The 57,051-nt window shown below is 67.4% G+C and carries 49 protein-coding genes and 1 pseudogene (1 of these 50 only partly in view); 32 read left to right on the forward strand and 18 right to left on the reverse strand.

Translation table 11 applies throughout. The features are described 5' to 3' along the window. Positions 1-210, reverse strand: a pseudogene (locus PV768_RS05445) (hypothetical protein); the annotation flags it as partial. Positions 211-619: 409 nt separating this feature from the next. Between PV768_RS05445 and PV768_RS05450 the strand changes: the two are divergent. The 3 genes from PV768_RS05450 (at position 620) to PV768_RS05460 (ending at position 3,503) form a co-directional block, all read left to right on the forward strand. Beyond that, complete coding sequence (locus tag PV768_RS05450; RefSeq protein WP_421092474.1) at positions 620-1,966, forward strand: hypothetical protein; 1,347 nt, start codon at positions 620-622, stop codon at positions 1,964-1,966. Positions 1,967-2,034: 68 nt separating this feature from the next. Continuing rightward, on the forward strand, positions 2,035-2,829 hold the full coding sequence (gene nth, locus PV768_RS05455; RefSeq protein ID WP_421092560.1) for an endonuclease III: 795 nt from the start codon (positions 2,035-2,037) through the stop codon (positions 2,827-2,829). Next, positions 2,826-3,503, forward strand: coding sequence for an NUDIX hydrolase (locus PV768_RS05460; RefSeq protein WP_323056714.1), 678 nt, complete (start codon positions 2,826-2,828; stop codon positions 3,501-3,503). Before nth ends, PV768_RS05460 begins: the two co-directional genes overlap by 4 nt. A 2-nt stretch (positions 3,504-3,505) precedes the next feature. Here the strand turns inward: PV768_RS05460 and PV768_RS05465 are convergent, their stop codons facing one another. Further along, the gene (locus tag PV768_RS05465; RefSeq protein WP_157241136.1) at positions 3,506-3,697 is read right to left on the reverse strand and encodes a YegP family protein; all 192 of its coding nucleotides are present in this window, start codon (positions 3,695-3,697) and stop codon (positions 3,506-3,508) included. Between the two features lie 166 nt (positions 3,698-3,863). Further along, positions 3,864-5,582 carry a bifunctional 3'-5' exonuclease/DNA polymerase gene (locus tag PV768_RS05470; RefSeq protein WP_421092475.1) on the reverse strand — a complete coding sequence of 573 codons (1,719 nt, stop codon included), beginning with the start codon at positions 5,580-5,582 and terminating at the stop codon, positions 3,864-3,866. A gap of 263 nt (positions 5,583-5,845) precedes the next feature. Here PV768_RS05470 and ssd point away from each other — a divergent pair, with 263 nt between their 5' ends. The 7 genes from ssd (at position 5,846) to PV768_RS05505 (ending at position 10,979) form a co-directional block, all read left to right on the forward strand. Continuing rightward, positions 5,846-6,910, forward strand: a complete 1,065-nt coding sequence (gene ssd / locus PV768_RS05475; protein WP_421092561.1) for a septum site-determining protein Ssd — start codon at positions 5,846-5,848, stop codon at positions 6,908-6,910. Between the two features lie 122 nt (positions 6,911-7,032). Continuing rightward, positions 7,033-8,187: a TadA family conjugal transfer-associated ATPase gene (locus PV768_RS05480; protein ID WP_421092562.1), complete on the forward strand. Its 1,155-nt coding sequence runs from the start codon at positions 7,033-7,035 to the stop codon at positions 8,185-8,187. Next, positions 8,184-8,990, forward strand: a complete 807-nt coding sequence (locus PV768_RS05485) for a hypothetical protein (RefSeq protein WP_421092476.1) — start codon at positions 8,184-8,186, stop codon at positions 8,988-8,990. The genes PV768_RS05480 and PV768_RS05485 overlap by 4 nt, the downstream gene beginning before the upstream one ends. Then, positions 8,987-9,595 (forward strand): type II secretion system F family protein, encoded by a 609-nt coding sequence (locus tag PV768_RS05490; protein WP_421092477.1) that lies wholly within the window; start codon positions 8,987-8,989, stop codon positions 9,593-9,595. Before PV768_RS05485 ends, PV768_RS05490 begins: the two co-directional genes overlap by 4 nt. Before the next feature lie 165 nt (positions 9,596-9,760). Beyond that, on the forward strand, positions 9,761-10,105 hold the full coding sequence (locus PV768_RS05495; RefSeq protein WP_421092478.1) for a DUF4244 domain-containing protein: 345 nt from the start codon (positions 9,761-9,763) through the stop codon (positions 10,103-10,105). Next, a complete protein-coding gene (locus PV768_RS05500; RefSeq protein ID WP_421092479.1) occupies positions 10,102-10,548 on the forward strand; it encodes a TadE family type IV pilus minor pilin in 447 nt (148 codons plus the stop codon). The genes PV768_RS05495 and PV768_RS05500 overlap by 4 nt, the downstream gene beginning before the upstream one ends. Continuing rightward, positions 10,548-10,979 (forward strand): Rv3654c family TadE-like protein, encoded by a 432-nt coding sequence (locus PV768_RS05505; RefSeq protein ID WP_421092563.1) that lies wholly within the window; start codon positions 10,548-10,550, stop codon positions 10,977-10,979. The genes PV768_RS05500 and PV768_RS05505 overlap by 1 nt, the downstream gene beginning before the upstream one ends. A 94-nt stretch (positions 10,980-11,073) precedes the next feature. On the opposite strand, the gene PV768_RS05510 is transcribed toward PV768_RS05505, so the two are convergent. Both PV768_RS05510 and PV768_RS05515 read right to left on the reverse strand, forming a co-directional pair. Beyond that, entirely contained in the window at positions 11,074-13,449 is a 2,376-nt protein-coding gene (locus PV768_RS05510; protein WP_321214382.1) for a DEAD/DEAH box helicase, read from the reverse strand. Positions 13,450-13,527: 78 nt separating this feature from the next. Beyond that, positions 13,528-14,220: a GNAT family N-acetyltransferase gene (locus PV768_RS05515; RefSeq protein WP_157241150.1), complete on the reverse strand. Its 693-nt coding sequence runs from the start codon at positions 14,218-14,220 to the stop codon at positions 13,528-13,530. 176 nt (positions 14,221-14,396) lie between these two features. On the opposite strand from PV768_RS05515, the gene PV768_RS05520 reads away from it, so the two are divergent. Next, positions 14,397-15,290 (forward strand): rhodanese-related sulfurtransferase, encoded by an 894-nt coding sequence (locus tag PV768_RS05520; RefSeq protein WP_321214380.1) that lies wholly within the window; start codon positions 14,397-14,399, stop codon positions 15,288-15,290. Here the strand turns inward: PV768_RS05520 and PV768_RS05525 are convergent. After that, on the reverse strand, positions 15,287-15,886 hold the full coding sequence (locus PV768_RS05525) for a hypothetical protein (protein WP_421092480.1): 600 nt from the start codon (positions 15,884-15,886) through the stop codon (positions 15,287-15,289). The genes PV768_RS05520 and PV768_RS05525 overlap by 4 nt on opposite strands. 50 nt (positions 15,887-15,936) lie before the next feature. Further along, a complete protein-coding gene (locus PV768_RS05530; protein WP_421092481.1) occupies positions 15,937-16,413 on the reverse strand; it encodes a hypothetical protein in 477 nt (158 codons plus the stop codon). 65 nt (positions 16,414-16,478) lie between these two features. Here PV768_RS05530 and PV768_RS05535 point away from each other — a divergent pair, with 65 nt between their 5' ends. The 5 genes from PV768_RS05535 to proC all read left to right on the forward strand — a co-directional run bounded on the left by PV768_RS05535 (position 16,479) and on the right by proC (position 23,588). Further along, positions 16,479-18,146, forward strand: coding sequence for a DUF7059 domain-containing protein (locus tag PV768_RS05535; protein WP_421092482.1), 1,668 nt, complete (start codon positions 16,479-16,481; stop codon positions 18,144-18,146). Between the two features lie 115 nt (positions 18,147-18,261). Then, a complete protein-coding gene (topA, locus tag PV768_RS05540) occupies positions 18,262-20,988 on the forward strand; it encodes a type I DNA topoisomerase (protein WP_421092483.1) in 2,727 nt (908 codons plus the stop codon). Between the two features lie 43 nt (positions 20,989-21,031). Next, on the forward strand, positions 21,032-21,451 hold the full coding sequence (locus PV768_RS05545) for an SseB family protein (protein WP_321214375.1): 420 nt from the start codon (positions 21,032-21,034) through the stop codon (positions 21,449-21,451). Positions 21,452-21,458: 7 nt separating this feature from the next. Then, positions 21,459-22,448: a Ppx/GppA phosphatase family protein gene (locus PV768_RS05550; protein WP_157241159.1), complete on the forward strand. Its 990-nt coding sequence runs from the start codon at positions 21,459-21,461 to the stop codon at positions 22,446-22,448. 306 nt (positions 22,449-22,754) lie between these two features. After that, a complete protein-coding gene (gene proC, locus PV768_RS05555) occupies positions 22,755-23,588 on the forward strand; it encodes a pyrroline-5-carboxylate reductase (RefSeq protein ID WP_321214374.1) in 834 nt (277 codons plus the stop codon). 72 nt (positions 23,589-23,660) lie between these two features. On the opposite strand, the gene PV768_RS05560 is transcribed toward proC, so the two are convergent. Then, a complete protein-coding gene (locus PV768_RS05560; RefSeq protein ID WP_171059109.1) occupies positions 23,661-24,299 on the reverse strand; it encodes a potassium channel family protein in 639 nt (212 codons plus the stop codon). A gap of 40 nt (positions 24,300-24,339) precedes the next feature. After that, positions 24,340-25,773, reverse strand: a complete 1,434-nt coding sequence (locus tag PV768_RS05565) for a TrkH family potassium uptake protein (RefSeq protein ID WP_421092484.1) — start codon at positions 25,771-25,773, stop codon at positions 24,340-24,342. A 103-nt stretch (positions 25,774-25,876) separates the two neighbouring features. On the opposite strand from PV768_RS05565, the gene PV768_RS05570 reads away from it, so the two are divergent. Further along, a complete protein-coding gene (locus PV768_RS05570; RefSeq protein ID WP_157241166.1) occupies positions 25,877-27,088 on the forward strand; it encodes an acetoin utilization protein AcuC in 1,212 nt (403 codons plus the stop codon). Between the two features lie 49 nt (positions 27,089-27,137). Here PV768_RS05570 and PV768_RS05575 read toward each other — a convergent pair whose 3' ends face one another. Further along, positions 27,138-27,614 (reverse strand): hypothetical protein, encoded by a 477-nt coding sequence (locus tag PV768_RS05575; protein WP_421092564.1) that lies wholly within the window; start codon positions 27,612-27,614, stop codon positions 27,138-27,140. A 153-nt stretch (positions 27,615-27,767) separates the two neighbouring features. On the opposite strand from PV768_RS05575, the gene PV768_RS05580 reads away from it, so the two are divergent. Beyond that, entirely contained in the window at positions 27,768-28,373 is a 606-nt protein-coding gene (locus tag PV768_RS05580) for an ArsR/SmtB family transcription factor (RefSeq protein WP_157241168.1), read from the forward strand. 79 nt (positions 28,374-28,452) lie between these two features. On the opposite strand, the gene PV768_RS05585 is transcribed toward PV768_RS05580, so the two are convergent. Beyond that, positions 28,453-29,814 (reverse strand): alpha-hydroxy acid oxidase, encoded by a 1,362-nt coding sequence (locus tag PV768_RS05585; protein WP_321214372.1) that lies wholly within the window; start codon positions 29,812-29,814, stop codon positions 28,453-28,455. A gap of 98 nt (positions 29,815-29,912) precedes the next feature. On the opposite strand from PV768_RS05585, the gene PV768_RS05590 reads away from it, so the two are divergent. Next, positions 29,913-30,620, forward strand: coding sequence for a FadR/GntR family transcriptional regulator (locus tag PV768_RS05590; RefSeq protein ID WP_157241172.1), 708 nt, complete (start codon positions 29,913-29,915; stop codon positions 30,618-30,620). 7 nt (positions 30,621-30,627) lie between these two features. Here the strand turns inward: PV768_RS05590 and PV768_RS05595 are convergent, their stop codons facing one another. Further along, complete coding sequence (locus PV768_RS05595) at positions 30,628-31,662, reverse strand: LacI family DNA-binding transcriptional regulator (protein ID WP_157241174.1); 1,035 nt, start codon at positions 31,660-31,662, stop codon at positions 30,628-30,630. A 375-nt stretch (positions 31,663-32,037) separates the two neighbouring features. On the opposite strand from PV768_RS05595, the gene PV768_RS05600 reads away from it, so the two are divergent. From PV768_RS05600 to PV768_RS05620, 5 genes are read left to right on the forward strand one after another with little or no spacing between them, the layout of a single operon-like run. Beyond that, positions 32,038-33,510, forward strand: a complete 1,473-nt coding sequence (locus tag PV768_RS05600; protein ID WP_157241176.1) for a Gfo/Idh/MocA family protein — start codon at positions 32,038-32,040, stop codon at positions 33,508-33,510. Between the two features lie 27 nt (positions 33,511-33,537). After that, entirely contained in the window at positions 33,538-34,503 is a 966-nt protein-coding gene (locus PV768_RS05605) for an NAD-dependent epimerase/dehydratase family protein (RefSeq protein ID WP_157241178.1), read from the forward strand. Continuing rightward, entirely contained in the window at positions 34,500-35,405 is a 906-nt protein-coding gene (locus PV768_RS05610) for a 5-dehydro-4-deoxyglucarate dehydratase (RefSeq protein ID WP_421092485.1), read from the forward strand. The genes PV768_RS05605 and PV768_RS05610 overlap by 4 nt, the downstream gene beginning before the upstream one ends. Next, entirely contained in the window at positions 35,405-36,514 is a 1,110-nt protein-coding gene (locus tag PV768_RS05615) for a mandelate racemase/muconate lactonizing enzyme family protein (protein ID WP_421092486.1), read from the forward strand. The genes PV768_RS05610 and PV768_RS05615 overlap by 1 nt, the downstream gene beginning before the upstream one ends. 20 nt (positions 36,515-36,534) lie before the next feature. After that, on the forward strand, positions 36,535-37,986 hold the full coding sequence (locus PV768_RS05620; protein WP_421092487.1) for an aldehyde dehydrogenase (NADP(+)): 1,452 nt from the start codon (positions 36,535-36,537) through the stop codon (positions 37,984-37,986). A 151-nt stretch (positions 37,987-38,137) separates the two neighbouring features. Here PV768_RS05620 and PV768_RS05625 read toward each other — a convergent pair whose 3' ends face one another. Genes PV768_RS05625 through PV768_RS05635 form a run of 3 tightly spaced genes read right to left on the reverse strand, consistent with a single transcriptional unit; the run spans position 38,138 to position 42,578 of the window. Then, complete coding sequence (locus PV768_RS05625) at positions 38,138-39,307, reverse strand: M24 family metallopeptidase (RefSeq protein WP_421092488.1); 1,170 nt, start codon at positions 39,305-39,307, stop codon at positions 38,138-38,140. After that, entirely contained in the window at positions 39,304-41,406 is a 2,103-nt protein-coding gene (locus PV768_RS05630; RefSeq protein WP_421092489.1) for a DUF6807 family protein, read from the reverse strand. The genes PV768_RS05625 and PV768_RS05630 overlap by 4 nt, the downstream gene beginning before the upstream one ends. Beyond that, a complete protein-coding gene (locus PV768_RS05635) occupies positions 41,403-42,578 on the reverse strand; it encodes an acetylxylan esterase (protein ID WP_421092490.1) in 1,176 nt (391 codons plus the stop codon). The genes PV768_RS05630 and PV768_RS05635 overlap by 4 nt, the downstream gene beginning before the upstream one ends. A gap of 522 nt (positions 42,579-43,100) precedes the next feature. Here PV768_RS05635 and PV768_RS05640 point away from each other — a divergent pair. The 3 genes from PV768_RS05640 to PV768_RS05650 all read left to right on the forward strand — a co-directional run bounded on the left by PV768_RS05640 (position 43,101) and on the right by PV768_RS05650 (position 46,583). Continuing rightward, entirely contained in the window at positions 43,101-44,045 is a 945-nt protein-coding gene (locus tag PV768_RS05640; RefSeq protein ID WP_321214363.1) for a sugar ABC transporter permease, read from the forward strand. Beyond that, positions 44,035-44,976, forward strand: coding sequence for a carbohydrate ABC transporter permease (locus PV768_RS05645; RefSeq protein ID WP_421092491.1), 942 nt, complete (start codon positions 44,035-44,037; stop codon positions 44,974-44,976). Before PV768_RS05640 ends, PV768_RS05645 begins: the two co-directional genes overlap by 11 nt. A gap of 239 nt (positions 44,977-45,215) precedes the next feature. Then, complete coding sequence (locus tag PV768_RS05650) at positions 45,216-46,583, forward strand: ABC transporter substrate-binding protein (protein WP_421092492.1); 1,368 nt, start codon at positions 45,216-45,218, stop codon at positions 46,581-46,583. A 124-nt stretch (positions 46,584-46,707) separates the two neighbouring features. Here the strand turns inward: PV768_RS05650 and PV768_RS05655 are convergent, their stop codons facing one another. Then, on the reverse strand, positions 46,708-48,264 hold the full coding sequence (locus PV768_RS05655; RefSeq protein WP_421092493.1) for an HNH endonuclease: 1,557 nt from the start codon (positions 48,262-48,264) through the stop codon (positions 46,708-46,710). A gap of 491 nt (positions 48,265-48,755) precedes the next feature. Next, positions 48,756-50,771: a beta-galactosidase gene (locus tag PV768_RS05660; RefSeq protein ID WP_421092494.1), complete on the reverse strand. Its 2,016-nt coding sequence runs from the start codon at positions 50,769-50,771 to the stop codon at positions 48,756-48,758. A gap of 199 nt (positions 50,772-50,970) precedes the next feature. Between PV768_RS05660 and PV768_RS05665 the strand changes: the two genes are divergently transcribed. Genes PV768_RS05665 through PV768_RS05685 form a run of 5 tightly spaced genes read left to right on the forward strand, consistent with a single transcriptional unit; the run spans position 50,971 to position 56,123 of the window. Continuing rightward, positions 50,971-52,260 (forward strand): ABC transporter substrate-binding protein, encoded by a 1,290-nt coding sequence (locus PV768_RS05665; protein ID WP_421092495.1) that lies wholly within the window; start codon positions 50,971-50,973, stop codon positions 52,258-52,260. 48 nt (positions 52,261-52,308) lie between these two features. Then, positions 52,309-53,262 (forward strand): sugar ABC transporter permease, encoded by a 954-nt coding sequence (locus PV768_RS05670; RefSeq protein ID WP_321214359.1) that lies wholly within the window; start codon positions 52,309-52,311, stop codon positions 53,260-53,262. Beyond that, positions 53,259-54,176 carry a carbohydrate ABC transporter permease gene (locus PV768_RS05675; protein ID WP_421092496.1) on the forward strand — a complete coding sequence of 306 codons (918 nt, stop codon included), beginning with the start codon at positions 53,259-53,261 and terminating at the stop codon, positions 54,174-54,176. The genes PV768_RS05670 and PV768_RS05675 overlap by 4 nt, the downstream gene beginning before the upstream one ends. Positions 54,177-54,198: 22 nt before the next feature. After that, positions 54,199-54,825 carry a Poxvirus protein I5 gene (locus tag PV768_RS05680; protein ID WP_421092497.1) on the forward strand — a complete coding sequence of 209 codons (627 nt, stop codon included), beginning with the start codon at positions 54,199-54,201 and terminating at the stop codon, positions 54,823-54,825. 44 nt (positions 54,826-54,869) lie between these two features. Then, a complete protein-coding gene (locus PV768_RS05685) occupies positions 54,870-56,123 on the forward strand; it encodes an MFS transporter (protein ID WP_421092498.1) in 1,254 nt (417 codons plus the stop codon). Positions 56,124-56,147: 24 nt separating this feature from the next. Here the strand turns inward: PV768_RS05685 and PV768_RS05690 are convergent, their stop codons facing one another. Beyond that, positions 56,148-57,051, reverse strand: partial view of a family 78 glycoside hydrolase catalytic domain gene (locus PV768_RS05690; RefSeq protein ID WP_421092499.1) — the end only. Its footprint extends 2,417 nt past the window's final position; the window shows 904 of its 3,321 coding nt (coding positions 2,418-3,321); the start codon falls outside the window, past its right edge — the gene reads right to left on this strand; its stop codon occupies positions 56,148-56,150.

Here is a 57,051-nt window from a genome sequence, read left to right on the forward strand (position 1 = left end):
CGCCCAAAAAGCGGGATGGTCGTTGCCCGCCTCCTCATACTCCGCCGCGGTGACCACGGCGCCGGCAGCGAACTCCGGCGTGGGCGGAAAGGCGCGGGTCTCATGCAGCAGGTTTTCGAAGGCGTCGCCCTGCTCATCGCTCCCGTGGGTAACCTGCTGCCCTGCGCCTGCGGCAGCGGGTGCAACGGCGCTTGAAGTGTCCTGGGACATGTGAACCTCATCATTCATCGATCTTTGCTGGGCGGGATGTCCGCCGACGTCCGGGCTCCGCCGCCTGCACGACGTCGGGCACCGGCTGGTCACGGACATTCCGCAAAGAGCTGTTCCGGAATCAAGACTAATGCTTGGCCCGCCGCTGATGTGTGCGGTGTCACACGAGAGCCCGTGAACGGCATTTATTAAGCGGTGAATGGTTTGCGGGCCGGCCTTTCCGGCCCGCCGCAGGCTGGGGCCAGCTAGTGATCAGCTGGGCTCTTGACTAGGCTGAGATGGAATTGTGACTTCACTTCGGTCCCTTCGGCCAGGCAACGCAAGGGCCTGGCAATACCGGAACCGCTGTCAAGACGGCACGATTTCGGGACCATGCTGGCCCCGGTGCCGCCACGCTAAGGAGAGAAGAATGAACCAGCAAGGCTTCGGCCAGAAGACCGGCCCCGACACGGCAGGTTCCGGCCACAGCGCCGGAACAGCCGACGGGCCAGGGTCCCAGGCCACCGCGGGCACCGCTTCCAAGGGAGGCAAGGCTCCGAACGCCAACGAGGCAGTGCTGGGTCCGTTCACCATCCGGGACCTGGCCGTCTTCGCCGGCACGCTCATCCTTTTCGTTGCCTCCCTGCTGCCAATCTTCGGCGCACGGTACAACCTGTGGAACCTCAACAACCTGTTCTTCCTGGGGCTGGGCATCGTCCTGCCCCTGATCGTGAGCGCGCTTTTCGCCGCGCGCAGGCTGGCTCCCGCCACGAAGCTCCGGATTGGCTCCCTGTCCATTGACCAGTTCGCGTCAGTGGTTGCCTCCTTTGCCGTGGCGTTCTTCTTCATCTCCGTGGCCGGCGCCTACGTTCCGAGCCTCCTTGTGGGCCTGATCGGCTCGCTGGTCCTGTTCGCCGCAACGGTGCTGGGCCGCTTCCTGCCTTACGTCTCCGGTGACTTCCAGGGCCGGGCCGAAGTGCCGGCCCACGTGGTGGCCCGGGATGCGGTTGTTCCCGTCCAGAAACCCCGCGCTCCCAAGAAGCCGAAGGACGAGTCCGCCGCCGGTTCGAAAGAGTCGAAGCCGGGCTCGAAGGTGTTCTCGGGCGGAGGGCTGTTCGGCGGTGCCGGTGCAGGTTCATCAGCTGTCCGGCCGGGTTCAAACGGCAAGGCCGGTTCACCGGAACAGCACGGTTCGCCGGAGCAGCCGGTGTCAGCAGGGCAGCCCGGTGCCGCCCCGCAGCCCGCGGCAGTCCATGCCCCCGCCACCGCTGCCATCCCTACCGGGGCATCGCCTGTTTCCACTGCCCCCGAGGTCTCTGAGTGGACTCCAGCAGGCGACCCGGGGCCCGCAACCCAGCCCGCCGACGTCGTCCGTCCTTCTTCCACTCCTGCTCCGGTTCACGACGGCGGCGCCCCGCCGGCTGCCCCGTCCGGCCAGGGTGCTGCCTCCCCGGTCCAGGGCGGGCAGGCGGGCTGGGAGCCGCCGGCCGCCACCGCAGTGCACCAGCAGGTCCGGATCGAGCAGCCCATCGGCGCCACGGTTGATCCGGCCAGCCGGCCCGACGAATCGGAAGAACACCCCATCCACGAGGCCTTCTGGTTTGCCGTGGCACAGCACCGCACTGCCTATGACCCCCAAACCGGCGCGCCGGCGTTCGTTATTGAACCGGGCGGCTGGGTGCTGGCCCTTGAGGACCGCGGCCACGAGTTCCTGGTGCAGCACACTGACGGGCGCCTGGGCGTCCTGCGGGACCTCAGCAACATCGAGCGCGGCTGACGCCTGTGGCCGGGCCCGGGGCCTCGAAGGCCGGCGGAATCAAGGCACTCGCCAGCCAGGCTGCCGGGATGCCGGTGGTCTCTTCCGAATCGGTGCTGGCGCTGAAACGGCGGGCACGGCGGATCAACAGGGCGTTGGCCGAGAAGTATCCATACGCCCACGCCGAGCTCGACTTCCGCAACCCGTTCGAACTGCTCGTCGCCACGGTCCTTTCCGCCCAGACCACTGACGTGACGGTCAACCAGGTCACCCGGGTGCTGTTCGCGCGCTACCCGGACGCCCGGACCCTGGCCGAGGCGGATCCTGGCGACCTGGAAACGATCCTGAAACCCACGGGGTTCTTCCGGGCCAAGGCCAGAAACGTCATTGCGCTCTGCACCCGCCTTGTGGACAAGTACAACGGCGTTGTACCGGGGCGGCTGGAGGACCTGGTCACCCTGCCGGGCGTGGGCCGCAAGACGGCAAACGTGGTGTTGGGGAACGGCTTCGGCATCCCCGGCATCTCGGTGGACACCCACTTCGCCCGGCTCGCCAACCGCTTTGGCTGGACGCAGTCCGACGACCCCGTGCAGATCGAACGGGACGTGGCCGAGCTGTTCGACCGGAAGGACTGGACCATGCTGTCCCACCGGGTGATCTTCCACGGGCGGCGGGTGTGCCACGCGCGGAAGCCGGCCTGCGGGGCCTGCCCCGTGGCCACGTGGTGCCCCAGCTTCGGGCTGGGCGAAACGGATCCCGCGAAGGCTGCGAAGCTGCTGAAGTACGAGCTCGCTCCCGGCAGCGAGGCACTGCTGGAGCAGCTTTTGGCCGAGACCCACCGCGCCGCCGAAATCCGGATGGAATCCCAGCAGAGGACACCGTGAGCGCGCGCGAAGACCTCCTCGAACTGGTGCGCCGGGCGGAGTCCGGTGCCGATGCGGCGCCGGATCCCCTCTGGGCCGCCCTGACGGTGGACAAGTCCCGGGCGCGGAGGGCGGCCGTCCTGATGCTCTTCGGGGCCCTTGATGACGTCCCCGCAGCTTCCAACAAGCCACTGGCGCCGGCCGATCTTGACGTCCTCCTGCTCGAACGCGCCCATACTTTAGGGTCCCATCCCGGGCAGGTGGCGTTCCCTGGCGGCGCCCTTGACGCCAGGGAAACGCCGGTTCAGGCGGCATTGCGGGAAGCAGAGGAAGAAACCGGCCTCGACTCGGACGGCGTGGAAGTTCTGGGATCCCTTCAGGAACTGGGCCTTGCCCACAGCAATTTCCTGGTCACCCCGGTGCTGGCCTGGTGGCGTTCGCCAACGCCCGTCAGGGTGGTGGACTATGCCGAGTCAGCCCAGGTGTTCCGCGTCCCCGTCCGTGACCTGCTGGACCCGGACAACCGCGTGATGGCAACCGTCCACCGCGCCGGGCGCAGCTTCGACAGCCCCGCCTTCACAGTGAACGGCGTGGTGGTTTGGGGATTTACCGGAATTGTCCTGAACGGGCTGTTCGAACAGCTGGGTTGGGCCGTTCCGTGGGACCGGAGCCGGCTCCACCGCATGGGCGTCTAGCGTCAGGCCTGCTGCTGGCGGAGATCCACCACGATGCCGGTGGCGGCGTTCTCCCGGACTGCCTTGATGCCCTCAAGCAGCGAGTTGAGGGACTTGAACTTGGGTGAGACGGCAACAGTGTTGCCCTCTGCATCAGTGAGCCGCAGTCGGTAGGACTCGTCGCCTACCCGATGAATTTCGAACCTGCCCGCCATAAGCCGGGACCTCCCCTGTGCGTCGTTGCATCAGCTTTTGACCGGTCTGCCTCAGTCGCCGCTATGAACTGTAACGCTGGTCACGGGGGCCGGTCGAGCTACCGCCGGGTAGGTTACTTTGCGGGTCGGCAGGCTGCCAAACGTCCCAATTGCCGCGGACGGGCGGCTATTTCGCATGGTCGTAGGAGTCAACCACTGCAACGCTGACCGGGAACTCAACGGGGATGGGACCGAACAGGAGCTCCCTCGCGGCGCTGGCCGCGTCCTCGATCGCCGCGATGCAGGCGTCCACTGCCTCCACGGGGGCGTGGACCATCACCTCGTCATGCAGGAAGAAGACAAGCTCGGCGTCAAGGTGACGGTCCTTCCGGAGGGTGCGCAGCCGCCGTCGTAATTCCGCCAGCCAGCAGGCCGCCCAGTCAGCGGCCGAGCCCTGGACAACAAAGTTGCGGGTGAAGCGTCCCCGGGAGCGGGCGATCGATTCGGCGCGGCGCTGCTCCTCGGCGCTGGCCGACCGTTGGCTCTGGAACCATCGCCCGGACGGCGGAGGGCTGCTCCGGCCCAGCCTCGTGGTCACCGTGCCGCCGGACTCGCCCGCCCGCGCAGCCTGCTCCACAAAGTCCACGGCCCGCGGATAAGTCTTCGCCAGCTGCGGCATGAGCCGGCCGGCCTCGCCGGAGGTTGCGCCGTACATTGCGCCCAGCAGCGCCATCTTTGCCTTTGCCCGGTCCCCGCCGAATCCCTTGGCGGCGATGGCCGCGTAGAGGTCCTGGTCGCGGGCAGCCTCGGCCATGGACGAGTCCCGGGCCAGGGCCGCCAGCACGCGAGGTTCCAGCTGTGAGGCATCCGCGACGATCAGCTTGTAGCCGGGATCGGCATGGACAGCGCCGCGGATCTGGCGCGGAATCTGGAGCGCACCGCCGCCGCGGGAGGCCCAGCGGCCGGAAACCACGCCGCCCACCACGTATTCGGGGCGGAACCTGCCGCCGGCCACCCAGGCGTCGAGCCAGGCCCATCCGTTGGCCGTGTGCAGGCGAGACAACTGCTTGTAGGCCAGCAGCGGTTGGATGGCCGGGTGGCTGGATTCCCTCAGCTCCCATTTGCGGGTGCTTTTGACCTCGATCCCGTTCCGGTGCAGGGCACGCATCAGGTCCTGCGGGGAATCGGGATTCAGCGTGGGCGAATTCAGGAGCCGGCGAAGCTCCTGGTTCAGCGCCTCAAGTTTCGCGGGGCGGTGGCCCAGGGGCGGGCGGGGGCCAAGGTGCCCGGCGAGGATCTGTTCGTGCAGGTCTTCCCGCCACGGTACGCCGGCATGCTGCATCTCGGCGGCGATCATGGCACCGGCGGATTCTGCTGCGAGGAGGAGCTGCAGCCGGTTCCGCCGGTTCTCCTCATGGCCGACCGAGGCCAGGGCCGCCTGTTGGGCGGCGTATTCGGCCCGCAGCTCTTCGGGAGTACGGCCAGTGAGGGGCAGGGTCCCGGGATCCTCGAACAGGGCACCCTGGTCCGCCGGGGGAGGCGGCGGCTGCAACGCTTTGGGAGGCAGCAGCGGGTCCTCGACGGCGATCCTGTCCGCGTTCCGTGCGTATTCCGTGTCGGCGGTGAACCGGGAAAAGGCCAGGATGTTCGCGCACAGGCTTAGGTCATGGCACCGCTCCAGTTCGACGCCGGCTGCCAGCAGGGCGGGGTACCAATCCTGGGTGCGGTGCCAGATCCAGCGGGGCGGCTGCCCGTTCGGCCGGCGGTGTTCCAGTTCACGTACGACGGCGGCGAGGTCGCCTGTGCTGATGAGCCTTGGTTCCGGGGTGGACGGCAGCGGGGCTCCCGCCTGCGTGAGTTCCTGCAGTGCCGCGCCGTGGGGGTGGGCGGCGAGCAGCAGGTACATGGTCCCCATTCTGCCTTGTTTCCGGGCTTGCCGGCTCTGGGGTCGGCGGCTGCGCGCGTGGCGCGCCCTGCTTTTCCACATACGGCCCCGGCGCCCTTACCCGCCATCTTTCGGCGGTGGAAAGTGGGTCCATGAGCAGGCATCAGCTGATTCCGTCCCACCCTGAACCGGGCCCCGCCGGCTTCAGCCTTGCAGCAGAGGCTGGTCAGCCATTACGGGCAGCCCTCCCGGTGCACGCCCCGGGAGGAGCCCGGGAAGCCTGGCTGCCGGACAGCGGCGGCGAGGTACTGCTGGTGACCTCGTCCGCTGTCCTCCGGGCCGAGGTGGAGCGGATCGTTGCGGCAGCCGGAGCACAGCTGCGCACGGCAGCCGATGCCGCCGGGGCGGGCAGGCATTGGGACGGGGCGGCGGCAGTCCTGGTGGGCAGCGACATCCGCGAACTGCCTCCCCGGCGACGGGCGCCGGCAGTCCTGGTGGGCCTTGACGGTGAAGGCGACAGCCTGTGGCACCTGGCCGCGGTCCTCGGTGCAGAGCGGGTGGCTGTGCTGCCCGACGCCGCCGCCTGGCTTGCGGACCATCTCAGCAGGTCGCGTTCGCCGGGCCCCGGCGGCCTCATCCTGGGCGTGGCCGGCGGCTGCGGCGGCGCGGGTGCCACTACCGCAGCCATCTGGATTGCCCAGGCTGCCGCCGGGCTGGGGGCCCGGGTGCTCCTGGTGGACGGTGACCCATGGGGCGGCGGGCTGGAGCTCGCCCTCGCCGCCGAAGAAGACCCCGGGCTGCGCTGGCCCGACCTCGCTGAGGCCAGGGGCAGCATCGATCCGGTCCAGCTTGCGGATTCCCTGCCCGTTGCAGGAGGCTTTTCGTTCCTGTCCTGGCCCGCCAGCCGTGAGCAGCCTGTGACTGTTGCCGCCGCCACCTCGGCGGGCGTCCTTGATGCCGCCCGCCGTGGGTATGAGCTGGTGGTGGTGGACATCGGCCGGGGAGCGGAGCCCATCCACACGTTCGCCTGGGACTGCGACCTCATCACCGTGGTGGTTCCGGCGCAGCTGAAGGCTGCCGTCGCGGCGGTGCGGCTGCTTCAGGAATTCCCTCCGGTGGAGGCTTCCCTCCTGGTTCGGGGCAAGCACGGTGCGGCGCTGGACGGCGCCCTTCTTGCCGAAGCCATCGGCCTTCCCGTCCAGGGGCGCGTGCCCGAGCTGCGGGGCGTCCCGGCGGCGATGGAGTCGGGCCGGCTCCTTGATCTGGGCAAGCGGCGAAGCGTCAGGCAATTCGCTGCCTCCGTGCTGGATCTCCTCGGAGACGGCCTGCCTGCGGGGGATCTCGGGTGAGGCAGCCGCCAGGCTCAGGTGAACGCAGCATCGGGGAACGGCGCATTGCGGAACGCAGTTCCGGCGGGCATGCTTCCGGCGAGGGGCGGCGGCGCGAACGCCGTCCGGCCGTCCGGGACGCCGTGGATGTGGGGCTGCTCGAATCGGTGCGGGAGTCCATGATGGCGGACGCGGCGGCTGTGACACCCTCCCGGGTGGCGGCGGCAGTGCAGGCCACCGGCAAACTGCTGGGCACCGCCGGATCATTGGCGGCGGTGGAGCGGATCAGCGCCGAGCTCAACGGGCTGGGACCTCTCCAAAACCTTACCCGCGACCCCGCGGTGACGGATATCTTCGTGAATGCCCCGGACTCCGTCTGGGTTGACAGGGGCCGCGGGATGGAGCGCGTAGCGGTGGCCTTCGACCATGAAGTCCAGCTGCGGGCATTGGCCTGCCGGCTGGTGGCCGCCGGCGGCCGGCGGCTGGATGACGGCTCACCCTGCGTTGATGTGAGGCTGGCCGGCGGCTACCGCGTCCATGCCGTGTTGCCGCCCGTCTCCACGGCGGGAACGCTGCTGAGCATCAGGATCCGGCGTGAACGGGTCTTCACCATGGATGAGCTCCGCGCCGGCGGAATGTTCAGTTCCGGACTGCAGCGTGTCCTGGAACGGGTGGTGGAGCGCAGGCTGAGCTTCCTTATCAGCGGTGCCACCGGGTCCGGAAAGACCACCCTGCTTTCCACCCTGCTCGGGCTGTGCCCTCCCTCGGAGCGGTTGGTCCTGATCGAGGATGCATCGGAACTGAATCCGGTGCATCCGCACATCGTCTCCCTTGAATCCCGCCACGGAAACCTGGAAGGTGGCGGCGCGGTGGACCTGGGGGACCTGGTCCGGCAGGCCTTGCGCATGCGTCCGGACAGGCTGGTGGTGGGTGAATGCCGGGGCGCCGAAGTGCGGGAGCTGCTGACTGCCATGAACACCGGCCACAGCGGCGGGGGCGGAACCATCCACGCCAATGCGGCCACTGCCGTTCCAGCCCGGCTCACAGCTCTCGGTGCCCTGGCGGGACTGAACCCCGACGGCGTGCGGCTCCAGGCAGCGAGCGCCTTGGACGTCGTCATCCACGTCGAGCGCACGCAACAGTCCCGGAAAGTGACGTGCGTTGGGCTGGTGGGAGACGGACCGGACGGCCTGACGGTTCTGCCTGCCTGGGAAGGTGGTGAAGGCCCGGTGGGCACAGGCCCGGCGTGGCCGGTCCTGGCCGAACGGCTGGGCTTGGGCCTGGGAGAGCTGCAATGATCCTTTTTCTTGTCATGCTTTTGGGGCTGGCCGCAGTGCTGCTTGCCCGTCCGCCGCGTGGCGCTGCCGCCAGGCTGCGCCGTGCAGGAAATGCCGGCCCTGCAGGAAAACCCGGTCCGGCCCCGGCATTACGTGCCCTCAGGGCAGGGATCCTTCCGCTGAGCAGGCGCAGTGCCGGGAAGGGAGGCAAGCAGTCTGCAGCGCCCATGACCGTCGTTGTGCAGCAACTTGCCGCCCTGCTCAAAGGCGGGCGGACACCGGCCCGGCTTTGGGAGGAGATCTGGTTGGTTTACGGCTCCTCGGATTCCCGCAGCGATGGCCTCCCAAGCGATGGCCTCCCAACGGGCTCCAGCGCCATGCTGGGATCGGCACGCGTGGCGGCGGCCGGTGGAACTCCGGTCTCGGACGCCATCCGCCGGTCGCTGCCCTCCGCCTTTCCCCGGCGGGATCGGGAATCCCGCATCTGGGCGGACCTTGCCGCGTGCTTTGATGTTGCGGAAGCAAGCGGCTGTCCGCTTGCAGACGTGCTCACCAGGTTCGCCGCGCAGCTCGAAGCGGAGGACGACGCCGATGCCGCCCGGCAGACCGCCCTGGCCGGACCCAAGGCCACCGTAAGCCTCCTCACCTGGCTGCCGCTGCTGGGGTTGGGCCTGGGAATGGCGCTGGGCGTGGATCCGCTGGCCATCCTGTTGGGAACGCCATGGGGACTGGCAGCGCTTGCCGCCGGAATTGGCCTTACAGCTGCCGGAAGGCTGTGGTCCGCCAGGCTGGTGGCCGCGGCGGCGGGGGCTGGCGTGACATGACCTGGCCTTCCCCTTCAGCGCTCGCCCTTTTCCTCGTGCTTGCTGCGGCCGCCGCCCTGGTGTGTGCCGGGAGGGGCAGTCCGGGGAAGAGGCTGCGGGCGTTGTCCGGCAGCCCCCCGATGAGGGGCGCGCCCGCCGGCTCCGGAGGATCCCTGCCGCGCGGGGGACGGGAGGGCCTGACGGACACCGCCATGATGCTGGAGCTCGTGGCCGCCATGCTGGATGCGGGGTCGGGCATCGGCCGTGCGCTGGACCTGGTGTCGGACTCCGCTTCCGACAGGTATAGGGACGCTCTCCGGCCGGTCGTGGCTGCCTTGGCTATCGGGGCCGACTGGGAAACCGCCTGGCGCAGCAGTGCGGTCCGCCTGCCGGAGGTCCTGGAACTGCGGGACGCCTTGGGGTTCGCGGCCCTGACCGGCGCGCCGTCGTCCGCGATCCTTTACGCCCAGGCTGCCCGGCTCCGCCGCGAGCGGTTCCGGGCTGCAGAAAAACGCGCGGCGTCACTGGGCGTCAAGCTGGTGGTTCCGCTCGGCATGTGTTCCCTGCCCGCCTTCATCTGCCTGGGCGTGGTCCCGGTGCTCCTTGCGCTGGTGCCCTCGGGCTAGGGCGCCATGTGCCTTTTCCTGCACTCTTCTCCTCCACAGCGGGGTCCACACCACGGAACCACCCGGCTTTTCCACTTAGGAGTCCGCAGGGCTTACCGCTTCCGGCACGGCCCGGAAGAGTCGAGACAGCCGGCAACACCACCGGCCCAACGGAAGGAAAACCACATGCCCACTCATCACCGTCGCCACTACGCCGACGGGACAGCGGCGCTCGCCGCTGCCCGCTCCGCCTCCCGGGGACACCGCAGCAACAGCCACCACGCGGGCGGGGCCGGAAACGGTTCCCTGCCGACCAACGTCGTGGAACTGTACCCGGGCGTGAAGGCGCCAACCAGCCCCAGGCGGCGTCTCCGGCTCCTGGGATCCGAGGCGGGAATGGCAACCGCCGAGTACGCCATAGCCACTCTCGCTGCCGTGGGCTTTGCCGGGCTGCTGGTGTTCATCCTCCGCAGCGAGGAGGTCCGTGGCTTCCTGCTGACTCTGATCCGCACGGCGTTGGCCCTGCCATGACCGTCGCGCCGGCCGTGCTTCCACCCGTTCGTCCGTGCCCCACCCTGCAGGCCGGCTCCCGGCCCCTGGGGCCGGGCAGGCCCTACGTCGGTCCCGGACCGGAGGAATCGTGCGGCGCCGTGACCGCCGAGTTCGCCGTCACGCTGCCTGCGGTCCTGCTGCTGCTGGCCATGCTGCTGTCAGGTGCCTCCGCCGGGGTCACCCAGTTGCGGCTGGAGGAGGGAGCACGCGCCGGTGCCCGGGCCCTGGCCCGCGGTGAAGATTCAGCCGCTGTGGAAAGAATCGTCCATACCCTGACGGGCGGGTCCGCGTCGGCGGCGGTTTCGGCCGACGGCGAGTGGCTGGACGTCACCGTCACCGGCCGGGTGGGCGGCCCGCTCGGTTCGGCCATTCCCTGGCTGCTTACTGCCCGGGCCTCCACCCGCGCCGAGACGGCCGGATGATGCGTGCCGGGCCCTGTGGACGGACTCGCATCGTTCAGCCGTGCCGGGCAGGTACTGCAGACTCAGGCCGGCGCCTGCAGGCTTCCGCCTGCGGCCGGGAGCGCGGGTCCGGGACGGTTCTGGCGGCCGGCCTGGCCTTGGTGGTGATGATGGCCATGGCGCTGATGCTGCTGCTGGCGCAGTCGGCCGTCCTGGCAAGCAGGGCCGCGTCCGCTGCCGACCTCGCGGCACTTGCGGCGGCCGATGCCCTCCGCGGCGTCACTGACGGGGACCCCTGCACCATAGCGTTCCAGGTTGCGGCCCGGCAGGGGGCTGCGGTCCTTGGCTGCAACGAGGGTGCAGGGCAAACGATCGAGGTCAGGACGGAGCTGATGGAACGGACCGTGTTCGGGGCAGCAACCGGGCGTTCCCGCGCTGGCCCGCCGCCCTGAACCTCGCACCTGCCCCGGGTGTGGCCGGCAGGCGCGGCTCCTGTGTTGGCTTCCCGAATGTCTGCCGGGACACCCGGACAAGCGGCCGGCACCGTCAGCGCTGCGCTTCCATCCTCAGGGAGCTGCCCTCGGTGGCGTCCTTGAGCAGGACGTCGAGGAGGGAGACCGCGGCAGCCTTGTCCAGGGGGTTGTTCTTGTTGCCGCATTTCGGTGACTGGACGCAGGAGGGACAGCCGGAATCGCACTCGCAGGCCTTGATGGCGTCCCGGGTGGCCGTGAGCCACACCTTCGCCTTGTCGAAGCCCCGTTCGGCGAAACCCGCGCCGCCGGGATGCCCGTCGTACACGAAGATGGTGGGCACCCCGGTGTCCGCATGCAGGGCCGTGGATACCCCGCCGATGTCCCACCGATCGCTTGATGCCACCAAGGGCAGCAGGCCAATGGCCGCATGCTCCGCGGCATGCAGGGCCCCGGGAAACTGCGCTTCGATCAGCCCCGCCCCGGTGAGGGAACGGTTGTCCACCACGAACCAGACGGCCTTGGTGAAGAGATCGCGGGCGCCCAGTTCCAACGGCTCCTCACCAAGGATTTCGTTGGAGATCAGGGCCTTGCGCTGAAAGGACACCACTTGCGTCGTGACTTTGACATCACCGAAGTGCACCGAAACGTCACCCCACTGCACCGTGCGCTGTGTCTCCAGCACCTCGATCTGGGTGATGTCCCGGGCGGTGGTGTAGTAATCGGGATTGGCGCGGCGCACCATCACGCAGTGGTCATCTTCATTCAGGTCCTCCACGACGTAACTGTCACCCTGATGGATGTAAACAGCGCCAGTGTGGGCCTGGTAGTGGGTCTGCGGGGAATCCATGGTTCCAAGGAGGGACCCGGTTTCGGCATCCACGATGCTCACCGGTCCGCCGCCGTCGGCCCGCAGGTTCACCATGGCTGCCGCGCTCTGCGAGTGTGTCCAGAACCAGCCCGCGGGCCTCCGGCGCAGGTACCCCTGGGCCACCAGCCGGTCCAGGAGGGACTCCGCCGTGCTGCCGAAGAGGTCGAGTTCGGCAGGACCAAGCGGAAGTTCCGCTGCCGCGGCGCACAGGTGTGGACCCAGCACGTAGGGGTTTGAGGGGTCGAAGACAGTTGCTTCCACGGACACGTCGAAAATCGCTTCCGGATGGTTCACCAGGAAGGTGTCCAGGGGATCATCGCTGGCAACAAAGGCCGCGATGGCGTCCTGCCCGGCCCTGCCCGCCCGGCCGATCTGCTGGAACAGGGAGGCGCGCGTCCCCGGCCAGCCCGCCACCAGGACCGCGTCCAGTCCTGAAATGTCGATCCCCAGTTCCAGGGCGGAAGTGCTCGAAACACCCAGGAGCCGCCCCGAACGGAGCGCCTTTTCCACGGCGCGGCGTTCCTCGGGAAGGTACCCGGAACGGTATGCAGCCACCCGCTGCGGCAGGCTGGGGTCCACCTCGTCCAGGAGGCGTTTGGTGATGGAGGAGATGGACTCCGCCCCGCGCCGGGATTTGATGAACGCTATGGTGCGGACCTGGGCCGATACCAGGTTCGCCAGCAGGTCTGCGGTTTCAGCCACAGCCGTCCGCCGCTCCTTGGCGCCGTTTTCGCCCCGAACGTCGGTGAGGGCGGGTTCCCAGAAAGCCACCGTGGTGGCACCGTGCGGCGAGCCGTCCCGGGAAACTGCCCTCACCGGAGCCCCGATCAGCCGGGCGAAGGAGACCTCGGGCTCCGAAGCGGTCGCGGAGGCGGCGATGAATACCGGCTCCGGGTAGGCCGTGCCCGCACCGTAGTACGCGCAGATCCGGCGCAGCCGGCGCATCAGGTTGGCCACATGGGAACCGAATACACCTCGGTAGCTGTGGGCCTCGTCAATGACCACGTAGCGCAGGCGGCGGAAGAACCCGGCCCACCAGGCGTGGTTGGGAAGAATCCCAAAGTGCAGCATGTCCGGGTTGGCAAGGATGAAGTTGGCGTGGTCCCTGATCCAGCGGCGCGAGGCGGGGTCGGTGTCCCCGTCGTAGGTTTCCGCCCGCACGGTGGGCAGTTCCAGGCCCCTGATGGCATTGAGCTGGTCCGCGGCGAGGGCCTTCGTGGGGGACAGGTAGAGCGTCACGGCGCCGTCGTCATGGATCTTCCCGGGCTCGGCCATGACCCGCAGTTCGGAACGGTGGATGGCGTCCAGGGCGGGGAGCTGGTAGGCGAGCGACTTTCCCGATGCGGTTCCGGTGGCCACCACAACGTGTTCGCCGGCGTGGGCGATTCCGGCTGCTTCCACCTGGTGCCGGTAGGGCTCCTGGATGCCCAGGGACCCGTACGCCGCAACCAGGTCCGGATGCACCCACGCGGGCCAGGGCTCGTACTCGGCCTCACGGGCCGGGATAGTGCGGACATGACGCAGCTGCTCCGGTTCCGGGCCGCGGCCCAGCAAGGGAATCAGGGAGTCATGGGGGTTCACCCGAACATTGTTTCACCCGGCAGGGACTTGCGGGCCCCGGTTCGCCGTCGGGGTAACAGTGTGGGGGAACGGTAAGGCTCAGCTGAGGGAAAGGTCTGAGCCGTCGTGCGAAGCGGACAGCATGAGTACCCGGGACACGGTGGTCCAGCCGAGGTGGGAGTAGAGTTTTTGGCCGTCCGCGGAGGCCAGCAGGAGCCCCTCCTGCACGTCGTGCTCGAAGGCCTTGGCTGCAAGGGCACGCATGATGAAACTGCCCAGGCCCCGGCGCTGGAAGGCCGGTTCCGTGATGATCTTGTCGAACACCGCGGTGTCGCCCACCACGTAAACCCGTCCGCTGGCGGCCAGGGTGTCGCCGGAACGGACCTCTGCGTAGTGGACGCCGTTCTGCGCGGACGTGGTCCAGGTCAGTTCGTCGTCGGAAAGCCAGGGATCCTCGGCGTCCTGGGTCTCCATGTCCACAATCATCATCGCCTGCGAGTCAGATGTGACATTCAGCCCGTGCCTTGCGGCCAAGGCCGAGTAGCGGGCTGTGTCATTGGTCAGGATGGTGAGGACCCTGGCCGGAACTTCGGCCGTCTTGGCGGCCAGCGCCGCGAACTCATCGTCCGTGGGCTCGGACGCGAAGAATTCCCATTCGCCGCTGGTATCCGCCCGCAGCACGGCGGGAAAGCGGCCCTCGGTGGATGTCCTGTAGCCGCGGCAACCGGCCCAGCCCGCCACCCACACCTCAAGAAGGCCAGTGATGTCTTCAACCATGGTTTCCGGGGTCATGGGATGAGAATATTCCAGCCCGATCTTAAGCAACAGGGGGTGGCAGAGAGCTTATGCAATCGTGATGAGCCGAAAACGCCACGGACCTTCGCGGAAGCTGGAGCGGACCGGCCGGCACCGTCGCCGCGGACCGTGCCGGTACCCTTAAATACGTGGCTTTGAATACCCTTAAATACGTGGCTTTGAACCGAATTGTGCTTTTTTACGGCTTTACCCCGATCGCGGACCCCGAGGCGGTACGGCTATGGCAGCGCGCGCTGTGCGAGAAGCTCGGGCTGACCGGACGCATCCTGATCTCCAAGGACGGCATCAACGCGACTGTCGGCGGGGAGATCGGCGCGGTCAAACAGTACGTGAAGACCACCCGCGAGTACAGGGGCTTCCGCGGCATCGACGTGAAATGGTCCGACGGCGGTGCCGAGGACTTCCCCCGGCTCAGCGTCAAGGTCCGGGACGAGATTGTCTCCTTCGGCGCGCCCGGGGAACTCAAAGTGGACGAGAACGGCGTGGTTGGCGGCGGTACGCACCTCAAGCCGGAGGAACTGCACGAGCTGGTGGACAGCAAGAAGGAAGCCGGGGAGGACGTTGTCTTCTTCGACGGCCGGAATGCCTTCGAAGCCCGGATCGGCCGCTTCAAGGACGCGATCGTCCCCGATGTCGCCACCACCCACGACTTCATCCAGGAGCTGGAGTCCGGCAAGTATGACGACCTCAAGGACAAGCCCGTGGTCACCTACTGCACCGGCGGCATCCGCTGCGAGGTGCTGTCCAGCCTCATGGTGAACCGGGGTTTCAAGGAGGTGTACCAGCTGGACGGCGGCATTGTCCGCTACGGCGAAACATTCAAGGACCAGGGGCTCTGGGAAGGCTCGCTCTACGTCTTCGACAAGCGCATGCACCTGGAATTCAGCGAGGACGCCAAGACCATCGGCGAATGCACCCGCTGCTCGGCGCCCACCAGCAAGTTCGAGAACTGCACAAACCCCAGCTGCCGCACCCTCACCCTGTACTGCGCCGACTGCGCATCCAGCCCGGAAACCCTGCGCTGCCCCGACGGGTGCGCAGCCTAGGGAACGGGTGGCGAGAGAAGCCGCAGCCGGTAGGCGTAGTTGGCGCCGGTCCGGGCTTCCACCCTGATGGTGAGGGCTGTCTCCGAGGAAAGATAAATAACGTTCTCCCGGTTGATCCCGCACCGGAGCCCCAGATCCACCAGCGTGAGCGACTCGCTGCGGACGGTGAACGTCACACGCCGCTGGCTGCGGCACGCCAGGGCCAGCGCGTACGTGCCGGTCCCCAGGACGGGCGTCGACTCGGCCCGGATTTCCCCGGCTGCCATGAGCCCTGCCCTGGCGTGGGCCACCGGCTGCCCTGTGTCCGGCAGCGTCCGGGTTACCCAAGCGCTAAGCTCAGCCTCGCTGACGGGGTCGTTCTGCAGCGGGTCGCGCGTGAACACCGGCCCGGGAAGCCGCGTCGGCTCTGCCTCGACGGGCCCCGGAAGGCTGCGGCCGTCGTCGTACGTATACTCGCAGCCGCCCAGCACCATCGCGGCGGCCAGCGCAGCAATGACGACGGCGGCGCCCGGCTTCCGGGCCAGCGGCACCGGCGCTGTGCGCACGCGGGGCGTCCGCACGGTACAAGGCGCGGAGGCGATCCGCACACTGGGCATAGTCAGACTGTATGCCCGCCGCCATCGGCGGGCCAGAGCCGAAGGTACCGTTATCCGGCGGGTTCCAGCCGGTACGCGTAGATGAGGGGCGCGTCCACGCTGGAAGCGCTGATTTCCAGGGTGCCGGCCTCGGGCAGGGTGATTTTGGTTGTCTCCCGGCTGCCGTTGCACGCCGCTCCTGCGTCCGCCAGCATCGCTCCATCAAGTGATACGGCGAAGAAGGCCTTGCCGCCGCCATCGCACGTTGCGGTCAGGATGTAGCGCCCTGCCGGAACATCGGCGGCTTCCTTAATAATGCGGTTCCGGTTGAGGATCTTGCCGGCGTCCTCGATGACGGCGCCCGGCGCCGGGGGCAGCGCGGTTGCCCGCCACTGGGGGACGTCCGCGTTTTCGACGGAAACCACGGGTGAGCAGCCGGCCAGGGCAAGGGCCGCCGCACCTGCCAAGGCTCCGGACCACGGCAACAGGCGGGCGCGCCCCGCCGGCTGGAGCCGGGCGCGCAGAAGGACGGCAAAACTTGAAGGCATGGCTCCACGCTACCGCGTCAACGCAGCCCGCAATGCCCAGCAGCCCGCCGGACTAAACTTGAGCGGTGCCTGAATCCCCGTACGAGTTCACCGCCGGCAACACCCCGGACGCCCCCCGCAGCGACCAGCCGGAGCTGCTCGCCGCCCTCGCCGCGGACCTGCGCCGGCTCGACTACACGCCCGACGGCGTCGCCCGGTTCCTGGGCCCCGCCGCCTCCGCAGCGCTGGACCGGGACCAGACCATCCCGGCCCTGCTCGCCGCCGACCGCGCCGTGCGGCAGGACGAGGCAAACAGGGCGCTCGCCGCCGTCGTCCGCCTCTGGCTTCTCGCCGAGCCGCAGGTGGCGGAGACGCTCGACGCCGCCCTTCCCGGCATCCGTGCGGAAGGCCTGCTCACGCTGGGGCTGGTTGAACCCCTTCCAGGCTCAGGGCTGCTGGCAGCGAAGGTGGACCTGCGGCCCTACGGCTGGCACGGCACCGCCGGGGACAACGCAGCCGGCGGCGGCACGGAACTCTGGGTGGCCAGCGACCTGGCGGCGCACCAGCAGGAAGGGGTGCTCCGGCACGACCACGTCCTGGGCATCGGCCATGCCTCCACCACGCTGGTGCAGACCACCGCCCGCCGCCGCGCCGAACGCGCCCTGGACCTCGGCACGGGCTGCGGAATCCAGACGTTCCACCTGCTCCAGCACTGCCGGCACGTCACCGCCACGGACATCTCCGAACGCGCCCTGGCCTTCACCCGCTTCAACATCCTCCTCAATGCGCAGGCCCTCTCCGTTGATCCCGCGCGGCTTGCGGACCGGGTCAGCCTGCGCCTGGGCTCACTCCTGGACCCCGTCGAGGGCGAGGAGTTCGGGCTGGTGGTGTCCAATCCGCCGTTCGTGATCACGCCGCGCAGCGCAGGGGAGGACGCCGCAGGGCAGTTCACGTACCGCGACGGCGGCCTGCCGGGCGATGAGATCGTGGCGGCCCTCGTTGCCGGCCTGCCGGACGTCCTGGCACCCGGCGGAACAGCCCAGCTTTTAGGCAACTGGGAGGTCATTAAGGGAACGTCATGGCAGGAACGGCCGCAAAGCTGGGCCAGTCCGGGCGTTGACGCCTGGTTTATCCAGCGCGAGCAGGTGGGGCCGGAACAGTATGCGGAAACATGGCTGCGCGACGCCTCGGAGGGCCGGGACCGGCAGCACTACCGGGAGGCCTACGCCGCCTACCTCGCAGACTTCGAATCCAGGAACGTGGAGGGCATCGGTTTCGGCATGGTCTGGCTGCGCCGTCCGGTTGAACCGGGCCCTGCCCGCATCAGCCGGTTCGAGGAAATCACGTACCCCATTGAGCAGCCCATCGGACCCCACCTGGGGGCCGCCGTCGAACGCATCGACTGGCTGGCCGTGCACGCCCTGGAGGATGCGCACCTGCTGGTGGCGGACGACGTCACGGAGGAGCGCCACCAGCGGCCGGGCGCCGAGCACCCGGGGGTCATCCTGCTGCGCCAGGGCGCCGGCCTGCGCCGTACCAACCTGCTCAGCACCGAGCTGGCCGGCTTCGTTTCAGCGTGCGACGGCGACCTGACCGCCGGCCAGATCGCCGGGGCGCTGGAGGCGCTGCTGGGCGGCGGAATGGCGGGGGAGGAGGGGTTCGACGCCGGCTCGTTCCGGACCGGGCTGATCACCGAAGTGGCTAATCTGGTCCGCGACGGTTTCCTGATCCCGGCCCCGGAACAGGGCGCCTAGGACCTGCAGGGGAACCCCCTACTTTTCCACATGGATGCGCACATTTCTGCAAAATATGGTGAACTAGGCCAGTATGGGCGCATCTGCCCGAGCAACCTTTTTCTGTAGGAGCACCGTGCCAAGCAAGGCCAAAACCGGCAAGAAACTCGTGATTGTGGAGTCTCCGGCCAAGAGCAAGACCATCGCCAAGTACCTGGGCGAGGGCTTCATCGTAGAGGCCTCCATTGGTCACATCCGCGACCTTCCCCAGCCGTCCGAGCTCCCCGCTGAGCTGAAGAAGACCTCGGTGGGCAAGTTCGCCGTCGACATTGAACACGACTTCAAGCCCTACTACGTGGTCTCCCCGGACAAAAAGAAAAAGGTGACTGAGCTCAAGGCCGCGCTCAAGGACGCCGACGAACTTTACCTCGCAACCGATGGGGACCGCGAGGGCGAAGCCATCGCGTGGCACCTGCTCGAAGTGCTCAAGCCCAAGGTCCCGGTCTACCGGATGACCTTCGGTGAAATCACCAAGGAAGCCATCCAGCGCGCCATGGGCAACCTGCGCGATGTGGACACCGCGCTGGTGGATGCGCAGGAGACCCGCCGCGTCCTGGACCGGCTGTACGGATACGAGATTTCCCCGGTGCTGTGGCGCAAGGTGGCCCGCGGCCTGTCCGCCGGCCGCGTGCAGTCCGTGGTGACCCGCATGGTGGTGGACCGCGAACGCGAACGGATGGCCTTCAAAGCCGCCTCGTACTGGGACCTCACGGGCCAGTTCGGCGCAGACGCCGGCTCGTTCAAAGCGAAGCTCGCCGCCGTGGACGGCGCCAAGGTAGCCAGCGGCCGGGACTTCAACGACGACGGCGTCCTCACCTCGAAGAACGTCGCCCACCTCAATGAGGAGCTGGCTGCGTCCCTGGCGGCCGGGCTGCAGGATGCTTCGTTCACCGTTCGGTCCGTCGACACCAAGCCCTACACCCGCCGGCCGGCGGCACCGTTCACCACGTCCACGCTGCAGCAGGAGGCGGGCCGCAAGCTGCGGTTCTCCTCGAAGAGCACCATGCAGGTGGCCCAGCGGCTCTACGAAAACGGCTACATCACCTACATGCGTACGGACTCGTCCGCGCTGAGCGATGAAGCCGTCACCGCTGCCCGCCGCCAGGCCTCGGAGCTGTACGGCCCGGAGTACATCCCGCAGTCCCCGCGTGTGTACACCGGCAAGGCAGCCAACGCCCAGGAAGCCCACGAGGCCATCCGCCCCGCCGGCGACTCGTTCCGCACCCCGGCCCAGGTGGCCAAGCAGCTCTCCGGCGACGAATTCCGGCTCTACGAGCTGATCTGGAAGCGCACCGTCGCCTCCCAGATGGCTGACGCCAAGGGCTCCACGGCCACCATCCGCCTGGGCGCCGTGTCCGCTGACGGGCGGGACGCGGAGTTCTCCGCGTCCGGCACAGTGATTACCTTCCCCGGCTTCCTTGCCGCCTACGAGGAAGGCAAGGACGAGACCCGCGGCGACGACGACTCCGACGAAGCCCGCCGCCTCCCCAATGTGGCCAAGGGCGACGCCCTCAAGGCGTCCGACATCATCGCCGTGGGCCACGAGACCTCGCCGCCGCCGCGCTACACGGAAGCATCGCTGACGGCGGAGCTGGAGAAGAAGGGCATCGGCCGCCCGTCCACTTACGCCTCCACCATCTCCACCATCCAGGACCGCGGCTACGTCCGGAAACAGGGCTCGGCCCTGGTCCCCAGCTGGATCGCCTTCTCCGTCATCAGGTTGCTGGAGCAGCACTTCAGCGACTATGTGGACTATGAGTTCACCGCGGACATGGAAGGCGACCTGGACAAGATCGCCAACGGCCAGGCCGTGGGCGCCTCCTGGCTGCGGCACTTCTACTTCGGCGAGGACTCGGATCCGGGCCTGCTGAGCATCGTGAACAACCTCGGCGAAATCGACGCGCGGGAAATCAACTCCATTCCCATCACGGACCAGATCACGCTCCGGGTGGGCAAGTTCGGCCCGTACCTGGAAAGCTCAGCCGCCACTGTTGACCCGAAGACGGGGGAGATCGTGGAGTCGCCCCGGGCCAACGTGCCGGAGGACCTGGCTCCGGACGAGCTGACCGCTGCCAAGGCCATCGAGCTGATGGAGACCGCTGCCCCCGAGGAACGCGTGCTGGGCACGGACCCGCACACCGGCCACACCGTTGTTGCCAAGAACGGCCGCTACGGCGCCTACGTCACCGAGGTCATCCCGGAGATGACCGAGGAGCAAATCGCTGCGCAGCCGGTGGAGTACTACAAGAACGGCAAGCCCAAGCCGCCCAAGAAGCCCGTCAAGGCCAAACCGCGCACGGGCTCGCTGTTCAAGTCCATGACCGTTGAGTCGGTAACGCTGGACGAGGCCCTGCAGCTCATGAGCCTCCCCCGCGTCCTGGGCGAGGACGCCGAAGGCAACCTCATCACGGTGCAGAACGGCCGGTTCGGTCCATACCTTAAGAAGGGAACCGACTCCCGGTCCATCGGCTCGGAGGAGGAGATCTTCACCATCACGCTGGACCAGGCGCTGGAGATCTACTCCCAGCCGAAGCAGCGCGGAGCCCGGGCTGCCGTCCCGCCGCTGGCGGAGTTCGGCCCGGACCCCGTGTCGGAGAAGAACATCGTGGTGAAGGAAGGCCGGTTCGGCCCCTACATCACGGACGGGATCACCAACATCACCGTCCCGCGGGCCACGTCCCTGGAGGAACTGACGCGCGAGCAGGCCGTGGAGCTCCTGGCCGAGAAGCGCGCCAAGGGCCCGGTAAAGCGCACGGCCACCCGCAAGGCGCCGGCCAAGAAAAAGGCCACCGCGAAGAAGTAGCCGGGCGTTTGCATGCCGCACGGGATCGTGATCGGGTAGAGGGATGACTGAACAGCCTGCGCACACGGATCTCCAGCCCCTGAACGACCTCGAGGAAAAGCTCGCCAAGGGCGGGCAGCCTGACGCCAACCCGGTGGACGTCATCCTGTCCTTCCTGAACAGCGAGGTCTACATCATCAGTTCGGACGGCATCGAGGGCGAGGACTCCCAGGTGGAGCCGCTGGTCCTGGGCAATGCCGACGGCGATCCCGTGCTTGCCGTCTTCTCGCACCCCAGCCGCGTGGACCAGCAGTACCTTGACGCTGCGCCGAACGTGCTGGGCACCCAGGGCGCAGCCATCATCGCTAACATCGGCGAGGAGCTGGGCATGGTTATCAACCCGGGCGCCGCCTACGGGTTCGAGATCAACCCTGAGGGCGTGGCCAACATCAAGCGCGACTTCAAGCGGGCTGACGAGCAATAATGTCACCATGCGGCTAGGCGTCCTCGATATCGGGTCCAATACTGTCCATCTCCTCCTGGTGGACGCCCACCCCGGCGCGCGCCCGGTACCTTTCGCCTCGCATAAGCGGCCGCTGTCCCTGGTCCAGTACCTGGAACCGGACGGCAGCATCAACGACGCCGGCCAGCACGAGCTCACCGAATTCGTGCTGGAAGCCTGGGAGTTTGCCGCCAGGCACAAGGCCGAGGACCTCCTGGCGTTCTGTACGTCGGCCATCCGCGAGGCCACCAACGGCCCTGAAGTCCTGGCGCGCGTAAAACACGAAACCACTGTGACGCTGCAGGAGCTCACCGGCAGCGAAGAAGCGTCGATGACCTTTTTTGCCGTCAGGCGCTGGCACGGCTGGGGCGCCGGGCCCATCCTCAACCTGGACATCGGCGGCGGCTCCTTTGAGATGGCTTTCGGCCAGGACGAACTTCCGGAGGTTGCCACCTCCGTGCCGCTGGGTGCCAGCCGGCTCACCAGGGACTGGCTATCCGAGGATCCGCCGTCAGCCAAGAGCGTCAAGGAACTGCGGCGGTACATCCAGGCCACCCTCAAGCCCGCGGTGCGGGAATTCGACGGGCTGGGCCGTGCCAACGTCGTGGCGGGAACATCCAAGACCTTCCGCTCCCTTGCACGGATCGCCGGCGCGGCCCCGAGCGCGGCCGGCCCGTACGTCAAGCGGGAGCTCCGTGCGACGGACCTTGGAGTGTGGGCGCAGCGCATCTCGGCGATGAAGGCCGAGGACCGGCTGCACCTGCCGGGGGTTTCCGAGGCACGTGCCCATCAGCTGCTGGCCGGAGCACTCGTTGCCGAGGCCGCGCTGGAGCTCTTCAGGTTCAAGAAGCTCCGGATCTGCCCCTGGGCCCTGCGTGAAGGCCTGATCCTGCGCCGGCTGGACCAGCTGGTGTTTTCGGGGCCCCTGGAGCCTGCGCCCCACGTGGCGGCGCCGCAGGCTGTCGAAGCCCCGGCCTAGGGCCCTGCCGGACGGTGCCCGCGGCACACGAGCCGGTTAAAAGCGGAAGCACCGGCGTCCACAACAGGAAAATGGGGGAAAACCTGTTGCCGACCGCCGGTGCCCTGGCAGGGATCCCCATCCCTGCCGCATCACTCGCACCCTCAATGAGGTAATAACTACGTTAGGACCCCAAGTTGTGAGGTACCTGCGCCTTACATGTGAGCCACCTGTGAGTGCATTTCAGCCGGTTCCCTGGTTACCGGGTTGTCCACCCCGTGGTCATCATTTTCGGCGCCGGCCGGGCCTAACTGTAATGATGGAGCCATGAGCAACCGAATCGCCTTCCTGGGCTGTGGATCCATGAACGAAGCAATTCTGAGTGGCCTGCTGGAAGCGGGGACGGATCCCGCGGACGTCGTCGCAACGGTCCGGCGTGCCGGGCGTGCCGCGGAACTGGCCGAGCGGCACCACGGCGTGACCGCGATTGCCGGTGAGGAGGAGCCGGACAACAACAAACAGGCAACCAAGGGCTCCGGCGTTGTCATCCTTGGCGTCAAGCCTGTTGGCATCCTTGACCTTGCGCGGGAGATCAGCCGCTCCCTTTCACCAACCGCCGTGGTGGTCAGCGTGGCTGCCGCGGTGTCCATCGCCCAGCTCGAGGCCGCACTGCCGGCGGGACAGCCGGTAATCCGCGCCATGCCCAATACACCGGCGAAGCTGGGCCGCGGCGTGGTGTCGGTGTCGCCGGGGACCCACTGCACCCCGGAGCAGCTTCAAAAGGTCAAGGACGTCCTGCGGGGTGCGGGAACAGTGGTGGAGGTCCCCGAGGAGCAGGTGGACGCGGTCTCGGCCATCAGCGGCTCCGGACCCGCCTACGCGTTCTACCTGGCGGAAGCAATGGCGGCAGCCGGCCGGGAACTGGGCCTGGATCCGGAACTGTCCGTTCTCCTTGCCAGGGAAACCGTGGCCGGAGCCGGCTTCATGCTGGCCGAGCCCGGGGCGGATCCAACGGCGCTGCGCAAGGCAGTGACCAGCCCGAACGGCACCACTGAACGGGCCATCGCCACCTTTGACGAGCGGGGCCTTCCCGCCATCATTGTGGCCGGTGCCCGCGCGGCCACGGAGCGGGCAGCCGAAATCACCAGGCAGCTCGGCTAGTCCCCACCCGCTCCCTAACCTCGCAAGCTCGGCCAGGGAACCCCGCGGGCGTGGGCCCAGGCACCCGTGCAATTACGGCCGGGCAGCGAACCGTTCCAGCAGGTCCACGTGGCCGGACACGATCAGCATGTCCCGGGAGGACACCTTGGTCTCCGGGCGGGCATAGGTGAAGTCCTCGCCGGGCGACTTCACGCCCACGATCGTCACGCCGTACTTGGAACGGACCTTTGACTCGTCCAGGGTGAACCCCACCGTTTCGCGCGGCGGGTACATTTTCACGATCGCGAAGTCGTCGTCGAACTCGATGAAGTCGAGCATCCGGCCGGACACCAGGTGGGCTGCGCGGACGCCGGCGTCGGCCTCCGGATAAATCACATGGTTGGCGCCGATCCGGGTGAGGATCTTGCCGTGGGACGGCGTAATCGCCTTCACCCACAGGTGCTCGATGCCAAGGTCCACCAGGTTGACCGTGATCAGCACGGAGGACTCGATGGACGTGCCCACGCCCACGACGGCGGAACTGAACTCCTGCGCGCCGAGCTGGCGGAGCGCATCGATGTTGGTGGCGTCGGCCTCCACCACGTGGGTCAGCAGCGGTGCCCACTTCTGCACCAGGGACCGGTCCCGTTCAATAGCCAGGACTTCCCGGCCCTGCTTGACCAGCTGTTCTGCCGTGGATGAACCGAAGCGGCCCAGCCCGATCACCAGCACTGGAGCGTTGTGGGCGGGGCGCCGGGGGGCGTCTGGGGAACTAGCCAATGATCGGCCTCTCTTCGGGATAGTGGTACAACTGGCTGCGCTGGCGGAGGGCCAGGGCGGCCGCCAGGGTCACGGTGCCGACGCGGCCGGCGAACATCAGGGCGGCAAGGACGTAAACGCCCGCCGGCGGCACCTCTGCGCTGAGGTTGGTGCTGAGACCCACGGTGGCGAAAGCCGAAATGGTCTCGAACAGCACCCGGTCCAGGGACGCCCCGCTGATGTGCAGCAGGAGGAAGGCGGACACGGACACCAGGGTGGCGCCCGCGACGATCACGGAGATGGCAACGCGCATGGTGCCCTGCGGGATGGTCCTGCCGTAGACCTGCACATCGGTGTCGCCCCTGGCCTCCGCCACGATCGCCAGGAACATCACGGCGATGGTGGTGACCTTGATGCCGCCGGCCGTGGATGCCGAGCCGCCGCCGGCGAACATGAGCGCGTCGGTCAAGAGCATGGTGGTGGACTCCATCTGGTTCTGGTCCACCAGGTTGAAGCCGCCGGACCGCATCATCACGGAGGCGAACAGGGCATGCGTCACCTTGTCATCGAAATCCATGGTCCCGATGGTCCGCAGGTTGTCCCACTCCATCAAAGCCCACAGGAAAGTGCCGGCAAACAGGAGGATGAAGGACACCTGGATGGTGAGCTTGGTGTGCAGGTTCCACTTCTTCCAGTTCAGCCCGTTCTGCTGGAGGACCATCACCACGGGAAACCCGAGGCTTCCCAGGAAGACGCCGAGCATCAGCGGGACCAGGATCCAAAGGTCCGTTTCGTAAGGCACGATCCCATCCGAATGCGGGGTAAAACCGGCATTGTTGAAGGACGAGATGGAGTAGAAGATCCCGTGCCACACGGACTGCCAGAACGGCTCTCCCAGGGTCAGGAACCGCGGGACAAGGGCAAGCGCCAGCATTCCTTCGATCACCACTGATGTTGTGATGACGATCCGCAGCAGGGTGCCCACCTCGCCCAGGCGGCCTGCGTTGTTCATGGATTCCGCGGCGATGATTTTCCCCCGCACGCCCAGCCGCTTGCTGACCATCAGGGCAAGCAAGGAGGCCAGGGTCAGCGTGCCCAGGCCTCCAATGAAGACGCCCACCAGGATCACCAGCTGGCCGAAGAAGGACCAGTGGACCGCCGTCGACACCACGGTCAGGCCGGTTACGCACACGGCCGAAACGGCCGTGAACAGCGCCTGGTGGACCGGGGTGGGCGTGCCGGCGGCGGACGACACCGGCAGCGAGAGGAGGAGTGTGAAGACCAGGCAGACGGCGGCGAACACCGTCAGGGCAAGCCGGGCCGGGGAGGTGTTTGCGATGTCGTCAATGAAGTCGCGCAGCCGCGTAAGGATCCAGAGGCCTTCCCGCTCCTGCGCTGCGGGATGCCAGCTGGCCGGGTTCCGGGGCCTCGACTGGCTTTGCGTCATGTGTGGCTTTTCCTCGGTAGAAACTGCTTCCCTCAGTAGTAAACCACTAATGCGGCGTTATGGCCGGGCAGGAGGGGCCGCCCGCTCAGGTAGCCTGTGATTGATGACATACCTCCCGGGTCTCAGCCAGCCCGCGCCCCCAACGGTGGTGGCGTGGAGTTCTGACATGACTGCCTACAATTTCGGTCCGGGCCATCCGATGGCGCCGGAGCGGATGGACCTGACAGCCCGCCTCGCCGGCAGCCTGGGTTTGTTCGGCCTGGACCACGTCGTGGTGGAAGCGCCCGAAGTGGCGGACGACGCCGCGCTGGAGTCGGTGCATTCCGCAGACTTTGTTGCGGCGGTCCGCAGGGTCAGCGCCAACCCAGCGGAGCCCGATGAGGCCCGCGGGCTGGGCACGGAAGACGATCCCGCCTTCGCCGGCATGCATGAGGCGGCAGCCCGGCTGGCCGGCGGTTCGCTGCTGTCCGCTTCCCGGATCCTGGACGGCTCCGCGCTGCACGCGGTTAACTTCGGCGGCGGCATGCACCATGCCGCCCGCGAACGGGCCAGCGGGTTCTGCATCTATAACGACGCTGCACTCGCCGTGCAGAAGCTGCTCGACGGCGGCATCAGCAAGGTGGCATATATCGACGTCGACGCCCACCACGGGGACGGGACGGAGAGCATCTTCTGGAATGATCCCCGTGTGCTCACCATTTCGCTGCACGAGAGCGGCCTTACGCTCTTCCCCGGAACCGGATTCGCCAATGAGATCGGCGGTCCGCAGGCCGAGGGGACGGCGGTGAATGTCGCCCTGCCGTCAGGGACGGGGGATGCCGGCTGGCTTCGCGCCTTCCACGCGGTGGTGCCGCAGCTGGTGGCCGCTTTCCAGCCGGAGGTGATCGTCAGCCAGCACGGGTGCGACTCCCACCGCACGGACCCGCTGACACACCTCAACCTCAGCGTTGACGGGCAGCGGGAGGCCGCCTCCGCCGTCGGCAGTCTCGCCGCCCGGCACTGCGACAACCGCTGGATCGCCACCGGGGGCGGCGGGTACAACGTTACGGACGTGGTCCCGCGGTCCTGGAGCCACCTGATTGCCATCGCGTCAGGGCGGCCCGTGCCGCTGCGCACTCCCGTCCCGGAGGACTGGCGCGCCTATGTCCTGGCAAAGTTCGGCAGGGACGCCCCCCTCCTGATGGGCGACGACGTGGAACTGTGGTGGCGGTCCTGGGAAGTGGGCTTCGACCCCAACGATGCCGTGGACAGGACGGTCATGGCCACGAGGAAGGCAGTCTTCCCGCTCCACGGGCTGGACCCCTGGTTCGACTGACCGCGGGTTCGACCGGTGCCGGTTCAACTTCCTTGCGCTGATTGCCTGGTCAGCTGCTCGGCTTTTCCGTCTGGAACACCACCCCGGCAGCGCCGATGAGCCAGCCCAGCAGGGACAAAGCGAAAGCGCCGATCAGGTCCGTTGATGCCGTCCCTTTGGCCAGCCAGAGCAACAGGACGGCCAGGCCCACGGCGAGGTAGACCAGGATCGCTGCAATGATCCGCCCGGACAACCTGGCTGTGATCTCGGCAGGATTGAAGGCCGCGGGCCTGCCCGGCTCCCGCTGAAGCTCGTCCCGACGGACCTCGGCGATGGTAAATCCCAAGGCCGACGCCGTCAGCGAACTCAACGACGTGGCGAGGACTCCGGCCGCCGTGACCAGGGCCCCGTTGAGCGGCGGCGCCACCGTGCGTCCGTCCGGCACCCAGAATCCGACGCGCAGCAGCACCGCGCCCCAGACCGCCACGAAAAGGCCCAGGAACACGAGCGCGATGATATTGAACAGTTGCTGGCGAAGGAACTCCATCACCACCCACCCCTCAAACCGTGGTGGCCGCCGCGCGGGAATCCGGGCAGCAGTGACACCGTTCTAGCACTGCCGGGAAACCGGGGCAATGGTGACGGGTACCGGCCGAAATAGTTGATGCCTTTGGGCGTATATGTCGCTAGGGTGGGAGGCATGGTGACAGACGACGTATTTGCCGTCATAGCGGAATCGACCCGGCGGGACATCCTCGTCTCCCTCCGTTCCGGAGACAAGGCCGTGGGCGAACTGGTGGAGGAACTGGCGGCAAGCCAGCCCACCATTTCCAAGCACCTCAAAGTCCTCCGCGAAGCCCAGCTGGTGAGCATGAGGGCCCAGGGGCAGAAGCGCTACTACGCACTGAACCGTAAGCCGCTGGAGGGGATTGCCAGCTGGCTGGAAACGCTCGACGTCGGTTCGGCGGCACCGGCGCCGGCTGCGGCAGCCGGCGCGGCCCCGGCCGCAGCCACTGACGCCAAGCGGGCCGAACCTGCGCCCGCGCAAGCCAGGAAGGCGGCTGCCGCACACAAGGAGGCCGCGACCGCCGGCGCAGTAGCGGCCGAGGCTGTGTCCGCCGGAGTCTTGGCGAGGGACGGTGCGGACCTGAGTCCCGCCGTCGTGATTCCCGGCGGAACCACCGCGCCACTGAGTGATGACAGCGTGCCCCAGCAGATCGGCAGGACCGTGGGGCGCGCCGCCACCAAGGCCGCGGATCTCCTGGCCAACCTCCCCAACCTGCCGAAGTTCGGTCGGAAGAAGTAGCTCTTAATCCAACTGACTCGCAGTTGACGCACTCAAATCCGGATTTCGGTGCGTTAACTGCGAGCCAGTTGGGCGGGGCTTAGTTGTTGAGCAGGCGCACGTGGTCCGGGGTCAGCTCGGAGATCTTGCTGGCGCCCAGCAGCGCCATGGTGCGGGCCATGTCCTTCTCGAGGATCTGCAGGGTGCGGTCAACGCCCGCCCGGCCGCCGGCCATCAGGCCGTACAGGTAAGCGCGGCCGATCAGCGTGAAGTCGGCGCCCAGGGCGAGGGCTGCCACGATGTCCGCGCCGCTCATGATGCCGGTGTCCAGCATGATCGCCGCATCCGTGTTGTCCTTGGTGAAGGCTTCCTTGACCTCGGGGAGCAAATGGAACGGGATGGGGGCCCGGTCCAGCTGGCGGCCGCCGTGGTTGGACAGGATGACGCCGTCCGCTCCATGGTCAACAACCCGGCGGGCATCCTCCACGGTCTGGATGCCCTTGACCACCAGGTTTCCCTTCCAGGTTTCGCGCAGCCAGTCCAGGTCCTCGAACGTCAGGGTGGGGTCGAACATGGAGTTGATCAGGTCCGCCACGGTGCCGGTGTAGCGGGACAGGGAAGCGAAGGTCAGCGGTTCATGCGTGAGGAAGTTGAACCACCAGGCGGGCCGGTAGGACGCATCCAGGACAGTCTTGATGGTCAGCGCCGGCGGGATGGTCATGCCGTTGCGGACGTCGCGGAGGCGGGCGCCGGCGACGGCGGTGTCCACGGTGACCATCAGGGTGTCGTTACCCGCCTTGGCGGCGCGCTCGATCAGTTCCAGCGAGCGGTCGCGGTCCGTCCACAAGTACAGCTGGAACCAGTTGCGGCCGTTCGGTGCGGCGGCGGCAACATCCTCGATGGACGCGGTGCCCATGGTGGACAGCGTGTAGGGGATGCCGGCGGCCTCGGCTGCCTGCGAACCGGCGTACTCGCCCTCGGACTGCATCATCCGCGTGAAGCCGGTGGGCGCGATCCCCACCGGAAGGCGGGACGGCTTGCCCAGGATGTCGGTGCTGAGGTCGATCGCGGAGACGTTCCGCAGGATGCCGGGCCGGAATTCGATGTCCAGGAAGGCCTGGCGTGCACGCCGAAGAGTGATTTCCGCTTCGGCGGCGCCGTCCGTGTAGTCAAAAGGCGCCTGCGGGGTGCGGCGCTTTGCGATGTCCCGCAGCTCCCAGACTGTGCTGGCCCGCTTGAGCCGGGCTTCCTTGCTGAACTCCGGCTTCTTGAACTGCATCAGCGGAGCCAGGTCCGAGTACTTCGGGATGCGGCGCTTCAGCGCCGCCGGCACGGCAGCGGCGGCCGGGGGAGCGGCCGGTGCCTGGGTAGTGGACGGGGCGGGCGGCGTTGTGGCCGGAATATCCGTCGCGTCCGGTGCGGGAGTTGCTTCCGGATTGTTGGGCTGGATGGTGTGGGTCATGGCGTCCTCCATTGGCCGGCAGGTCCGCATCCGGGACCTCCTGTGGTCTAACCACACTGTAGGCCATGTGGTCCAACCACATCAAGTACCATTGCCCTATGCGGACGCACCAGCTTGTTTTGTCGTGGATCGAAAATGAGCTTTCGGAGGGCAGGCTGACCGTGGGCGGCCGCCTTCCGGCCGAGCGCACGCTTGCGGAACAGCTGAAGGTCTCGCGAACGTCCGTGCGCGAGGCCATCAGGATCCTTGAGGCGATGGGCGTGGTCCGGGCCGGGGTCGGCTCGGGTCCGGAGGCCGGCACGGTGGTCATTTCGGATCCCACGGCGGCCCTCGGCTCTGCCCTGCGGCTGCACGTTGCAACCCAGCACCTTCCGGTGGCGGACATCGTGGAAACCCGGGTGCTCCTCGAGTCCTGGGCCGCGTCGAAAGCCAGGCCGGACGCGCCGGAGCTGGAGACAGCCGCCGCCTTGCTGGACCAGATGGCCGCGGAAGGGCTTGCCGTCGACGAGTTCCTGGCGCTGGACGTCCGGTTCCACCTTGCCCTGGCCGACGCCGCCGGCAATGCCGTCGTGAGCGCCATGATGGGATCGTTGCGCGAATCCATCCAGAGCTATGCCGCGCAGATCACCTCCAGCCTCCCCGACTGGGAGGACACGGCATCGCGGCTGAAGTCGGAGCACGGCGGCATCCTCGCCGCCATCAGGAATGACGACGGCGAACGGGCGGCAAGGCTCGTTGCCGCCCACATCCAGGGCTACTACAAGGAAGCAGGACTGGATCCGGCGGAGGCCCGGCCAGCCCCGTGAGCGGATGTCAGCCGTGCACCGCGGTGCGGGCGGCCTTGGCCGGGCCCGTGCTGGCCCGCACTTCGAGCCTCGGCTGGTAGCGGCTGCCGGGAGTCTGGCTCGCTTCATTCCGGATGAGGGCCCGCAGCTGGTGCCATGCCTCCGCCCCCAGCTCGGTGATGGGCACCGCTGCCGTGGTGAGCGTCGGCGTCGTGTATTTGGCGAAGGGGATGTCATCAAACCCGGTGACGGAGATGTCGCCGGGAACGTCAAGGCCGCGCTCGTGCAGCCCGCTCATCAGGCCCATGGCCACGAGGTCGTTGAAGGCCAGGATCCCGGTGGCACCGCTCTCCAGCACCGCGTCTACTGACCCATGGCCGGTGTCGAAATCGGAGCCGCCTTCAAGCATGGTGACCTCAACATGCGGATGGGCGGCCTTGAACGCCTCCAGGCCCTGGAGCCGGAGGTTGTTGGACGCGCTGCGGGGAGGCCCTGCCAGGAAGGCGAGGCGGGTATGCCCGAGCTCTACCAAATGTTCGGCGATGTCCTGCACGCCCTGGCCGTAGTCCACCACCAGGCTGGGAACATCGGCGGCTGCCGTGGTGCGGTTGATCAGCACCAGCGGGCGCAGTGACGGGGCCAGCTCTTCCAGCTCGGCGTCGCTCATGCGCGGAGCGCACAGGACCAGGCCATCGCAGCGCCGCCGCGCCTCACCCGCAAGGATGGACTCCTCGCTGGAGACTTCAAAGGAGTCGGCGATGAGGACGCGGTAGCCGTCCTGGGCGGCCGCCCGGCTGAGGCCGCGGAGGATGGCCTGGAAAGTGGGGTTGGCCAGGTCCGGCACCACGATGCCGATGGTGTCGGTCTTGCCGAGGGCCAGGCTTCGTCCCACCGGGTTGGGCTGGTACTTCAGGTCAGCCGCAGCTGCCTTCACGCGGGCGGCGATCTCAGGGTCAACAGTGAAGTTGCCGTTCATGACGCGCGAAACCGTGGCGTGCGAGACGCCCGCCTTGAGGGCAACATCCGCGATGCCGATCCGGCCGGAAGCCGATTTCCTGACCATAAGTGGCCCCTTCCTCAGCGCCGGAGCCGGCAGGCCCGGGCGCAGTCCGCTGGCGGGGGTACCCGGCCAACTCCTTGTCGACGTACTAGTCAGAGCATGTCGTACGTGAAAGCATATAACGGGACGGGAAAGCGATTTCTCTTCTTTTCCCGAATTTTCCCGCACGGTTTTCCCGGCTTTTCCCGTGCGGCCGCCGCGCCGGGGTAGAAAACGCTTTCTCACAACGCTGCCAATGGTTGACGGATGGGCGGTCCGGTTGATAGAACTCATATAACGAATCCGGAAAGCGTTTTCTCACGCCTCGTCAGCATAGAACCGGATCAACCCCGAACAACGGCCCGGCGGGCCGGATTTAAGCCTTCGAAAGGGACCCTCATGGTCAACACAGCCGAGTCGACTTCTGCTTCAGAGGCCCGGTCCGAGTCCGCGGACGGCCTTCACGCCGTTCCCGGCGCCCAAGCTGCTGCCGCCCGCCGGGGCGGAAAGACCCGCATCGCCCTGATCGGGACCGGCGGGCGCTCCGAGATGTACATCCGCGCGATCTTCGGCAAGCACGCAGATACCGCCGAACTGGTGGCGTTCTCGGATGTAAACCCCGGCCGGGTGGAGTTCTACCAGCAGCTCATCCAGGAACTCGGCGCCCCGGGACCCGTTGCGTCCTTTGATCCGGCGGACCTCACAGCCTTCATCCAGGCCAACAACATCGACCGGGTCATCGTGACCACGCCGGACTACACCCACGCCGATTACATCGTGGAGGGCCTGCGCGCCGGGGCGGACGTCGTCGTCGAAAAACCCCTCACCATCGACGCCGAGGGCTGCCGCCGCATCACCCAGGCCGTGCACGAGACCGGCCGCAACGTTGTGGTCACCTTCAACTACCGCTATTCGCCGCGCAACACCGCACTGAAGGGGATCATCCAGAGCGGCGTGATCGGCAAGGTCACGTCCGTCGACTTCAGCTGGGTGCTGGACACCGTCCACGGCGCGGACTACTTCCGCCGCTGGCACCGCGAAAAGAAGAACTCCGGCGGCCTGCTCATCCACAAGGCGTCCCACCACTTCGACCTGGTGAACTGGTGGATCGACGACGTCCCCGAGCGCGTGTTCGCCTCCGGCGGGCTGAAGTTCTACGGTGACACGAACGCCGCCGAGCGCGGCCTGGGCCCCCGTCCGGAGCGCGGCACGCCCGACGCCGATGCTTCCGCCGCCGGAACAAGCACCAGCGCGAAGGACCCCTTCGCGCTGGACCTGCGGGAGGACGAGCGGCTCAAGGCGCTGTTCCTGGACAACGAGCACTACGACGGCTACCGCCGCGACCAGGACGTCTTCACCGGCGGCATCACCATCGAGGACAACCTCGCACTCGTGGTGGAGTACCAGGGCGGGCCCCGCCTGAGCTACTCGCTGAACGCCCACAGCCCCTGGGAGGGCTATCGCGTCGCAGTCAACGGCACCGAGGGCCGCGCCGAGCTGGAAGTCGTGGAACGCGCCGCCGTGCTGCACAGCACGGACAAGAAGACTGTGGTGGACCCCAGCGCCACCCCGGTGGAGGAAGAGGACGCCATCCGCCGCAACGGCGAACGCCTGGTGGTCCAGCGCCACTGGGAAGCCGCCTACGAGGTGCCGATCGTCAACGGCGAAGGCGGACACGGCGGCGGCGACGAGCTCCTGCTCTCGGACCTCTTCAACGGTCCGGGCGAGGACCCGCTGGGCCGCCCCTCCGGTTACCTGGACGGGCTGAGGTCGGTGTCCGTGGGCATCGCCGGCAACCGCTCCCTCGAGACCTCCCTGCCCGTACGCATCGCGGACCTGGACCTCGGCATCGACCTCCGCCGCGGCAAGTGACCGGCCCGAGAACCTGAAGGAACAACCATGAGCAGGATCTTTGTCACCGGCGGCTCCGGCCGGCTGGGACGCAGCGTGGTGGCGGGGCTGGCCGGCAAAGGCCACCAGGTCATCTCCGTGGACCGCGACGCCGTCCCGGCGGACCAGCTTCCCGCCGGGGTGGTGCAGGAAACCGCCGACCTCCTGGCGCCGGGCGAGGCGCCGCGCCTCCTCCGGGAAACCACGCCCGACGCCGTCATCCACCTCGCTGCGATCGCGGTGCCTTTCAGCGCGCCCGAGGACGTCATCTTCGCTACGAACACACGCCTCGCCTTCGCCGTGGTCAGCGCCGCGACGGAAGTGGGCGTGCCGAAGATCGTCACCGCCAGCAGCCCCACCGTGCTGGGCTACGGCGCACCTGCGGGCTGGCTGCCGCCGTCGTTCCCGCTGGATGAGCGGACCCCGCCGAAGCCGTGGAACGCGTACGCGCTCTCCAAGCTCATCGCGGAGCAGACCGTCCAGGCCTTCGCGGCAGCCCAGGGCGAAAAGATCCGCTACGCGGCGTTCCGCCCCTGCTACGTGATCTCCCCGGAGGAGTGGGAAGGCGCGCCCACCCAGCAGGGCCACACCCTTGTGGAACGGCTGGCCGACCCCGCCCTCTCCGCACCCGCCCTGTTCAACTACGTGGACGCCCGGGACGTGGCGGACTTCCTCGACCTGCTGCTGGAAAGGATGCCGTTCATCCCCAACGGGGAAACCTTCTTCGTCGGAGCCGCTGACGCCCTCGCCACCGCGCCCCTGGCCGAACTGATGCCAAAATTCCTGCCCGGAAGCGAAGTCCTCAGCGCAGGGCTCACCGGCACCAGCCCGGCCTTCTCCATCGCCAAAGCACAGGAACTCCTGGGCTGGCACCCCGCGCGCAGTTGGCGCACGGAACTCAAGTCCCGTTCCACCCTCAACGACGAGAACTCCGCGCTGGTCAGCACCGGCGGCGGAGCCAAGGAGACACCATGAAATTCGACGGCGTACTGTTCTTCCCCGTCACCCCGTTCACAGCCGTTGGTGCCGTCGACGTGGAACTGCTCAAAGAACACATCAGCTCGCGGCTTCCGTTCGGGCCGGGCGGCGTCTTCCCCGCCTGCGGCACCGGCGAATTCCACGCCCTCAGCATCGACGAAGTCCGCATCGTAGTCGCTGCCGCCGTCGAGGTTGTTGCCGGAAAGGTGCCGGTAGTAGCAGGAGCCGGCGGACCCCTGGGCCATGCCCTCGCCGCCGCCCGCGCTGCCGAAGAAGCAGGCGCGGACGCGCTCCTGGTGCTGCCGCCGTACCTGGTCACCGGCCCCACGGACGGTCTGGTTGCCTATGTCGAGGCCGTGGCCAACGCCAGCAGCTTGCCGGTCATCGTGTACCACCGCGGCAACGCCAGGTTCACGGCCGCATCCATGACCAGGCTGGCCGCCAACCCCAAGGTCATCGGCTTCAAGGACGGGCTCGGCGACGTTGGCCTGGCCCAGGAAATTGTGTCCGCGGTCCGCGCCACGGGACGCCGGGACTTTGCGTTCTTCAACGGGCTGCTGACCGCCGAACTGACCCAGGGCGCCTACCGCGGACTGGGGATCCCGCTGTACTCGTCCGCCGCGTTCGCCATGGCGCCGGAAATCGCCACGGCCTACTACCACGCCTACGAAGCGGGCGACGAGGACCGCCGGAACGCCCTGCTGGAAGGCTTCTACGCGCCGCTGGTTCGGCTCCGTGACCAGACTCCGGGCTTCGGCGTTTCGCTGATCAAGGCAGGCCTGCGCCTGGGCGGCCTGCCGGTGGGCCCCGTGCGCCCGCCGCTGGTCGACCCCACCGAGGAGCAGTTGGTCCAGCTGAAGGCCATCCTCGCCAGGGGCTACGAGTTGGCCGGCCGCTGATGGGCGCCCCGGCCGCCGAAGCGGTGCGCACCGCACCGCGCATCACGGGCCTCACCACCCGCCTCATCACGGTTCCGCTGCGCCGCAGCTGGGGCGTGGAGGCACCTGAAAACCACGTGATCGTCACGGAGATCCATACGGACGACGGCGGCGCGGGGCACGGTTTCTCCTGGACGCCCACCATCGGCCCCCAGGCGGTTAAGGCACTGCTGGACCATGACATTGCGCCTTTCGTCGCAGGGTTGCCGGCCAACCCCGAGGTGGTTTGGGACGCGCTGTGGAAAAGGCTGCATGAGGCCGGCGGCGGGGGACTGACCACCATCGCGATGGCCGGGGTGGACCTTGCCCTCTGGGACCTGCAGGCCTCCCGCGCCGGAACCTCCGTCACCGGATACCTCGGCCAGCGGCAGGAGTCTGCCGAGGTCTACGGCTCCGGGGTGAACCTGCACTACACCCTTGACGAGCTGGTGGCGCAGGCCGAACGCTGGGTCGCGGCCGGGCACCAGGCAGTGAAGATCAAGGTGGGCAAACCCGACCTGCGCGAGGACCGCGAACGTGTTGCCGCGGTCCGCTCCGTGCTGGGGCCGGACCGGAAGCTCATGATCGACGCCAACCAGCGGTGGGACCTGCCCGCCACCTTCCGCGCCCTCGACGTCCTGTCCGAATTCGGGCTGGAGTGGCTCGAGGAACCCATCCGCGCGGACGATCTCTGGGCGTACCGGCGGCTCCGCAAGCATTCACCGGTGCCGATTGCCCTTGGCGAAAACCTGCACACCGTCTACCGGTTCCGCGATTTCATTGAGGCGGAAGCGGTGGACATCATCCAGCCCAACATCGTCCGGGTGGGCGGCATTACCCCGTTCCGGCGGATCGTTGAGCTGGCACGGACCAACAGCATCAGGGTCATGCCGCACCTGCTGCCCGAACTGTCCGGGCAGCTGGCCCTGACCCTGGCGGAGCCCACCATGGTGGAGGACGTCGAAGAGGCATCCTTCGAACAGTTGGGGATCCTGGCCGGCCCGTCGCCGGTCCGGTTCAGCAACAGCCGGGTGACGCTCACGGACCAGCCGGGGCTCGGCTTCCGGTTCACTGACAACCCGCAGACCTAATCACGACGAACAGGATCCCAGTGACTACTGCAACCCTTTCCCTTACCGGGCTCACGGCTGCGGCCACGAAGGCAGCGAAAGCTTCCGCGGCTGCCTCGGATGCCCGGCGCGCGGCCTGGCTCAACGCTGTGGCCGATGCTTTGGACGCCAACGCCGCCGAGCTCGTCGAGATCGCGGATTCCGAGACCAGCCTGGGCGCCGCCCGCCTCACCGGCGAAGTGGCCCGCACCACCGGCCAGCTGCGCCTGTTCGCCCGGGTGATCACCGAGGGCACTTACCTTGAGGCCATCATCGACCACGCGGATCCGGACTCCACCCCGCCCAAGCCGGACCTGCGGCGCATCCTGCGGCCCATCGGACCGGTTGCGGTCTTCTCCGCCTCCAACTTCCCGTTCGCCTTCTCGGTTGCCGGCGGAGACACTGCCTCGGCCCTGGCCGTGGGCTGCTCCGTGATCGTCAAGGCGCACTCGGGCCACCTCCGGCTGTCGGAACGGACGGCGGAGATTGTGGCAGAGGCGCTGCGCGGCGCGGGCGCTCCGGACGGCCTGTTCGCCCTGGTGAGCGGCCGCGAAGTGGGAACAGCGCTGGTCCAGGACCCCGCCATCAAGGCCGTGGGCTTCACCGGGTCCATCCCCGGCGGCCGCGCCCTCTTCGACCTGGCCACGTCCCGCCCCGATCCCATCCCGTTCTACGGCGAACTGGGCAGCCTCAACCCGGTAGTGGTCACGGAGGCAGCCCTGGCGCAACGCCCGGACCAGCTCGCCGCCGGGCTTGCAGGGTCCTTCACCCTGGGCGCCGGACAGTTCTGCACCAAGCCCGGCCTGGTGTTCATCCCGGCTGGAACAGACTTTGCCGGGAAAGTGGCGGCAGCCAGCAAGGACAAGCCTGCCCTTGGCATGCTCACCAGCCGGATCGCGGAGGCCTACCCGGACGGCCTGCGCAGCTTCGCGTCCGTGGAGGGCGTGAAGGTGGTCAGCGGCACCGTGGACCAGGACGCAGTGTCCGACGGCGCCGCACCCGTGGTCTTTTCCACCTCGGCGGCAAAGGTCCTGGAGCGCCCCGGGGAGCTGCTGGAAGAGTGCTTCGGCCCCACCACCATGCTGATCGAGTACTCGGGCCAGGAGGAGCTGTCCGCGGTCCTGGCCAAGGTGCCGGGCAGCCTCACCGCCACCGTGCACGCCCAGCCGGGCGAGGACGTGTCCGGCCTAGTCGGCCAGCTGTCCGAGCTGGCCGGCCGCGTCCTCTTCGACGGCTGGCCCACCGGTGTGGCCGTCAACTGGGCCCAGCAGCACGGCGGCCCCTACCCGGCCACCACCTCGCTGTTCACCTCGGTGGGCGCGACGGCGGTCCGCCGCTTCCAGCGTCCGGTTGCCTACCAGGATGCGCCCGAAACGGTGCTGCACCCGGCCCTGCACGAAAGCAACCCGCTGGGCATCCCGCGCCGGGTCGACGGGGAACTCGTACTTCCCTGACAACGCTCTCTCACTTGATGTCGGTTTAACCGAACCGCTCTCTCACCTAATGTCGGTTTCACCGAAACGCTCTATCAGTTGGTGCCGGGACTACGGCGTCAACTGATAGAGCGTTTCGGTTTTTTCCGCAGGAACTGAGCGAGCGTTGTGGCTAGAGCTGGAGGGTGGCCGGCCGCTCCAGTCCGTTGACCGCCGTCGAGGGCCAGCGGGGGTCGACGGTGAGGACCCGCAGGCCCGTTGCGGTGAGCTGGACCGTGTCCTCGATCTTGACGCCGGGCCCGGACGGGTTCCAGGTGAAGGCCTGGTCCAGGACCACTGTGTCCGTCGCGGCGGCCGTAACCCGGGGGTCACGGCCCGCGTAGCCGGCGGGACCGCCCTGGTGGTGCTGCTCCCATTGGTCCGCGCCGAAGCCGTGCCGGGCGTAGGAGGCCTGGATCTCGGTGAAGATCCGGTCCAGCCGTGCTCCGGGGACCGTGGCGTCGAAGATGTCTGCTTCCACTGCGGCGATGCGTGCCTCGGCGTCGCGCTCTTCCGCCGTGCCGGCGTCGAACCTTACCCAGCGGGTGATGTTGGCAACCAGGCCGTCCCGACGGGCGCACACGACGGCCATCGCGCGGCGGCCCAGGGGCGAGTGCGTGGCCAGCGGGTGCCGGAACCCGCTGCGGCTGCTGCCGTTGCACAGCAGGACCAGGGGCTCCGCGCCGGCGGCGACAACCCGGCCGGCCAAGGCGGACACCAGCTCGAACTCCGTGGTCTCCGGCCGGGCCGTGGAGAGGACGTCCGTCATGATCACGGCAACCTCGGCGCTGAGCCGGGCATAGCGGGTGCTCTCGGCCGGGAGCAGCTGCTGGCGTGCGGCGCGCAGCTCCGACGCCACGTCGGCTTCGGCCAGCGGCGCTGTGCCACGCCCGGCTGTGCCGCCTTGGGCGGCAGTTCCACCCGGGCCAGTTCCAGCCGAGGCAGTACGTCCGACGGCGGCAGCGGCCTCGTGCAGGTTGCCGTACCAGGGCACAGAGTGCAGGGCGACGCCGGCCGGCAGCTCCTCGGCGGCGATCCGGCCGGCCTCATTGTTGAAGGTGACGAGGTGGTCGCCCTCGCGGTCCACGAGAAGGGCGGCGATCGGATCGCCGGCCAGGCTGATGTGCACCCGGCTGCCGTCCAGGTACCACGTCAGCGCGGTGTTGGTGGTCAGGAGCAGGGATTCCCGCCCTGTGGCGTCAAGGATGTCCAGCACGCGCCGGCGTTTGATGGCGCGGTCCGCCGCGGAGGCCGGGGCCGTCCTGCCCGAATGCAGCGTTTTGTCGGCTGTGGTCTGGCTCATGAACGGTTCCCCTGCTGGTTGATGAGTGCTTCGATGTCGGTGGTGCCCAGGATCCCGTCGGCTACGAAAACGGTGATGCTGCGTTGGACCGGACGGCCTGGTTCGGCGATGACCGGGGTGTCCCAGGCGAGGGATTGGCCGACGCCCGGGTAGCCGTCCACGCGGACGAACCAGGGGTCGGTGGAGCCCTCAGCGGCGACGAAGACGAGCGTGGCGCTGCCGGCGGGTGCCCCGGCGCCTGATGCCCCGCCGACTGGCGCGCCGCCGTCGAACTTTGCAGCCCAGGCGAGCCAGGGCGTCACCGAACCGTGCACCCTGGACTCGCCGGAACCGGCGGACGTCCATACGGTGGCGGCCTCGCACGCGGGCAGCCGCCAGAAGAACCCGCCGTACCCGCCTTCAAGGCGGCCGTTGGAGCCGGGGCTCCCGAGGCTGACGGGCTGGCCGCCCGCGGGGGAGAGGGCGAAGTCCAGGGACATTCGCCAGATGGACGGGCTGACGCCGGCCCAGGTCCAGGTGCGCTCCTCGACGAGCACCGGCGCGCCGTCGGGACCGTTCCAGCCCAGGAGTTCCTGTAGCTTCCCGTCCCGTCCGCCCGTCCGGGCAGCTGTTTCTTCGACGAGGGTGTCCCGGACCGTGATGCTGCCGTGGTCCGGGCGCCAGACGTACTGGCCGGCTTCACGGGTATAGGTACGGCCGCCCCAGAAGTTGATGCCGTCCACGTCCTGCAGCGCCACCCCGACGCCGAGATGCCACACGTGGTCCAGCGGCTGGTGGTCCGTCACCACCGTGCCCGCCAGGGTCCGGACGGGATGCAGGTAGGGGCGGGGCGAGGACACTGCCCGGATCCGGCTGCCGTCCTGGTACCCGGCAACGGGCTTGCGGTCCACAGTGAGCGTGCGGGCCGGCGGCAGGTCCCGGGCCCAGCGAACACCCAGCTCGGCGAAGGTGCCCTGGGCCTTGAGGGCCCTTTCGATGACGGCTGCGATGCCGTCAACCACGGGGTGGGCGTCGTCGCCTTCGCCCTCCCAGGTGACATGTTCCGGCGGGATGGGCTGCGGCGCCGGGGCCGTCCGGATGGCTTCCAGCACTGTCGTGAAGGCGCCGGTGTCCGCCAGCGAACACAGCAGCGGCGTGCCCGTGGAGCGCGCGGCCAACAGGTTCTCCAACAGGTCCGTACGGCCGAACGTCTCCCGGCGCTCGCCGTCCGCGGTGCTGAAGACCACCTGGTCCTCGGTGTAGAAGAAGGTGATTTCGCCCTGGGTGCCGTGCACCGTCACGGACGGGTTCTGCTGCTCCGGCGCGCACAGCGTCAGCCCGCAGGTGACGGTGGTTCCGCCGGCGGTGCGCACGCGGAGGACGGAGGTGTCGTCGCTCTCGGTATCGTGTGCCCGGTACAGGTCCGTCTCCACCGATTCCACGTCCGCCAGGGTGTGCGCCCCGGCCAGGTGGAGCGCCGTGGCCACGGCGTGGGCCAGGGCGTTGGTTGCCACCCCGTCCACCACGTCGGTGCCGTCCAGGTTGCGCTTTCCGGCCCAGCGGGAGCGCTTGAAGTACGCCTTGCTGCGCACCCATTCGCCCCTTGCGCTCACGCCGAGGATGTCTCCGATGCCGCCTGATGCGACGTGCGCCCGGATGGCGGGAAGCGCGTGGGACCCGAAGCTTTGGAAGCCCACCTGGACCAGGCGTCCCGCGGTTTCGGCTGCGGCCAGCATTTCCCGGAACTGGGCCAGCGAGGCCACCGGCGGCTTTTCCACATAGACGTCCTTGCCCGCTGACAGGGCTGCGAGGGCCAGGGGAGCATGGGTCTGGATGGGGGTGGCGAGAATGACGACGTCGACGCCGGGGTCTGCTGCCAGCAGTTGGGCCAGGTTGTCGAAGACAGTTACGGATTCCGCGAGCCGTCCAGGGGCCGGCGGGTTGGGGTCCGCGACGGCGACGAGTTCCACGGTGCCGGCCTGTTCGAGCCTGGCGAGGTTGGCGAGGTGTTGTTCGCCGAAGCCGTGGACGCCCACCAGGGCGATGCGCTGGACGCCCCCGGGGGCGGCACCTCCCGTGGCGTGGCGGCCGCGCTGCGCTGTGGCGGATTGATCAATCATGAGGTGGGTCCTTGGTAGCTGAAGGGAGGAAGGGTTTTGGGGTCTTTGGCGCCGAGCGAGGCGGACAGGAAATCGATCGCTTCCTGTTGCATGCCTGCGGTGAAGACGTGGCCCCCGGGCCAGAAGCTCCCGGTGTAGCTGTCGGGGCTGTGCAGGGACTCCAGTATGCGGTGGGCGCCGCGCATGCCGTCTTCAGGGAAGAGCTGGTCCGCCAGTGCGTACTGCACCAGCAGGCGGCGGGCCGCGGCCCGGGCGGAGAGTTCCGGCAAGTCACCCAGCTTCCACAGCCCCGGCGTCTGCAGCAGCCATGAATGGGCGTCGAGGTAGGCGGGCAGAAGCGACTGGAAGGTGGTCATCATGCACGTCACCACGTAGCTCTTGATGCGGGGGCTCAGCGCGGCGAGGGCCAGGGACCGGCCCCCGCCGCCGGAGAAGCCGATGCAGCCGAGCCTTTGCTGGTCCACGTCCGGCAGCGAGGCGAGGATCTCCAGGGCAGCGAGGTCGTCGTGGGCCACCATCCCGGCGAGGCTGGTGCCCAGCAGGCCGGCGGTCTTGGCCACGGTTTCCTCGTGGAATCCGGCGGCGGCGTTGTACACGTCGGCCTCGGAAGGTACGACGCCGTCCTGCCGCCACTGCGCCTGCCTCGCCTCCAGCGCGTCGGCCGTCCGCCAAGGCGGAACCGATAGGTCAAAACGGCGGCTGCCCCAGCCGAACGTGTCGTGGGCCAGGACGGCGGAACCGGCACGGGCCAGGTCCGTGGCCAGGGCGCGGCCGTCGTAATGGCCGGCCCGGGCGTTTTTCGCGGAGGGATGGGACTTGGGGAGTTCAACCAGCCGGTCCGCGCCGCCGAACTTGTTGCCGCCGTGGCAGTGCAGGGCCAGGATGCCGGGCAGCGGCCCGGAAGCGCCGGCCGGGCGGATCAGCCACCCCGTACTCCGGGGACCGAAGCCCAACTGCCAGCTGAGCTGGGAGGTGGTGACGCCGTCGTACGTCTCCTCCCATTGGACGGTCACGTCAGGAGACGGCAGCGCCCCGGGCACGCCGAGGGCGTCCGCAAGTTCCTGGGCTGCAATGGTGGCAGCCTGGTAGCGGGGGTGCTGCTGGACATAGGCGGGCCAGTCTTCGTAGCCGGCGATGGCGCTGGGCCTGACGCGCTGGCTGCTACCTGTCATTGGCTGGCCTCCTGTTCCGATGTGGTTTTGATGGCGTGGATCAACCGGGGACCAACCGGGGGTCAGGCCGGTTTGGAGCCGGCTTCTTGAAGCCCCTTTCGCGCCGCCCTGCGGCGAGATCTTCCCGAACAGCACATCCGCGCCAAGAGAGATTCCGTGAGACGAAACCGCACTGTTGCGTCCCCTGGGCCCTTCGATTCTATTCGTAGGGACAGACCACGCGGAAAGCGTTTTCTCAAAAACTAGCAAAGGGCTATACACGAGTCAAGAAACCGTTTACTTTGGTACGGAGCCGCTTTTTCAAACCCCCACCTCCCGGCGGCGCGGGGCCTCCCACTGCCAATAACTTGGCGGGGATGCCGCCCCGCAGCGGGAGCACACCTCCGCCCAGGGCGGAAACACCAACGTGGAGGCCACGATGACCAAAGGAGACCACATGGCCGCTAAGCACATACCGGAGGTACCGCGCCCGGCAGGAATGCCGGCAGCGGCGGTGCCATCAAGACGAATGGGGCGCCACCAGTGAGCGCCATCAGCGAACTCAGCTCCATTACCCGGCGAAAGGGCAAACTCACCGCCGCGGAAAAGAAGGCCAACGGCAGGGACAACAAGGCCGCCTATATCTTCCTGCTGCCATGGCTGGTGGGCCTGGTGGCGATCACCATCGGCCCCATGCTGATGTCCCTGTACCTGTCCTTCACCGACTACAACCTCCTCCAGCCTCCGGAATGGGTGGGCCTGGACAACTTCACCCGCATGCTCACGGACGCCCGGCTGCACAACTCGCTTGGCGTGACCTTCACGTACGTGTTCATCGGGGTCCCGCTCCAGCTTGCGGTGGCGCTGCTGATTGCCCTCGTCCTGGACAAAGGCCTGCGAGGCCTGCCGTTCTACCGCTCGGTGTTCTACCTGCCGTCCCTGCTGGGCGGCTCGGTTGCCGTCGCTATCCTCTGGAAGCAGATTTTCGGCACCACCGGCCTGGTGAACCAGGTCCTCGCCATGTTCGGCATCCAGGGGCCCGGCTGGATTTCTGACCCGAGCACGGCGCTGGGCTCGATTATCCTGCTGCACGTCTGGACCTTTGGCGCCCCCATGATCATCTTCCTGGCCGGCCTGCGCCAGATCCCGAACATGTACTACGAGGCGGCCAGGGTTGACGGTGCCACCACCCTCCAGCAGTTCTGGCGGATTACCCTCCCCATGCTGAGCCCGATCATCTTCTTCAACCTCGTGCTGCAGATCATCGGGTCCTTCCAGTCGTTCACCCAGGCGTTCATCGTCTCGGGCGGCAACGGCGGCCCTTCGGACTCCACGATGTTCTTCACCCTGTACCTCTACCAAAAGGGCTTCGGCCAGTTCGACATGGGCTACGCCTCCGCCATGGCGTGGATCCTGCTGGTGATCATCGGTGTGTTCACCGCCATCAACTTCATCGCTTCTAAGTATTGGGTTTTCTATGACGACTAAGCTGGAGACGCTGCCCGCCACGGACAAGAAGTCCGGAGGTGCCGGCAAGCCTACGAACCATCGCAAGCCCCGCGAGTCCCGCGGAACACTGGCCTTCAGCAAGGCCCAGCGCGGCAAGGCCCTGATGAAGCACGCCGTCCTGATCCTTGCCGGCGGGTTGATGATCTACCCCCTGCTGTGGATGGTGGTTTCATCACTTCGTCCCAACGAGCTGATCTTCCGCGAACCCGGACTCTGGCTCAACAGCCTGGAAATGAGCAACTACACCTCAGGCTGGTCGGCCCTGACGCATCCCTTCGGCCACTACATGATCAACTCCGCGATTGTGGTGATCGGCTCGATCCTTGGCAACCTGGTGTCCTGCTCCATGGCCGCGTACGCCTTCGCCCGTCTTCAGTTCACCGCGAAGAAGCTGCTGTTCGGCATCATGCTGCTGACCATCATGCTGCCGTTCCATGTGGTGATCGTTCCCCAGTACATCCTTTTCTCGCAGATTGGCTGGGTGAATACGTTCTGGCCGCTGATCGTGCCCAAGCTGCTGGCCACCGAAGCGTTCTTTGTCTTCCTTATGGTCCAGTTCATCCGCGGCATTCCCCGGGAGCTGGATGAGGCCGCAAGGATCGACGGCGCAGGCCACCCCCGCATCTTCCTGCGGGTCATCCTGCCGCTGATGGTCCCGGCCCTGGCCACCACCACAATCTTCACGTTCATCTGGACGTGGAACGACTTTTTCGGCGCCCTGATCTACCTGACGGACCCCGACATGTTCACGGTTCCTGTCGCACTGCGCGCCTTCGTGGATTCGCAGTCGGCTACGAGCTGGGGATCGCTGTTCGCGATGTCCATCGTGTCGCTCCTGCCGGTCTTCCTCGTGTTCCTCTTCGGCCAGCGGTTCCTCATCAAGGGCATTGCCACCACAGGCATCAAATAGCAGTCCCGGCTTTTACACGCCTCCCTCGCCGGCCGCGGTACTAACTGCGCTGCAGGAAGCGGCCCGTCCGCCGACGGGCCGCTTCCGAGGTCCATAACATTCTGAAACATCTTGTAATACAAGTTTGCTACTTGTATTCTTAGACCAAGAAAACGGTTTCCCGTTTCGGTGCCACCTCGTTTGAGATTCATCCCCTAACTCCAGCCCCAGCACCAAGATCAAAGAAGATCGGAGCACCAATGCCGCTTTTTTCCCGCTCTGCCCCTGCTGCAGCCAAGCAGCCGGCAGCAACATCCTCCACGGGCGGACGACGCCGCCGACGTAAGACTGGTGTTGCAGCAGCTGCTGCCGCCGTCGTCATGGCTCTGAGCCTCAGTGCCTGTGGCGGGGGATCCGGTCAACAAAACGCTGACGGCCCCGTCGAACTCCGTTTCTCCTGGTGGGGCGGCGACAAGCGGGCCCAGCTGACCCAGGAAGCCATCAAGAAGTTTGAGGCCGAAAACCCCAACATCAAGATCAAGCCGGAATTCGGTGACTGGAGCGGTTATTGGGACAAGCTTGCCACCCAGGTGGCGGCGAACGATGCCCCGGACATTATCCAGATGGACGAAAAGTACATCACCGAGTACTCCAGCCGCGGAGCCCTTCTTGACCTGTCCAAGTACGACATCGACACCTCCAAGCTCGACGAAGCGGCACTGAACGCGGGCAAGGGCGAAGACGGCCTGACTGGCATCGCGGCCGGCATCAACGCCGCCACCATCCTGGCGAACCCGAAGGTTTTTGAGGCTGCCGGTGTTCCGCTGCCTGACGACTCCAAGTGGACCTGGGAGGACTTTGGGCGGATCGCCTCCGAGGTCACTGCCAAGTCCCCGAAGGGCACCTACGGCGCTGCCGCCTACGGGACCGACGAGGCGTCACTCGGAGTCTGGCTACGCCAGAACGGCAAGTCCCTCTACACCTCCGATGGCAAGCTGGGCTTCGAGCCGGGCGACATCGCCGAATGGTGGGCGTTCCTGAAGCAGCTCAGCGAGAACAAGGCCGTTCCGACCGCATCCGAGGTTGTGGAAGCTGAGGCCGCCCCGCTTGACCAGTCCGGACTCGCCACCGGAAAGAACGGCCTCGCATTCTGGTGGTCCAACCAGGCTCCTGCCTTGGAGAAGGCATCCGGCAGCGACTTGAAGATCCTGCGGTTCCCCAGCAAGACCGGGTCATCCGCCGATGCGAAGCTTTGGTACAAGGCTTCCCAGTTCTGGTCCGCGTCCTCACGCACCAAGCACCCTGAGGAGACCGCCAAGTTCATCAACTTCCTGGCCAACGACGTCAAGGCCGGCGAGACCCTGCTGGCTGACCGCGGCGTCTACCCGAACTCCGAGGTCCGTGCGGCCATCGAGTCCAAGCTGACCCCGGCGGACGTGAAGGTGGTCAAGTTCATCGACCAGATCAAGGACGAACTGGGCGAAGCCCCCGCGCCGCCGCCGAAGGGTGCCGGGGCCATCCAGGAAATCATCAAGCGCTACACTTCCGAGGTTCTCTTTGAGAGGCTGTCCACGGAGGAAGCCGGCAAGAAGGCCCACGCCGAAATGAAATCCGCAATCAGCAGCTAGTCTTCACGCCGCCAACACGGCTTGGGACAACGTGGGTGGGCGCCTCCTCCGCCCACCACGTCCGACGGCGGGCGGCAGCTTCGCCCCGGCTGGAACCATCAGGTTCCAGCCGGGGCGGAGCTGTCTAATCTTGTGGCGGCCAGGGAAGAGCGCTTTCCCTGGACCGTGGCCGTCCGACACCTGCTCCTTGCGCATGGACGCGTTCTCCCCGCCTATAGACGCGCGGCGGCATCACCCTTCCCGGGAGTTGGACGGCATCGTGGGGTGGCGACTGTGCGACTGCCGGGGCCCGGGCGGGGCGGGCCGGATGTGCACGACCGGGTGGCTCCGCTCCCGGGTCCATCTGGTGTGGCCCCCTACCGTCTTCCTGAGGTACCGGGAATGTTCCGGGGAGGGGTGGTGCGGTGGAATAGTAGGTGTGGCCGGTTGGGGTGGTGGTTGCCACTGTATGCCGCGGGCCGGGCACGCGTTCTGCCGCCCAGCCGCCGGTTTCCTTGGTGTGGTTGCAGGCTTCGCAGAGGCCTTGGCCGTTGCCGGCGCTGGTGGCTCCGCCGCTATGCCAGGAAGCGATGTGATCGTGATGCCTGATGGGGGCGTCGCAGTACGGGGTGCGGCAGGTTTCGTCCCGGACTTGAAGGAAGCGCTTCAGCCCCGCCGGGAAAAGCCGGGCTTTGGCATCCATGGCCATCAGGTCCCCGCTGCCGGGGGCGGTGTAAAGCCGCCGGACCCACACATCAAGCTCGCGGCGAACAGCAGCGGCGTGGTCGCCCGCGGCACCCTCGCCTCCTGCACCCTCGCCTCCGGCACCGTCGCCGGCGGTGCCGTCAGCGGCAGGAGAACCGGCGCTGCCGGTGCTTGGGTCTGTGGCCGGCATTCCCGCGGCCGATGTACTGGCAAGGGCGATGTTTCTGGCCGAGTCTGCGGGAATGGTGCCGTACCCGGGAAGCCGGGCGGTCTCTGAATCGGCCTTGAGCAGGGCGCGGTCGGTCATAACGAGCTGAATCTCCACCCCGCTGATGCCGGCCGGGGTGCCGGTAACCCTGTCGACGAGGGTGTCGGCCATAACTTGCCCCCGGGACCGTTCGTCTCCTGCAGAGCGGGCGGCATCGGCGTCCCTGGCCAGGGCGGCGTAGGCGGCGACGCCTTGGGCAACGGGGAGCATCGCGGTCAGGTAGGTCATGGTGTCAGGGGCCGGGCGAAGGCTCACGGTCCGTTCGGTAACCGCTCGTGCGGCCCGCTTTGCGATGGAGCGGGGGTCCCGGCGGTACGCCGCGGCGCGGACTGCGGCGACGATGGCGCGGTCGCCGGCGCCGTCGAGCGTGCCGGTGTCGGCAGCGAGTTCCTCATCCACGCCGGCACGGTCCTCCACCGTGAGACAGATGGTTTCCTTCACGATCAGGGTGGCGCGCCACTCGTTCAGCTGGCCGCTCCGAAAGGCGGCGAAGGTGGGGGGCATGCCCGTAAGGGCTTTGGCCAGGCCCAGCAACCGGGACCCCCTGGCCGGGGATTCCCGCCGTGCCAGTGCGATCTGCGCCGCGACACCGGCGCCCTGCTCATCCACGGGCACGCCGGCGTCAGCCTGCTCCTGCCGCTGCAATAGATCGAAGGCCACAGCAAGCCGGGCCTGCTGCGCGCCGGCCAGGCATTTCAGGTCCTCCCACTGCCGCATCTGCTCAACCATCCCCGCACTATCGCGGGCCACAGGAATACCAGCCAGAACGGCCAATGCATCAGCGAGGGTCGGCGCGGCAGGCAGGGACGCAGGCGCGCCTCCGGAAGCCGGAACAACAGGCGTTGGGTGGGGTGTATCGGCAGCGGTGGGAATGGCACGCGATGCGTGGGGTTTATCGGCAAAGGTCGGAATGGCAGGGGAGGAGTCCGGCTTATCCCCTTCGATAACCACAGGCGAGGGCTGCGGCACGCTGGCAGCAAGGGGCACCCGAGGCTCCGCCCCCAGCACTGCAACCGTCCCCAATACCGCTTCCATAGCCAAAGTCTTCCACCAGGGTGTGACAACGACAGCCACCCAAAAGCCCTATGTGGAAAACGGGAAAAGCCGCTCCGCCCTGTGCCGCTCCGCCCCAAGCGGCCCCGCCTCCAGGCCGCCCTGTGCAAAGCGGAACGGCGACGCCAAAGGAGGCGCCGCCGTCGCACGTTCTTAGGCGCGGGTGACTAGCCCTCCGCAACTACCGCCACGCCGCCCGCCGGGACCCGCCCCGGAAACGGTTCGCCGGTCAGCAAATCCTGGCCGGATGCCTCTACGGCGGCATCCGAACGCGTGTGGTTGATCGCGAAAAGGAAGCCCTGCCCGTCGGCAGAGCGCCGCCGCACCAGTTCCACACCAGGGTCGGCCGCAGCAGCGGGGGCCACACCGGACTCTTCCAACAGCCGGTCCACCACGGAATCAATGCCGTCGGGATCGGGGAACGTGGCCAGGTACCAGGCCGCTCCCGAACCCACGGCCCGTCGCGTGAGGGACGGTACGCCTTCCAGCGGATACTCGGTAAACGCCTGCATGGCTTCCGCGCCGGCCAGGTGGACGTGCTCGCTCCAGATGGAAGAAACGGTCCCGTCGCTCAGCTTCAGCTGCGACCCGGCCAGCAATGGATGGAACTCCTCAACCCGAACGCCCAGCAGCTCCCGGAAGGCCCCTGGATAGCCGCCCAGCCGGACGTGGTCCTTCCCGTCCACGATCCCGCTGAAGTAGCTCACCAGCACAGTGGCGCCGGCGGAGGCCGCGGCGGAAATGTTGGCCGCGGCCTCGTCAGTGACGGTGTACAGGGTGCACACCAGCACGAGGTCGTATCCATCAAGGGAAGCGGAAGGGTGCACGAAATCCACGGACACGCCCCGAAGGAACAGCGCGCGGTGGAACGCCCGCTGCAGGTCCAGGTACCGCACGTCAATGCTCGGCTTGGAGTCGATCTCACTGGCCCACCAGGCCTCGTAGTCGAACACGATGGCAACCCGCGATTCCACGCGCGAACCGCGCACCGGAGCCAACCGCTTCAGGTCCGCCCCCAGTTCCACCACCTCGCGCCACACCCGGGTGTCCCGGCCGCCGTGCGGCACCATGGCCGAGTGGAACTTCTCCGAGCCGGCGAAGCTTTGCCGCCACTGGAAAAACATCACGGCGTCGGCACCGCGGGACACGTGCGCCAGCGAGTTGCGCAGCATTTCCCCGGGCATCTTGGGCCGGTTTCGCGGCTGCCAGTTGACGGCCGACGTCGAATGTTCCATCAGGATCCACGGGTCCCCTTCCGCGATGCCGCGGGTGAGGTCCGCGCTGAACGCGAGTTCGATGTGCCGCTCCGGATCGGCGGCCACGAGGTAGTGGTCGTTGGCGATGACGTCCAGGTCCTTGGCCCAGTCAAAGTAGTCCATGGACTTGGTGGCGCTGGAAGCCATGAGGTTGGTGGTGCACGGCACCCCCGGTGTGACTTCCCGCAGGACCGCCACGAGTTCGCGGTAGTAGTCCATGAGTACCCAGGAGCTGAAGCGCTGGAAGTCCAGCTGCTGCCCCGGATTCAGCGTGGAAGGCGCGGCTGCGGGCGGCGGGATCTCCTCGAATGAGCCGTAGTTCTGGGACCAGAACGCGGTGCCCCAGACGGCATTCAAGGCCGCGATGCTGCCGTACCGCCGCTCGAGCCACAGGCGGAACGCGGCGGCGTCTTCCTCGCCGTAGAACTCCGAAACGTGGCAGCCCAGTTCGTTGTCCACGTGCCACAGCGCCAGGGCGGGGTGGTCCTTGTAGCGCTCCGCGAGCATCCGGGTGATGCCGCTGGCGTAGCGGCGGTAAACGGCCGACGACGGCGTGTAGTGCCGCCGTGACCCCGGGCCCAGCACGGTTCCGTCAGCCGTGACCGGGAGGATTTCCGGATGCTTCCGTACCAGCCATGCCGGGGGAGCTGCGGTGGCGGTGGCCAGGGCGACCTTGACGCCGATGCCGTGGAGGTTGTCCAGCACCTCATCGAGCCAGCCGAAGTCGTACTTCCCTTCGGCGGGTTCCAGCAGTGCCCAGGAGAAAATTCCCACGCTCAGGAAGTTCACGCCCGCTTCCCTCATCAGCTCCAGGTCCTCCAGGCGGACGCTGACGGGCCACTGCTCTGGGTTGTAGTCCCCGCCGTAGGCGATGCCTCCGATGTTGTTCCAGACGCTGGCCGGCTGGGAGATATCCTGCGAATCCATGGGACTCCTTCATCTAATGAGAGGGCTGTGGCACTGGGAGAAAACGTGTTCTTGGAAAACGCTTGCCCATATTCATGGAAAACGCTTGCCCGCAGCCGGGAATGCCGATATTGTATCGATTCAGAAGCCGTGTAAGCCAGCTCACTACTCCCGTTGCAGGTGGGCGACAGCATTGCACAGATCGAGCAAGGAGGCTCCCATGATCAACAGAAGGCATTTCCTCACCACCGTGGCCGTCGGCACCGCATCTGCTGCGGCCCTCGCGGCGTGCGGAACGGGCTCCAGCTCTTCCGGAGGGGCCGGCACCGCCGAGAAGCCCGTCACCATCAATTACACCTGGTGGGGCAACGATGACCGTGCGGAGCGCACCCGCAAGGCCATTGCCCTGTTCGAGTCGAAGAACCCGGATATCAAGGTCAACGGCAACTTCACCGACTTCGCCGGGTACTGGCAGAAGCGTGCCACCGAAGCTGCCGGCGGCGGCCTGCCCGACGTAATGCAGTGGGACCTCTCCTACTTGCGGGATTACGGCCAGCGCAACCAGCTCCTGGACCTGGGTACCGTCAAGATCAACACGGATGCCTTTGACAAGTCCCTCCTGCCGTCCGGCCAGATCCGGGGCAAGACCTACGGCATCCCCACCAGCACCAACGCCTTCGCCGTCTACTACGATCCCGCCAAGCTGGCCTCCCTGGGCATTGCCGAGCCGGACGGCACGTGGACCTACAAGGAGTACAACGCCTTCCTCGCCGAAGTAGGCACCAAGGGCAACGGCGCACTTTTCGGCTCCACCGACTACACCGGCGTCTGGTGGATGTTCAACATCTGGCTGCGCCAGAACAACATCCAAGCGTTCACTGAGGACGGCAAGCTCGGCTTCACCAAGGATGACCTGAAGAAGTGGTGGAACCAGGCCGCCGCCCTTCGCGGCACCCCTGCCCTCGTCTCCGAAGAGCGCGTCACCCAGCTCGCCCCCAAGTCCCCCTTTGGCTCGAATGTCACCGCCAGCGAAGTCACCTGGGACAACTTCATGGCTGCCTACCTCGGGGACAGCGGCGCCAAGGAGCTCAAGCTTGTGCCGGTGCCCTCGGATGACCCGGACAACCTGGGCCTGTTCCTCAAGCCGTCCATGCTGATGGTGGCCAGTGCCAAGACCAAGTACAAGGATGCTGCTGCCCGCTTCATCGACTTCATGGTCAACGACCCCGAGGTGGGCAACATCTTCAAGACCTCCCGCGGCGTTCCGGCGTCGAAGACCCAGCGGGACGGCACCACCTTCGAAGGTACTGACAAGCTCGTCGTCGACTACGAAAAGTCGATCGAGCAGTACCTCAAGGACGCTCCCGAGCCGCCCATCGTCGGTTTCGGCACCCTCGAGACATCCTTCAAGCGGGTCAGCTCGGACCTGAACTACGGCAAGCTGACCATCGACGGTGCAGCCGATTCCTGGTTCAAGGAAGCCGAAGACCTCATCAAGCAGAACGCCTGACCAGGCAGACTGACTGACCAAGACGTCCACAACTGACGGAATGAACCCGTGACCCAAAGCCCAACCCTGAGCAGGCGTTCGACGTCGTCCGCCTCCCCGCTGCCGCGCAAGTCGCGGCAGCGGGGGGTGGACGCCCGCGCCGGCTATACCTTCCTGCTGCCCTGGCTGCTGGGATTCATCGCCCTCACCATCGGGCCGATGATTTCCTCGTTGTATCTGTCCTTCACCAACTACAACCTGTTTGATCCGCCCAAATGGATCGGTTTCGACAACTACACCACCCTCTTCCAGGACGAGCGGTTCCTGCAGTCGGTGGGCGTGACCGTCAGCTACGTTGTGTTCGGTACCCCGCTCAAGCTCGCCGCCGCACTGGCAGTGGCGATGCTCCTGAACAGCAAGCGCCGCGGCCAGGGGTTCTACAGGTCCGCGTTCTATGCCCCGTCCCTGATCGGCGCCTCGGTGTCCATCGCGATTGTCTGGAAGGCCATGTTCGGCGATTCCGGCCCAGTGGACCAGGGCCTGTCCCTCTTCGGGATCAACCTCGGCGGGTGGGTGGGCAACCCGGCCATGACCATGCCGATGTTCATCCTGCTGACCGTGTGGCAGTTCGGCGCCCCGATGGTGATCTTCCTCGCCGGCCTGAAGCAGATCCCCAACGACCTTTACGAGGCCGCGTCCATGGATGGGGCCGGGCCGGTGCGGAAGTTCCTCAACATCACCTGGCCCATGCTGTCGCCGGTGATCTTCTTCAACCTGCTGATGGAAACCATCCACGCGTTCCAGATCTTCAACTCGGCCTACATCATCTCCAACGGTGAAGGCGGCCCGGCCGGCTCCACCCTCTTCTACACCCTCTACCTCTACCTGCGGGGCTTCAGCGACTTCCGGATGGGCTACGCCTCGGCCATGGCCTGGCTGCTCCTGATCGTGGTGGGCATCCTGACCCTGATCATCTTCCGCACGTCCAAGTCCTGGGTCCATTACAGCGGTGATGCAAAATGACAACCATGGCAACCCCCACCCAGTCCGCCCGCGACGCACAGGTGCCGCACTACAACCCGAAGGCCGAATCAGCGGGTGCGAAGCGCGCCAAGAGCACCATTTTCCACGTCGTGGCGCTGGCACTCACGGCCGTGGTCCTGTACCCGGGCCTGTGGATGATCGCCTCCTCGTTCAAGCCCAATGCCGAGATCGGCGGCGCGAACACGTCGCTGTGGTCCAACAACTTCAGCTTCGACAACTTCGTCACAGCCATGGACGGGATCGGCGGGGTCTCCACCCTGCAGTTCTTCACCAACTCCCTGATCCTGGCCGTCGGTGCCGTGGCGGGAACCGTCCTCTCCGCGTCGGTCTCCGCCTACGCGTTCGCCCGGATCAAGTTTCCCGGCCGCAGCGTGTTCTTCGGCATGATGATCGCCACCCTGCTCCTGCCTTTCCACGTGGTGATCATCCCGCAGTACATCGTGTTCCAGCAGCTGGGCCTGGTGGACACGTACGTGCCGCTGCTGATCGGCAAGTTCCTCGCCGCCGACGCGTTCTTCGTGTTCCTCATGGTCCAGTTCATGCGCAACCTCCCCGGTGAGCTGGACGAGGCGGCAAGGATCGACGGCGCCGGCCACGTCCGGATCTTCACGTCCATCATGCTCCCGCTGATGAAGCCGGCCCTGATCTCCACCTCGATCTTCTCCTTCATCTGGAGCTGGAACGACTTCCTGGGCCCGCTGCTCTACCTGAACACCCCGGACAAGTACCCGCTGCCCCTGGCGCTGCGCCTCTTCGTGGACCAGACCCAGTCCTCGGACTACGGCGCCATGATCGCCATGTCCGTCCTGGCCCTCCTGCCCGTGCTGATCTTCTTCCTGGTGTTCCAGCGCTACATCGTCGAAGGCGTCTCCACCCAGGGCCTCAAAGGCTAGTGCCGGGAACCCGAGACAGAAAATGAGCGTCATGGACAGCACCACACCCGCCCCCAACCATCACGAACCCGTCCCGGTGAACCGCTTCGCACTGTTCTCCGAGACCCTCCTGGCCGGGGTGCTGGTCCTGGTGCTCTCCATCCCGCTGGTGACGATTCCCGCCGCGTACGCGGCGGGAATCGCCCACCTGGAACGGCACCTCTCCGGCCGCGACGATTCCGTCCGCGGCCTCTGGGGCACGTTCAAAGCTGCCCTGCCCGGCAGCTGGAAGCTGGGAATCACGACGGCGGCAGCCGCCGTCGTGATTGTCCTCAACCTGCTGCTCGCGTGGGTGGGGCAGCTGCCCGGCCGCGAAGTGGTCCTGCCGGCCACCGTGATCCTTGCCGCCGGGGCGGCCATCCTGCTGCTGCGCACCGCCGCCGGGTGGCCTGACGCCGCAGTCTCTTCAAAGGACGGCAAGAGTGCCTGGCGCTTGGCGCTCGAAAATGCCCAATCGCTGGCCGTCGGGGACTGGACCGGATCGCTCCTGCTGGCTGCCGCACTCTTCGGGGCAGTGGTTTTCGTCTGGATGCTCGCAGCACTCTTCGTGGTGGTTCCCGGCACCCTCATCCTCGCCGCCGCGGCGGTCAAACTGCGTTCCGCCCGCTGAACATTTTTCCTGGTCCTGCCCGCCACTATTGAGTTGAGTCCGACGTGTCTTCCGACCGCCAGCGTTCCGAACAGTCCGTCCATTCCCCGCAGGACCAGCCCCGGTGGTACCAGCCGCTGACGCAGCGGAACTACCGGCTCTTCCTGGCCCTGGTGTTTGCAGGGAGCGTGGGTGTGTGGATGCAGCGGCTCGCCCAGGACTGGCTGGTGCTGCAGCTGACCGGCAGTCCCGCCGCCGTGGGCGTGGCCGTTGCCCTCCAGTTCCTTCCCATGCTGGTGGTGGGGCCCCTGAGCGGCCTGCTGGTGGACATGTTTTCCAAGCGGCGCATCATGCTGGCCTGCCAGGCCGTCGTTGCCGTCCTGGCCCTGGGCCTGGCGGCCTGGGCGGCGACCGGCACCATCACCGTCTGGGCTGTCTACGCCAGTTGCGCTGCGCTCGGCGTGACGTCGGCCATCAACCAGCCTGCCATCCAGGTGTTCGTTAACGAAGTGGTAGGCGACGCCGCCCTCCGGCCCGCAATCGGCCTCAACAATGCAACCGGCCAGCTGGGCGCCATGGCGGGGCCGGCCTTGGCAGGAGTTGTCATTGCGCAGGCAGGAACGGCCGCGGCGTTCGCGGCGAACTCGTTGCTGTGCTTGCTGGTCCTCGGCCTGATCGCGGCCATCCGTCCTGCCGAGCTGCACACAAGCGTTCCGGTGGTTCGCGGGCAGGGCCGGCTCCTGGCCGGGTTCCGCTACGTCCGGGAACGGCCTCCGTTGCTGCTGGTCATTGCCCTGGCCGGGCTGTTGGGTGTGTTCGGCATGAACGGGCCGGTGGTCTTGGCGGCGTTCGCCGAGCGGGTGTGGCACAACGGCGTTGAAGGGTTCGGCCTCTTCAATACCGTCAGCGCCCTCGGTGCCCTGGCCGGAGCGCTCCTGGCAGCCCGGCTGAGAAGCCTGGGCCGGAAGGGGATCGTGGCCGCCGCCGGCCTGTTCGGGCTCTCCCAGTTGGTGGCTGCCCTGATGCCCGACCTCGTCCTCTTCACTGCGATGCTTGCGGTGGTGGGCCTCATGACCCTCCTGTTCCTGACCAGCGCCGCCACCGCGGTCCAGCTTGAAGCCGGGCCGGAAATCCGTGGCCGCGTGATGGCCCTCTACCTTCCGCTCCTGCTCGGCGGCCATGCCCTGGGCGGCCTCCTGGCCGGCTGGTTGACCGAGCAGTTCGGCGTGCGCCTCGGCTTGGTGGCCACCGGCGCCGGAGGCATGCTGTCAGCCGCCGTCATCGGATTCCTGCTCTGGCTGAACTCCCGGAAAACCTAAGCCCGCGTACGGCGCGGGTGCGGATCACCGGGACGGCGAGAACGTCCAGGTGCCGGCAAGGACGCGGAACTCCACCTTGGCTGCACCGCTGGCCGTGCCGCCGTCGGGATGCATGCCCGGTTTCGCGGCACTCGCCGGAGTGGAATGTTCGACGGCGGCATCCGCCGCAGCGTCCTTGGCCCGGGACGTGACCCGGTACCTGCCGGCCGGCAGCCGGACAACTGCGGTGGTTCCGGCCGGAATGGTGCATTCCAGCCGCACCAGCCCGTCTTCCCGGCTCCAGTTGGCCTCCACATATCCGTTCGCCGCAGGCACGGAGCCGCGGGCATGTTCCAGCCGGCACAGCGGTGGCTCGAGCACCAGCCCGCAGCCTCCCGGTGAGCTGTACCGGACGCCCAGCAGGTGTTCAAGGATCTCCTTGGCCACGGATGCCGACCAGGCGTGGGACTGGCTGTAGTCCGTTCCCTCCACCAGGTCCCACGCCTCCCAGGTGAAGGTGGCACCGCGGTCCAAAAGACGTGCCCAGCCGGGCTGGTCCTTGTCCGTCAGAAGGTCCAGCACGGCGTCCGTCAGCCCCTGGGAAAGGAGTGCGCGAACCAGGCGGTGCACGGTCATGGGCCCCTGCATCATGCCCAGGCCGGCGATCCGCCGGGCGTCAGAGGCCGCCAGTTCCGGCTCAGTGATGCCCAAGGACAGCGGAAAGGACGTGGCGTGCTGTGAGGCGTGCGAGCTGGGTGTGCCGTCGGCGTGCAGGCCGTCCACCATCACACCGTCCACGCGCAGGCGGGCGCGGATTGCGCCGGCCAGGTGCCGGGCAGATAAGGCGTAGCGGATGGCGGCCTCGTGGTCGCCCGCCAGGCTGCAGAGCCGGGACGTGGCGACGAGTGCAGAATAGGCCTGGGCGTTGACGGTTGTCTTGGCCGCGCAC

Source organism: Pseudarthrobacter sp. CC4, assembly GCF_048957775.1.
Classification (GTDB): Bacteria; Actinomycetota; Actinomycetes; order Actinomycetales; family Micrococcaceae; genus Arthrobacter.

Excerpts from the sequence above, each read along its gene's own strand:
- PV768_RS05505 (WP_421092563.1), top strand. The coding sequence starts at position 10,548 with ATGCGTGCCGGGCCCTGTGGACGGACTCGCATCGTTCAGCCGTGCCGG.
- PV768_RS05660 (WP_421092494.1), bottom strand. The coding sequence starts at position 50,771 with ATGGATTCGCAGGATATCTCCCAGCCGGCCAGCGTCTGGAACAACATC.
- PV768_RS05465 (WP_157241136.1), bottom strand. The coding sequence starts at position 3,697 with ATGGCGGGCAGGTTCGAAATTCATCGGGTAGGCGACGAGTCCTACCGA.
- PV768_RS05575 (WP_421092564.1), bottom strand. The coding sequence starts at position 27,614 with ATGGAGTTCCTTCGCCAGCAACTGTTCAATATCATCGCGCTCGTGTTC.
- PV768_RS05585 (WP_321214372.1), bottom strand. The coding sequence starts at position 29,814 with ATGACCCACACCATCCAGCCCAACAATCCGGAAGCAACTCCCGCACCG.
- PV768_RS05650 (WP_421092492.1), top strand. The coding sequence starts at position 45,216 with ATGCCGCTTTTTTCCCGCTCTGCCCCTGCTGCAGCCAAGCAGCCGGCA.
- nth (WP_421092560.1), top strand. The coding sequence starts at position 2,035 with ATGCCGGTGGTCTCTTCCGAATCGGTGCTGGCGCTGAAACGGCGGGCA.
- PV768_RS05495 (WP_421092478.1), top strand. The coding sequence starts at position 9,761 with ATGCCCACTCATCACCGTCGCCACTACGCCGACGGGACAGCGGCGCTC.
- PV768_RS05470 (WP_421092475.1), bottom strand. The coding sequence starts at position 5,582 with ATGTACCTGCTGCTCGCCGCCCACCCCCACGGCGCGGCACTGCAGGAA.
- PV768_RS05550 (WP_157241159.1), top strand. The coding sequence starts at position 21,459 with ATGCGGCTAGGCGTCCTCGATATCGGGTCCAATACTGTCCATCTCCTC.
- PV768_RS05595 (WP_157241174.1), bottom strand. The coding sequence starts at position 31,662 with ATGGTCAGGAAATCGGCTTCCGGCCGGATCGGCATCGCGGATGTTGCC.
- PV768_RS05610 (WP_421092485.1), top strand. The coding sequence starts at position 34,500 with ATGAAATTCGACGGCGTACTGTTCTTCCCCGTCACCCCGTTCACAGCC.
- PV768_RS05515 (WP_157241150.1), bottom strand. The coding sequence starts at position 14,220 with ATGACCCCGGAAACCATGGTTGAAGACATCACTGGCCTTCTTGAGGTG.
- PV768_RS05565 (WP_421092484.1), bottom strand. The coding sequence starts at position 25,773 with ATGACGCAAAGCCAGTCGAGGCCCCGGAACCCGGCCAGCTGGCATCCC.
- proC (WP_321214374.1), top strand. The coding sequence starts at position 22,755 with ATGAGCAACCGAATCGCCTTCCTGGGCTGTGGATCCATGAACGAAGCA.
- PV768_RS05645 (WP_421092491.1), top strand. The coding sequence starts at position 44,035 with ATGACGACTAAGCTGGAGACGCTGCCCGCCACGGACAAGAAGTCCGGA.
- PV768_RS05655 (WP_421092493.1), bottom strand. The coding sequence starts at position 48,264 with ATGGTTGAGCAGATGCGGCAGTGGGAGGACCTGAAATGCCTGGCCGGC.
- PV768_RS05500 (WP_421092479.1), top strand. The coding sequence starts at position 10,102 with ATGACCGTCGCGCCGGCCGTGCTTCCACCCGTTCGTCCGTGCCCCACC.
- PV768_RS05590 (WP_157241172.1), top strand. The coding sequence starts at position 29,913 with ATGCGGACGCACCAGCTTGTTTTGTCGTGGATCGAAAATGAGCTTTCG.
- PV768_RS05675 (WP_421092496.1), top strand. The coding sequence starts at position 53,259 with ATGACAACCATGGCAACCCCCACCCAGTCCGCCCGCGACGCACAGGTG.
- PV768_RS05665 (WP_421092495.1), top strand. The coding sequence starts at position 50,971 with ATGATCAACAGAAGGCATTTCCTCACCACCGTGGCCGTCGGCACCGCA.
- PV768_RS05530 (WP_421092481.1), bottom strand. The coding sequence starts at position 16,413 with ATGCCTTCAAGTTTTGCCGTCCTTCTGCGCGCCCGGCTCCAGCCGGCG.
- PV768_RS05625 (WP_421092488.1), bottom strand. The coding sequence starts at position 39,307 with ATGAGCCAGACCACAGCCGACAAAACGCTGCATTCGGGCAGGACGGCC.
- PV768_RS05570 (WP_157241166.1), top strand. The coding sequence starts at position 25,877 with ATGACATACCTCCCGGGTCTCAGCCAGCCCGCGCCCCCAACGGTGGTG.
- PV768_RS05605 (WP_157241178.1), top strand. The coding sequence starts at position 33,538 with ATGAGCAGGATCTTTGTCACCGGCGGCTCCGGCCGGCTGGGACGCAGC.
- PV768_RS05490 (WP_421092477.1), top strand. The coding sequence starts at position 8,987 with ATGACCTGGCCTTCCCCTTCAGCGCTCGCCCTTTTCCTCGTGCTTGCT.
- PV768_RS05615 (WP_421092486.1), top strand. The coding sequence starts at position 35,405 with ATGGGCGCCCCGGCCGCCGAAGCGGTGCGCACCGCACCGCGCATCACG.
- PV768_RS05630 (WP_421092489.1), bottom strand. The coding sequence starts at position 41,406 with ATGATTGATCAATCCGCCACAGCGCAGCGCGGCCGCCACGCCACGGGA.
- PV768_RS05580 (WP_157241168.1), top strand. The coding sequence starts at position 27,768 with ATGGTGACAGACGACGTATTTGCCGTCATAGCGGAATCGACCCGGCGG.
- PV768_RS05635 (WP_421092490.1), bottom strand. The coding sequence starts at position 42,578 with ATGACAGGTAGCAGCCAGCGCGTCAGGCCCAGCGCCATCGCCGGCTAC.
- PV768_RS05680 (WP_421092497.1), top strand. The coding sequence starts at position 54,199 with ATGAGCGTCATGGACAGCACCACACCCGCCCCCAACCATCACGAACCC.
- PV768_RS05485 (WP_421092476.1), top strand. The coding sequence starts at position 8,184 with ATGATCCTTTTTCTTGTCATGCTTTTGGGGCTGGCCGCAGTGCTGCTT.
- PV768_RS05450 (WP_421092474.1), top strand. The coding sequence starts at position 620 with ATGAACCAGCAAGGCTTCGGCCAGAAGACCGGCCCCGACACGGCAGGT.
- PV768_RS05600 (WP_157241176.1), top strand. The coding sequence starts at position 32,038 with ATGGTCAACACAGCCGAGTCGACTTCTGCTTCAGAGGCCCGGTCCGAG.
- PV768_RS05545 (WP_321214375.1), top strand. The coding sequence starts at position 21,032 with ATGACTGAACAGCCTGCGCACACGGATCTCCAGCCCCTGAACGACCTC.
- PV768_RS05525 (WP_421092480.1), bottom strand. The coding sequence starts at position 15,886 with ATGCCCAGTGTGCGGATCGCCTCCGCGCCTTGTACCGTGCGGACGCCC.